This is a genomic window from Kitasatospora sp. NPDC127121, assembly GCF_042677305.1.
Classification (GTDB): domain Bacteria; phylum Actinomycetota; class Actinomycetes; order Streptomycetales; family Streptomycetaceae; genus Kitasatospora.
Genome location: NZ_JBHXTQ010000073.1, coordinates 1 through 45049, shown reverse-complemented (window position 1 = coordinate 45049; position 45049 = coordinate 1). Strand labels below are relative to the sequence as shown.

The following is a 45049-nucleotide window of genomic DNA, read 5'->3' as shown; positions in this document are numbered from 1 at the left end:
GGCCCGCCTGCACGCCCGCCTGGAAACGCGTGGTGGCCCCCAGCTGGGCCAGCAGCGCCGAGACCCGGCGCACCACCGTGCGCCGCCCCAGCCCCAGCCGCCGGGCGATGGCGTCGTCCGTGGCACCACTGGCCATCAGGGTCAGGATGCGGCGGTCCCGCTCACCGATCTGCAGGTCGACGGCGGACACCGACGCCGGGACGGCCAGCCGCCAGAGCGTCTCGAACACCGCGGCCAGCGCCCGCAGCAGGCCCGAGGGCCGGATCAGCAGCGAGACGACGCCCGGGCGCCCGTCGGCCGCCAGCGTGACGATCGCCAGGTCGTCGTCGCCCAGGGCCAGCTTGAGCGGCGGCTCGTCCAGCGTGCGGGCCTGCTCCCCCGCCTCGACCATGCGCGCCATGTTGGGGCCCGCGACCGGGTCGTCGAAGGCGCAGCCGTGGTAGATCGAGCGGTAGACGACCCCGGCGGCCATCCGCTGGCGCTGCAGCACCTCCTGGTCGAGGTAGTAGGCCGAACTGCCGGAGTAGGGCGGCACGTCGATGACCCGCACCTGGTGGCGGGCGGCGAGTTGGAGGCGCCGACTGGCCGCCAGCACCTGGGCGGCGTCCTCGACCACCTCCAGGGCGCCGTAGGTGCCGGCGTCGCGCCGGGCGAAGCGGTAGAGGCGCTCCAGTTCCGCCCCGGCCCGGCGCGCCGTGGCCTGCCGGACGGCGTCGCTCTGCAGCACCGCCTCGACCACCCGGCCGGGCGGCAGCGCCTCCCAGGCGCGGTCGCGGTCGCGGTGGCCGTTGCCACGCGGGCCGTCGTCGCGCGGGCCCTCGTCGAAGTGGCCGTCGTCACGGTGACCGTCGTCGCGCGGGCCCTCGCCGTTGCAGGCCACGACGACGCCCTCGTCGGCGAGTTCCCTGAGCACGGCCAGGACGGCGCCCTCGCCGAGGCCGACCCCGGCCGCCAGCTCCGCCGCCCGCGCCTGCGGACGGCCGACCAGGCAGCGGTAGACCCGGCCGCGTTCGGAGTCGGGATCCAGCACGTCGTGCACGACGTCCCCCGTCATCGTGTCGGTGTATCGGTGTGTCGGCGTATCGGTGTGTCCGTCTGCCGGTGTGTCGGCCCGTCCACTCGTCGGTTTGTCGGCTTGTCGTTGTACCGGTGTCGCCCGGACGGGCCGTCGGAGGCTACCCACGCCGGTGGCGCACATGCGCCAGTGGCCCAGGTGCGCCGCAGGGCGCTCTGGCGGACCGCGAGGTGATCTCGCAAGAGTTGTCGGTGTTCAGACAGTCCCAGCGGTTCCCCCTGGGACCGGCGGCACCCTCACGGCCAAGGACAACCCATGACACCAGCCCAGCCCGCCCGGCGCCCGCCCGTACGGCCCCTGCGCGCCCGGCTCCGGCACGCCAGGACGGCCGTCGCCGCCCTGGCCGCCTGCCTCCTGCTGCTGGGCGTGCCCGCCGCGCACGCCGAGGCCCCCGCCCCGCCGCCGATGAAGGACGGCTTCGGGCTCACCCAGGTCGGTGCCGCCACCGGCAGCGCCACCAACTTCGTGCTCACCGTCACCACACCCCAGGTCGCCGGGGAGCACACCATCCGGATCCTGCTGCCCGCCGACTACGCGGCCAGCCCGGCCAAGCGCTACCCGGTCCTGTACTTCCTGCACGGCGCCTCGGACAACCCGAGCGACCCGGCCCTGGCCTACCCCGCCCTCACCGCCGCGCAGTCGATGATCACCGTCATCCCGGACGGCGGCCTGCGCGGCTGGTACACCGACTGGCTCGACCAGAACACCGCCGCCGGGGCACAGAACTGGGAGACCTTCCACCTCGACCAGGTGGTCCCGTTCATCGACGCCAACCTGCGCACCCTGACGGGCCGTAAGAGCCGGGCCGTCGGCGGCCTGTCGATGGGCGGCTTCGGCGCGCTGCACTACGCGCAGGACCGGCCCCAGCTGTTCGGCCAGGTCCTCACCATGTCCGGCGCGAACGACCTCTCCGTGAACGAGATGATCATCCGCGGGGCCGTGGTCGCCACCCTGACCAACGCCGGCACCGTGCTGTGCGGGCCCAGCGACGGGAAGCCCTGCGGCCTCGACTTCGGCCCCACGGTCTCCAGCGACGCGATCTTCGGCTCGCCGTACCCGGTGTTCAACGCCGACTGGCGCTGGAACGCCGCGGACCCGGTCTCCCGCCTGGGCGCGCTCACCGACACCGGCATCGCGGTCTACACCGGCAACGGCAACGGCAGCGCCTCCGACATGGAGTTCTGGGCCGAGGGCACCGCCAAGCGCCTCAAGGACCGCCTGGACGCCCTCGGTTACCGCTACCACTACGTCGACTACGGCAACGGCGCCGACTGGGGCACCGCCTGCAACGGCGGCCACAGCGCGGGCTGCTGGGCGCAGGACCTCGTGGACTACGTCCCGCGCCTGGAAGCGGCCTTCGCCGCCGCCTGACCGGCCCGCCCTCCCTCTTTCCGCTCCCTCTCCCCTCTCCCTCTCCCTGTTCCCGACGAAAGGACCCGACCCCGTGCTTTCCGCCACGACCCCGAGCCGACCGGCTCCCTGGCTGCGCCTGATCGCGGCCGTCCTGGTGGCCTGTTGCGCCGCCCTGGGCTTCACCGCCGCCCCGTTCGCGACCGCGCGGGCCCACGCCGCCACGGCACCGGCCGCCGCCTGCGCCTCCCCGCAGCAGTGCCTGACCATCAAGTCCCTCAGCAACGGGCGCCAACTCGACGTCCAGAACGGCACCATGGGCGACGGCGCCTACATCGTCACCAACTCGGCGCCCGGCTACCACCAGTCCTGGCGGCTGAGCGTCGACCCCTCCGACTTCTCCTTCACCATCGTCAACAACGACACCGGCAAGTGCATCGACCTGGCCTTCTTCACCCCGGCCCTGCGCCAGCAGACCTGCGCCGGGCAGGCCAGCCAGCGGTGGTTCCTGCAGCCGGTCGCCGGGGCCGCCGACGCGTTCATGATCCACCACCTGGGCGACAACACCTGCCTGGACCTGCTGCTCGGCGCCCAGTACGACGACGCCTGGACCGACCAGTACACCTGCAACGGCACCGCCAACCAGCAGTGGTCCACCGGCTTCCCGCAGGCCGCCCGCAGCCTCGCCGTCGACCACGCCGCCAAGCAGTGCCAGAAGGACGTCTCCTCCTGCTCCTGGGCCGTCAAGAGCGAGGCCCCCGCGGCACCGCTGCCGAAGGTCTGCGTCTCCTCGATCTGGTTCAACAACACCAGCAGCGCCGCCCAGCAGAACTTCGCGGTCACCAACATGACCGGCTGGTCCAGCACCCTCGGCGGCGAGATCGGGGCGGACATCTCCGGCGGCGCCCCCGGCGGCGTCTTCACCGCCGCGGTCAAGACCGCCGTCAACTACAGCAACGTCTGGCAGGGCTCGACCACCGTCAACAACGCCGTCACCGTCAACGTCCCGCCCCAGCAGTACGGCTGGGTGACGCTGGCCGAACTCGCCCGCAAGGTCACCGGCAGCTGGACGTTCGACGCCCGCGGCTTCCCGTGGACCGCCGAGGACACCGTCACCGTCCCGCTCACCTCCGACCCCAGCGGCGGCGCCACCCTCTACATCGCCAACACCAGCCCCACCTTCACCAGCTGCTCCTGAGCCCCACCGCACGACCGACAGCCAGCCGCCGCCCGGCCCCGCCGGGCGGCGGCCCCGCTTTCCCCCGGCCCTTCCCCCGCCCTGACCTGACCCCGCCCTTCCCTGCCCTGACCTGCTGACAATTGTCACGGTCGGCCGGTGCGCCAGCACACTGCCGGGCGGGGGCGCGGCGCGGACAGCATGGGGGCATGACCTCCACCGATGTGAACCACCCCGACACCGTTCGGGCCTTCCGCACCATCAGGCGGCTGGTGTTCGCCTACCTGGGCCTCAGCGTCGTCACCCTGGCGGCCGCCTACGCCCTGCGCGACCACCCCGACCTGGTGAACCCCGCCGTGTGGATCCGCGGCAGCCTCGTCGTGGCCAGCGCCGTGGTCACGTCCCTGTTCACCACCCGGGCCGCCCGCGGCTCGCACGCGGCGTACCGGCGGCTGCGGATCATCTCGGCCGTCATGATCGCCGCGATCGTCGTGATCATCTGCGTGCCGGGGACCTTCCCGTTCTGGATGAAGGCCGAGCAGGCCCTGTGCGGGCTGGTGCTGGCGGGGGTGGCCGCCGTGATCAACGGACGCCACCTGCGTACCCTGTTCGCGCGATCCGACGCGACGTGAGGCAGGCGAGGGTGGACGAGGACACGCAGGCGACCCTCCCCGGGCACGCCGCCGCGGAGCGCGCCACAGGGGAGCGCGCCCCGCAGCGGTGGGTGCAGGGCTGGCGGCGGATCATGCTGGGCGCCGGGATGCTGGTCTACCCGTGCCTGACCGCCGTCGCCGTGAACGACAACGTGTCCGGGGCGGCCCTGGTCGCCGGGTACGCGGTCGTCGGCGCGTTCTGCCTCTGCTTCGTCCTCACCGCCACCGCGATGGTCCGCGGCCGGCGGCGGCAGGTGCTCCTGCTGCTGGCGGTGATGAGCGCGCTGTTCCTGGCCGCGCTGCCGTTCGCCCACGAGAACGCGTTCTACCTCGCCACCGTCGTGGTCTCCTTCGTCGCCGTGCTGCGGCGCCGCCACGCCACCCGGGTGACCGCCGCCGCCACCCTGGCCGCCCTGCTGGTGCCGTGGGCGGTGCCCGCCTGGCACACCGGGCCCGGCACCTTCCAGGCGCTGGCGCTGCTGTTCACCGTGCTCACCACGGGGGCGTTCGCGGAGATCGCCACCACCAACCAGGCCCTGGTGGCCGCCCGGGCCGAGGTGGCGCGGCTGGCCTCGGAGGCCGAACGCAACCGGATCGCGCGCGACCTGCACGACCTGCTCGGGCACTCGCTCACCGCGATCACCGTCAAGTCCCGCCTGGCCCAGCGCCTCGCCGCCAAGGACCTCGACCAGTCGCTGGCGGAGATGGCCGCGGTGGAGTCGCTGTCCCGGCAGGCGCTGGCCGACGTCCGGGCCGCGGTCACCGGCTACCGCGACGTCACGCTGGCCGGCGAACTGGCGCGCGGACGCGAGCTGCTGCGCGCCGCCGGGGTGGTCGCCGACCTGCCGACGTCCACCGACCCCGTCGCCACGCAGGACGGGGAACTGTTCGGCTGGGTGGTGCGCGAGGGCCTAACCAACGTGGTCCGGCACGCCCGGGCCGACCGCTGCACCGTGACCGTCACCGGCTCCTCCGTGGAGATCCGCGACGACGGGACGGGCGCGGACGGCAGGACCGGCGGGGGCGGCGGGACCGGCGAGGGCAGCGGGATCGGGAAGGGCCTGAGGGGGCTGCGGGAACGGGTCGCGGCGGCCGGCGGTACCGTCGAAGCCGGCCCGCTGAGCCCGCGCGGGTGGCGGCTGCTGGTCACCGTCCCGCCGGGCGCCCGCCACCGGCGCACCCCCGCCCGGAAAGGGACGACATGACGATCCGCCTGCTGCTCGCCGAGGACCAGGAACTGGTCCGCACCGCGCTGTGCGCCCTGCTCGACCTGGAGGACGGCTTCGAGGTGGTCGCCGCCGTCGGGCGCGGCGACCAGGTCGTCGACGCGGCCCGCGAACACCGGCCCGACGTGGCCCTCCTGGACATCGAGATGCCCGGCCTCGACGGCCTGGCCGCCGCCGCCGTCCTGGCCCAGCAGGTACCCGGCTGCCGGGTCGTCATCCTCACCACCTTCGGACGCGCCGGCTACCTGCGCCGGGCGATGGAGGCGGGCGCGGTCGGCTTCGTCGTCAAGGACGCGCCGGCCGAAGTCCTCGCCGACGCCATCCGCCGGGTCGCGGCGGGCGAACGCGTGGTGGACCCGGAACTGGCCGCGGCCACCCTGGCGGCCGGCGCCTCCCCGCTCACCGCCCGCGAACGCGACGTGCTGAACGCCTCCCGCTCCGGAGCCGGCGTCGCCGAGATCGCCGGCAAGCTCTACCTCTCGGAGGGCACCGTGCGCAACTACTTCTCCTCCGCCATCGCCAAGACCGCCACCCGCAACCGCACCGAGGCCCTGCGCACCGCCGACGACCGCGGCTGGCTCTGACACCGCCGGACGACGGGCGCAGGGCTGCCCGGGACGGGCGTCAGAGCCGCTCGACGGTGACCTGGGTGATCACGACGTCGTCGACGGGGCGTTCGCCGTCCGTGGGGACGGCCGCGAGGGCGTCGACGACGGCCCGGGAGTCGGCGTCGGCGACCTGGCCGAAGATGGTGTGCCGGCGGTTCAGGTGGGCCGGCGTGCCGACCGTGATGAAGAACTGCGAGCCGTTGGTGCCCGGGCCGGAATTGGCCATGGCGAGCAGGTACGGCTTGGTGAAGTGCAGTTCGGGGTGGAACTCGTCGGCGAAGGCGTAGCCCGGGCCGCCGGTGCCGCTGCCGGTGGGGTCGCCGCCCTGGACCATGAAGCCGGCCACCACGCGGTGGAAGAGCGTGCCGTCGTAGTACGGGCCGCTGCCGGGCTCGCCGGTGCGCGGGTCGGTGTACTCCCGGGCGCCCTCGGCGAGTTCGACGAAGTTGCGGACCGTCTTCGGCGCGTGGAACTGGAACAGCTCCAGCCGGATCGGGCCCAGGGTGGTGTGCAGGGTCGCGAACAGGCCCTTGGCCATGGCGGACTCCTTTGCTCGGATGGTCAGTTGGGGGCGGGGACCGGCTCGACGGGGCCGAAGTCACGGAAGGTGCCGTAGGTGCGCGTCGCGGTGCCCCTGATCTCGACGCGCTGGTCGAAGCGCACGGTGCGGCCCTGGGCGTCGATCCACTGGTCGAGCTGGAAGGACGTCACGCCCATGCGCTTGAGGTTGAGGTAGTGCTCGGCGTCCACGGCGCGCATCTTCTCCAGGTCGAGCGTGCCGGACAGGTGGAAGGCGGGCGCGCCGTTCTGCTCCTCCATGCCCTTGCGGGCGGCCGGGCCGAGCGCCAACAGGGCCTTCGCGTAACCGTGGTAGTCGGCGATCCGGTCGCCGAGCGGGGACTTGCGCCAGCCGCTGCCGGACTTGACGTACGTCGCGTCCTCGGTGACGACGACCGGGTCGCCCGCCGGACCGCCGCCGGCGCCGAGTGACTCGGTGATACGGCCGGTGCGCACCTTGCCGTTGAGGTTGATCCGGCCGGTGGTGGTCGCGACCAGTGGGCCGCCCTCGGTGCGGAAGTCCTGGGAGGCCGCGTAGGGCGTGCGGGCGGCCTGGGCGAGGGCCTGTTCGGGATCGATCACCCCGCCGGCGGGCGCCTCGGCCGGGGCCGACGCGGGTGCGGACGCCGAGGCCGCTGCCGGGCCCGATGCCGGGGCGGACGTCTGGGCGGACGTCGGGGCGGACGTCGGGGCCGCGTCGGGGGTCGTCGGCGTCGCGGCCGGGGTGGTGGCCGGCGGGGCGGCGGGGGCCGGGGCCGCCGAGGGGGCGTCGTCGTTGCAGCCCGTCAGCGCGGTGAGGGAGAGCACGGTCGCGGCGGCGGCCAGGGCGGTGGTGCGGCGAATCGTCAAGAAAGGTCTCCGGTCGAGAGGATCGGTGTCGGCATCCTGGCACACGGCGGGCTGGTGACCGCACTCGGCGCCAGGTCGGGGCGCAGGTCGGGGGGCGCGGGGCGGGGACGCTGGTCGGGCGAATCCCGCGCGGCGCCAACTTCCCTGCGGGACAGGCCTGGTATCCACTTGTATGGCGGATCATCCCGGTTTCGGGCGGGTCGGGGGCGCGGGCGGCGGGCTCGGCTTGAGAGGATCGGCCCGGAAACGGGATGGACGGGAGAGGGGTGAGCCGTGGTCGGTACCGTGCTGGTCGGTGTCCTGGTGCTCGCGGTCGGCGGGTGCGTGTGCGTGGTGTGGGCCGAACGCGGCGGCCCCCGCTGGGTGCGCGCCGTGGCGTCCGCGACGCTCGTCTCGGGGTCCGTGCTGCGCCGCTCCACGCGCAGCCGGCGCCGGAACCGGGGCCTGAGCGGCGGTGACAGCGGCGACGGTGGCGGCGGGGATGGCGGTGGCGGCGGCGGTGGTGGTGGCAGCGATGGTGGCTGAGCGCCCCGCCCGCGGGCGCGACGACGACGAACGGCTGCGGCGGGTCTTCGAGGCGGTGCTGGCCGAGACCCTGTCCGGGACCGGGCCGCTCACCTGCACGGGCCTGGACGAGGACACCGAGAACGCGCTCTGGGCGGTCTGGGAGGCGTACCCGAACGCCTCGGCCGAGCTGGTGCAGGCCGCGCGGCGCGCCTTCGCCGGCCAGTTGGACGGCGGCAACGCGGCCCGCTGGCGCGCGGAACTCGCCGCCCGGGCGATCGCCGGGCGCCGCCCCCGCGGCTGAGCGTGCGGCCCCGGACGTCCGCATGCCCCGGCCGCGTGGGCGGCCGGGGCGCGCGGGGGCGTCAGCTCTCGGTGGAGCGGCGGCGGGAGGCGACGACGAGCGCCGCACCCGCGGCCAGGGCCGCGGCGGCGCCGCCGGCCTCCCAGCCGAGGCCCTCGGTGCCGGTGGCGGCGAGCTGGCCGGGGCGGGTGGTGACCGTGGTGGTGCCCGTGGTGGCCGTGGCCGTCCCGGCGGTGGTGCCCGCCGTGGTCGTGCCCGCGGTCGTGCCCGTCGCGGTCGTGTCCGTCGTGGTGGTCAGGGCGGCGGGCCGGACGACCGGCTGGGCGCCGGTGGCGGTCTGCGGCTGCTCGGCGGGCCGGGCCGGCTGCGGGGCCGGCTTGTTCGCGGCCTCGTCCTCGGCGCGGGCCGTGAACTGGCCCTCCTTCAGGAAGTCCAGGATGTCCTGGTAACTGCCCCGCAGCGCCTTGTCGGCCGCCTTGCTCAGTGCCGGTCCGGCGCCGTCGGAGATCCGGACGACCTTCAGCCGGTTGTCGGTCTGACTCCACTCGCCGAGCTCGACGTCCAGGAAGTGCCGCACGTCGGCGGCGGTGCCCGCGAGGGCCTTCTCCCCCGCCGCACGCACGCCCGGGCCGGTCTCCTTGTCGTCGAGGATGCCCTGCACCTTGGCGCGGTCCTCGTCCTCGGCGCGGGCCGTGAACTGGCCTTCCTTCAGGAAGTCCAGGATGTCCTGGTAACTGCCCCGCAGCGCCTTGTCGGCCGCCTTCTTCAGTACCGGCCCGGCACCGTTGGTGATCCAGACGACCTTCAGCCGGTTGTCGGGCTGGCGCCGCTCGTCGAGTTCGACGTCCAGGAAGTGCCGCACGTCGGCGGCCGTGCCCGCGAGGGCCTTCTCCCCCGCCGCACGCACAGCCGGGCCGGTCTCCTTGTCAGCCAGGATGCGCCGCACCTCGGCGCGGTCGTGCTCCTCCTGGCCCGTCCCCTGGTCCTCGGCGCCCTTGGACGCGGTGTCAGGGCCCGAGACGCCGGCCGGCTGGGGGTTGTCGGCGGCGGAGGCCATCGACGGGAAGAGGACGGCGGGGGCCAGGACGGCGGCCGCGACGACGGCGGACACCCGGGGCAGCTTCATTCAGCACCTTGCGTTGTGCGGAGAGATTGTGAACGTCCGTCAGCATAGATCTTCTTTTACGGTTGCCATACCAAATATTTGCCGCCGCCCGCACCGCACCCCCACAACACCCGCAACACCCGCAACACCCGCAACACCCGCAGCATCCGCAACACCCGTAACACCCACGGCACCCGCAACACCCACGGCCCCAGACCCTAGGGTGGGGCGGATGAGCTTCCACGTGGTTGTCGGATACGGGCCCGCCGGGGCCGCCACCGCCCGCCTGCTGGCCGGGCAGGGGCACGCCGTACGGGTCGTCACCAGGGCGGGGAGCCCCGCACGGGGCGGGGCTCCGGTGCCCGGCATCGAGCACGTGGCGCTGGACGCGGGCGATCGCGCGCGACTGACGGAGGCCGCACGCGGCGCAGCGGCGATCTACGGCTGCGCGGCGCCGCCGCTGCCGCAGTGGGCGGCGCAGTGGCCGGCGCTGGCCTCCTCGCTGTGCGCGGCGGCCGAGGCCACCGGGGCGGTGCTGGTCATGCTCGGCAACCTCTACGGCTACGGTCCGGTGCGCGGTCCGATGACCGAGGACCTGCCGCTGGCCGCGGCCGGCCCCAAGGGGCGGGTGCGGGCGGCGGCGTGGGAGCAGGCGCGGGCGCTGCACGGGGCCGGGCGGATCCGGGCGGTCGAGGTGCGGGCCTCGGACTTCTTCGGCCCCGGGGTGACGGACGGCGGGCACCTGGCCTCGCGGGTGATGCCGGGCCTGTTGAAGGGCCGGAGCATCGCGGTGCTCGGCGACCCGGACGCGCCGCACAGCTGGACGTACCTGCCGGACGTGGCGCGGGCGTTGGCCGAGGTCGCGGGCGAGGAGCGGGCCTGGGGGCGGGCCTGGCACGTGCCGACGGCCCCCGCGCTGCCGGTGCGCGCGATGGTGGAACGGCTGGCCGCGCAGGCGGGCGTCGGACCGGTCGCGGTGCGCCGGCTCCCGCAGGCGCTGCTGGGCGCGGCGGGGCTGTTCTCCCCGCTGCTGCGTGAACTGCGGGAGGTCCGTTACCAGTTCGACCGCCCGTTCGTGGTGGACGCCTGCGCCTACGAGGCCGCGTTCGCGGTGCGCGCGACCGCGCTGGAGGAGCAGGTGGAGGCGACGGTGCGGTGGTGGCGCGAGCTGGCGCAGGGGCGCTGAGCCCCCGGGCCGGTCAGTGCTTGAGGGCGTCGGCGCCTCGGTAGCCGGCGGGCACGCCCTGGGCGAAGACCACGTCGGCGGTCATGTGGCGGGTGCGCAGCGGGAGGATCGCCTGGTAGGCGGGCGAGTCGTACCAGGCGCGCAGGCGTTGGCGGTCGGGGAACTCGATGAGGATGAGGTCCTGTCCCCAGGTGCCTTCGACGGTCTCGATCCGGTCGCCGTGGATGAGGAAGCGGCCGTCGAAGGGGTCCAGGGTGGCGTCGATGCGCTGGAGGTACTCGACGATGTCGGGGCCGAACTCGACCGAGTGGACCTGGGCCATCGCGTAGGCGGTCATCGCTGTTCTCCTGGGGGTTGGTCCGGTGTCCGTGGTCTCCGACGGTACGGGCGGGGGCGGAGGGGGCGAATCCGTCGCGGATCGGTAGGGGGTACGTAGTCTGGGCCGCCCCTGGCCGCGCCCCTGACCAGGCGGGGTGTCGGACGACCCCCCAGAAAGCTGGGATACCGGCGATTGATCGGACGCTGACAAGCTGACGGCGGCGGACGGACCGGGTGGCCCGGGGGGCCCTCCGGACCGGCCGCCGCCCCTCGTCGTCTCCCCTTCTTGGAGAGCTCTGTGCGTTCGCTAGTCCGGCGTATCGTCCTCGGCATCGCGCTGGCCCTGACCGGCCTGGTGCTGGTCCCGGGCGGCTCGGCCTCGGCCGACACCCCCTCGACGGTCCTGTTCAACCAGAAGTCCGAGCGCTGTCCCAACGGCGCGATATGGGGCGGGCAGGGTCTGCACCCCTGCGCGCCGTCCGACAACCCGGGCCAGTGGGTGTTCAAGCCCGTCCCGGGCCTGCCGAGCGTCTACACCCTCAACAACGCCGCCGACCAGCGCTCCTGCCTGACGGTCGACAGCACCCCCTCCGGCGTCCAGTGCTACGCCAACAACACCTCGCAGATGTGGCGGGTCACGCCGTGGACCGCGGCCGACAGCGTCTCGCGGTACGGCATGCTCGGGATACGGCTGCAGAACATCTCCACCTCCCAGTGCCTGGACAACACCGAGCACAGGATCGGCGGCGGCTGGCGGCTCTACATGTTCGACTGCAACGACGGCGGGTACCAGGAGTGGGACATCTACCGCAGCACCTACGAGGCCCTGTTCGGCGGGGTCGCCACCCACAAGGGCATGACCTGGGCCGCCCTTGAGCAGCGCGCCGACAACGTCGTGCACGTCGGCAACGACAACAGCAGCAACGCGTACAGCGGCGACACCCCCGCCTCCGCGCAGCTGCCCGTGCTGTGCCTCAAGCAGGACGGCCGCCCCGCCCCCGCCGGTGTGCCCACCAGCGGCTTCCACAGTTGGGCCGGCGGCGAGGTGAAGGCCACCATCCCCACCTCCGGCAGCCAGCTCACCAGCCGGGCCGCCGCCGACCAGCTCTGCGCCGGCTACTTCGGCGCCGGCTTCCGGATGGCGGAGTTCCACGACGCCTCGGGCTGGGGCCTGTGGGCCAACGGCACCCTGCCCGTCGGCGGCCGCTTCTGGACCGCCATCACCGACCAGCCGGCCAACCCCTGGAGCTGACCGCACCCGGACGAGGGAGGGCGGGCGCCGATCCTGGCGCCCGCCCCTTCTCATTGCCGAGGTGCCGAAGTGCCGAACGCGTCACCGCCTGGGCCGATGTGCGCACTGACCACCCCCCAACCCGGCAGTGCCGGTCAGGTCGCGCGCTGTCCGTGGAGGAGGACGGGCAGCGCGCGGCCCGCCAACGCCTCGGTGGCACGGGCGGCTTGGGAGGGCGCCATGACGTCGTGGAGTTGGCGGACGGGGACGAAGCGGGCGCCGAACAGGCCGCTCCGGTGCTGCGGTGGGACGGTGAGGTGGGTGTCGTCGTGCACGGTGCCGCCGTCGAAGACCAGGTTGAGGCGTTCCAGGTAGCGGTCGGCGGGGGTGAAGTCGACCGCGAGGACGTCGGCGAGACGGAGGTTGAGGCCGGTCTCGGCGCGCAGGTTTCGGGCGGCGGCGAGGTGCGGGGGCTCGTTCGGCTTCGCAGCGCCGCCGGGCAGGATCAGCCCGTCCATGTAGTCCGGGTCGACGAGGAGAACGTCACCGCGCGGGTTGCGCACGAGGACGAGGCAGCCGAGCCGGCACACCGGCGGCTTGGCGAGCAAGCGGGGTTCTTGCATCGGGAGTTCACTTCCTGAGAGCGGCGAAGAGCGTGAGGGAAAAGCCCGCCAACCACAGGAGGCGGACGAGGAGTTCAGCCGTCATGCGTCCGGCGCTCGTAGCGCAGCCCCTTGCGGAGCAGGTCGACGACCCGCAGGAGCGCGGACGGGCTGGCCGAGCCCAGATTCACCAGGTAGCACCCGGTCAACCGGCCGTGCTCCCAGTCGACTTCGACGGACGGCAGCGTGACGCCGCCCAGGGCGAGGACCGTCGTCAGGTCGTCCAGGACGTCGGCCGCCTGCCGCCGCTGCTCGGCGGTCACGCGGGAGAGCATCGAGGACACGCTCACTCCCCCGGCCGCTTGTGGACCTCGAACACACGCCAGGTACTCCAGGCGTCGGAGAAGGACCTGAACCCGCGGAGCTCACCGTCCGGTTGGCGCAGCCACTCCCCGGTGAGCTCGTTGCGGACCCGGTAGAGGCGGGCCCCGGTGTCCCAGCGCACGCCATAGCCGTGGAGCTTGGCAGGCTGGGGTGACTTCATGGTCATGACTGATCGCCTTCCACGCGAATCTGCAGTCCCGCGAGCCGATTCACGATCGACTTCACTTTCTGCGCCCCAATCGTTACTCACCGCAGCTAGGCTGACCAGCGTGGACGTGTGCCACGTTGTGGTTGGACACACTGGAGGGGCTCCATGGCCTTCAAACCCAATAAGTTGGATCCGGGGCGCTCGGCCCGCGACCTGTTCGGCTGGGAGATGCGCAATCACCGAGAGCTCGCCGGCTCCATGTCGCTTGATCAACTGACCGAGATCCTCGGCTGCTTCTCGAAGGGGCACCTGGCCAGGATCGAGCGCGCCGAGTCGATGCCGCCGCCGGACCTGCCGGCCAAACTCGATGTCGCGTTCGGCACCAACGGGCTCTTCGGCCGCATTTACATACTCGCCAAAAAGGAGAAGTTCGCCGGCAAGTACCGGCGGCCAGCCGAACTTGAAGCCAAGGCTTCGGTCATCGAGGAATACGCTGCAGCGACGATTCCTGGTCTTCTACAGACCCCTGAGACCGTGCGCTGGTCACTGCAAGCTGGCTGTCCGGATATCACCGCCCAGGAGCTCAGTGCTTCAGTCGACGCCCGATTGGATCGCCAGAAGCGTCTGCTCTCTGACACACCGCCCCACTGCTGGTTCATCATTGATGAATCCGCGCTTCGTCGCCCCATCGGCGGAGCCGCAGCGATGCAGCGGCAACTCATGGCACTGGCCTCGGACCGCCGTCCCCACGTCACCGTGCAAGTACTTCCGTTTTCAGCTGGTGCCCATCCCGAGATGGGCGGCTCCCTTTTCCTCTACACCGTCCCCGGTAGCCCTTCGCTCGCATGGGAAGAAGGAGCACGGAGCGGTGAACTCATCGAGGGTGCAGAGGGTGTTGCCGCTCGCCGCAGGTCATACGATCTCCTCAGGGCCATGGCCCGGTCGCCCCGGGGCTCCAGGGCGATGATCAGGCGCATCTCACAGGAGTTCGGTCGTGCCAGCAGGGAACCAGGAGAGATGGCGGAAGAGTAGCCACAGCAACAACGACGGCGGCATGTGCATTGAGGTGGACGATGCCCAGCCAGGTCGCGTGCGGGACAGCAAGGACCCCGACGGCCCCCGCCTCAACTTCCCACCAACCGCTTGGCAGGCATTCATCACCGCCATCCGAGCCGGGGAGTTCAGCACCAACTGATCCACCTGCGCGGCGCAGCCATCGCGGATGGCTGCGCCGCACAACCCAGGACCCCAAGCATCCGGAAGGAACTGGCACCATGAGCTTCCGCCCCGACCTGTCCTCTGCCCACTGGGTCAAGTCCTCCCACAGCACTGACGGGGGTCAGTGCGTCGAGATCGCGCCCGGCTTCCCGACCGTCATGCCCGTCCGCGACTCAAAAGACCCCCACGGCCCGGCCCTCGTCTTCCCCGCCGACGCCTGGCAGTCCTTCGTCACCGCCGTCCGCACCGGCGAATTCGGCACCAACTGACGCTGCTCAACGGCGCCGCCGACCCGGGCCGGGGCGGCGGCACCTGACACTCTCACTCTGGATCCGGCAGCCCTTCGCTTGCATGGGAAGTGGGAAGAAGGAGCACGGAGCGGTCAACTCATCGAGGCTGCAGTGGGTGTTGCCGCTCGCCGGCCGCTGTCCCCGCTCACCGAAGGTAGACCGATTCTCACTGAAGGCTGATCGGATCTGCTGTTGTCGTGAGCAGGACTTGAGCGAGAAATCGCAGGCGCCGCCAAGGGGCGTCTCGTACCCTCGTCCTCACCGGTTCGCCGAATAGCCACTGAGGATTGTGTGAAGCACTTCGATCTCCACGCCAGGATTCCGTTGCTCGTGAAGACCATGGCCGCTGCCGACCACAGCCCGGACGCTCAGCTGACACAGACACGCCACCGCGCTTCACTCGTGGAGAGCTGGGACATCGAGCCCGGATCCACCGTCCTCGAACTGGGTTGCGGGCAGGGCGATATGACCGCCGTCCTCGCGGAGGCTGTCGGACCCCAGGGACGCGTGGTGGCCGTCGATGTCGCCGATCCGACCTACGGGGCGCCGGTCACGCTCGGGGAATCGGCGGCCCGGATCGCGGCGAGCCCGGTCGGGCCGCGCATCGACTTCCGCTTCAGCACGGATGTCCGCGACCCGTCGGTCGACTTCCCCTCCGACACCTTCGACCACGTCGTGCTCACCCACTGCTCCTGGTACTTCGCCTCGCTCGGGCAGCTGCGCGACACGCTGGCCCGGGTGCGGCCCTGGGCGCGGCGGCTGTGGTTCACCGAGTGGGACCTGACGCCCTCCTGCGGCGACCAGCTCGCGCACCTGCTCGCAGTATTGATCCAGGGCCAGATCGAGGCTGCAGGCTCACACGGCGAGGGCAACATCCGCACGTCCTTCTCCCGCGAGGCGCTGCTGCGGCTCCTGCCCGAGGCGGGCTGGACAGCGGACGGCGACGGGCCGGTCGACACCGACGCACTCCAGGACGCGGACTGGGAGATCGCCGCCTGTCTCGACCTGATCACCGGAGGAGAACGGTTGGCCGCGCTGCCCGAACCGGTACGGCAACTCGTCCTCAGCCAGAGCGACGTCCTGCGGGCCGTCGCCGCACCGCACGGCAACCGCCCGCTCGCGGCGTACTGGGTCACCGCACGCTGAAGTGCCACCCCGGCCAAACCTTCCGACCTCAGTCGGATCCCGCAGCCCTGGCACTTCCGCAACCCAGCCGGCCCGGCCCGGCGCCCTCGAACACCGAACCAGGTTAGAACTTCAGGCTACCCAAGGTGTACTGATGGCATCGCGTATTAGGTTGTCGTGAATTGGCCATGCTGGCAGTGGAGTTAAGAGGACATCTCATTTGGGGGCCTTTAAATCGAGTGCGAGAGTTCCGGTCCGGGTGATACAAGGTCTGCGTGACTGAGCAATTCTCCTTCCCCACCCTGCTGCAGATGATCGACGAGCGGTCCGCCGCGTTCCGCGCCGCCGTCGCCGCTGCCCCCAGCCTCGACGCCGACGTCCCGTCCTGCCCGGGCTGGACGCTGTACGACCTGGCGAACCACCTCAGTGAGGGGGACCGCTTCTGGGCCTACATCGTGCTGAACACCGCGCCGGGCGACGAGCGGCCGAGCAAGGACGGGCTGGCGGCGCCCAGGGAGCACGAGGCCCTCATAACCTGGCTGGCCGACTCGACGGAGCAGCTGCTTGCCGCTCTGCGCGAGGCCGGCCCGGACCGGGCCTGCTGGGCCTGGTGGGAGCCGCTGGCCTCGCCGCACACGGGGGCCGCCGTGGCCCGCCGCCGCGTCCACGAGTCGCTGATCCACACCTACGACGCCCAGCTGGCCTCCGGTACGCCGCAGGAGCTGCCGACGACCGAGGCGGTCGACGCCATCGAGGAGTTCCTGGCCACCGTCTGCACCGTCACCGTCCCGTGGCCGCACGAGCCCGCCACCATGGACTACCACGCAGCCGAGGCCGGCTCCTGGCGCCAGACGGTGGACGCCGCCGGTTCCCGCTTCACCCGCCTCACCGCGGCGGAGGCCGCCGAGAGCAAGCCCACCGCCGCCATCTACGGCACGGCGAGCGAGATGGCCCTGCTCATGTACATGCGCATCCCGAACGGCTCGCTGCGGATGGAGGGCGACGCCGACCTGCTCCAGCAGCTGCAGAACGGGGGCTAACGGCTTGGGGAGCGATAAGAATCTGGGCAGGCTCGGCTGAGCAATCCGCCTGGGATTGATCAGCAGGACGTCGGGCGGGCGTCGGCGGCGAGGACGAGTTCTTTACTCGTCTTGCGGGTGGCCCGGCGGGCTGACCGGTCGGAGACCAAGCCGGCTATGGCGGCTTGGGTCTCGGCGAAGTATTCGCGGCGGCCGGTGTAGCGCTGCGCCACTGCTTGTACTCGGCGTTGGCGTGTTCCACGCAGATCCGGTTGGAGGACTGCGCTCGGCGTTCGTGCCGCCAGGCGTGCTGCTCGCCGAGGGTCGCGTCCTTCTTCGGCTTGCGGGGTGGGGCCGTGACCTGGCGTGGGAACTGGTTGGCGAGGCCCCGGTAGCCCTCGTCGACATGCACCTTGACGCCGGGGCGGCGGTCGCCGCCGCGCCGCTCCCGCAGCGCAGACTCCTGCTGCGCCTCGCAGGCAGGGACGAGCTCAGCGACGAGTTCGGCAAGATGCTGCGGGGATATGCCCGATAGGGCGTGATGAGACAAGGCCGCGCGGGCCGATGACTTCACATCCACGGGCGCCGCGCCTCTCGCCGCCTACGCCTGCCGCCGCTCCCACTGCTCCTTCGTGATCTCGTACCGCACACCCCCGTGCTCGGAACCCTCGACCGCCATCATGTAGTCCGGCGTGGGGATGTTCTCCGCGAGCGTCATCCCGAGCTTCTCCATGACGTTACGCGAAGGGCGGTTCACGGTCATCGTCTCGGCCCAGACCATGCGGATGCCGAGCTCGGCGAACCCCTTCGCCAGCAGCGCCTGCGAGACTTCGGTGGCGTAGCCCCGGCCCCAGGCCGCCTGGCGCAGGCGATAGCCGAGTTCGGCCTCCTCACGCGGGCCGCTGCGCAGCGGACGCAGGCAGAACCAGCCGACGAACGCGCCGCCGTCCTTCTCGTGCGCGGCGAACAGGCCGAGGTCATGATTCCAGCGCTCGTAGCCGGCGAGGATGCTGGGGATGGCGAGGTCGCGGACCTCCTCTGGCGGGGTTGGAGCGCCGCCGGTCAGGTAGCGCATCACCGCCGGGTCGCTGTCCAGCTCGATCAGCAGGTCCGCGTCGGCGGCGGCGAAGGGGCGGAGGGTCAGGCGCTCGGACTCGAGGTAGGTGGCCACGTGAGGATCATGGCCGAGACGGGTCGGACGGTCCAGGGAGTTTTCGGGCCGCGTCTGTCACCGGGTGGCGTTCTGACCGCAGTTCCGTGAATGATCTTCAGGTGGGCCGCGAGGGCTGTGGTCAGCTCGTTCGACCACTCTTGTGCAGCGCGGCGCTCGCGCGGAAGCGGATACGGCCGCAGCGGTCTTTCACCTCCTCGGTCGCGTCGTCCGGGCAGCAGCAGTGCCGAGCCAGCCAGGCCAGATCGCCAGGATCCAGCCAGAGTGCCACGCGCCCACGGTCGGCTTCGGTCTGAGGATTGGTCGGCTTGATCTCGGTCATGGCGAGAGGCTACTCAATCCGCAGCAAGCGCCTCGAAGATCATTCACGAAAGCGCGGGCAGAGCCTCTTTCAGACGGTCCGGGGGCGGCGGCGCCTGACGGTGTCGCTCTGGATGACGAGCCGACGCTGAACCACATCTGCCCAGACGGTGGGCGAGCCTGGCGAGGCACGGCCTGCGGTGGCTCGACGTCCCCGACGGCCCCGAACTCGGCGGTGGGAACGGGTGCCGGGGTCAGCGCATCAGGCAAGGGGGGCTCTCGCAGTACCTGTATCACCAGGGTCTCCCGGACGTTCAAAACGCCTGTCACCATGGACACACGCTGCAGCTTCACCCCCATCAGTTCAATTCAGCTGCCCCGAATGCGCGACTGTGTCGGCGCGTTCTTCGACGGCAGAAGGGACGGAGACCAATGGCGGGCAATCAATTCACCGCTCACACGGAACTTTTCGATCTGAGTGGGAAGTACGCCCTGGTCACCGGCGGCACCAGGGGAATCGGGCTGATGATAGCGCGCGGCCTTCTCCAGGCGGGCGCCCGTGTCGTCATCAGCTCGCGCAAGGCGGACGCGTGCGCGGAGGCGCAGCAGCTGCTGTCCGAATTCGGCGACGTTCAAGCGATTCCCGCCGACCTGTCCAGGCACGACGAGTGTCAGCGCCTCGCCGATCTTGTCGAGGCCGGCTCGGGACGCCTGGACATCCTTGTCAACAACGCGGGGGCGATGTGGCGCGAGCCGCTGGCGACGTTCCCGGACGAGGCCTGGGACGCGGTGATCGACCTCAACCTCAAGTCGCCGTTCTGGCTGGTGCAGGCGCTGCTCCCGGCACTTCGCAGGGCGGGCACCGCGGATGATCCCGCGCGGATCATCAACATCGGCAGTATCGCCGCCATCCACGTCGCCCAGTCGCCCAACTACTCGTACGCCAGCAGCAAAGCGGCTCTTCATCAACTCACCAGGGTGCTTGCCAGGGAGCTGGGCCCGCAGCACGTCACGGTGAACGCGGTGGCACCGGGAGTGTTCCCGTCCCGGATGACGGCGTCCACGCTCGATGCCGTCGGCGACACGATCGCGGCGGCGGCCCCTCTGCGCCGGATCGGCCGCGACGACGACATGGCGGGTATCGCCGTGTTTCTCGCCAGCCGGGCCGGGTCCTACCTCACGGGCACCGTCATCCCGGTGGACGGCGGCATCGCGACGACCGCATCGGGCACCCCTTAGACTGCGGGACCGACTTACGGTGAGGGGATGGCCACGATGGATCTGCGCACCGAGATCCGGGAGTTCCTCAGCTCGCGTCGCGCCCGCATCGCACCCGCGCAGGCGGGCCTGCCCGCTTACGGCGGCAACCGTCGGGTCAAGGGTCTGCGCCGCGAGGAGGTGGCGCTGCTGGCGGGGGTATCGGTCGACTACTACGTGCGCATGGAGCGCGGCAGGCTCGCCGGTGTCTCCGATGGCGTGCTCGACGCGCTGGCCTCTGCCTTGCAACTCGACGAGGCCGAGCGCGACCACCTGTTCCACCTCGCGCGCCGATCCACGGCGCCCAGCGGCCCACGCCGGCGCAGGCCTGCCGTGACGGTGCGCTCGACGCTGCAGCAGGTGCTCGATGCGATCTCCGGTGCGCCGGCCTGGATCGGTAACGGCCGCTACGACGTGCTCGCCACGAACCGACTCGCTCGCGCGCTGTATTCGCCGGTGCTGGCCGACTCGCGACGGCCCGCGAACACGGCGCGGTTCGTCTATCTGAACCCCGAGGCGGCCAGGGATTTCTTTGTCGACTACGACCACATTGCCGGCGGAGTGGCCGCGAAGCTGCGCATGGAAGCCGGCCGCAATCCGCACGACGAGGAACTGATCACCCTGGTCGGCGAACTGTCGACGTCCAGTGAGCTGTTCCGGCAGCGGTGGGCATCTCAGGACGTGCGGCTGCACCGGTCCGGCCGCAAGCGTGTGCGCCATCCGATCGTGGGCCGGCTCGACTTGGACGTCGAGTCCCTGGAACTGCCCGCCGAACCCGGCCTGCACCTCAACGTCTACACCGCACCCGCGGGCACACCGACCGCTGACAATCTGGCGCTCCTGGCGTCGTGGGCGGCCACCCAACAAGCGCCGGCGACCGAGCTCGAAGCACACAACGGATAGCCCGACCCCTTCAGTACTGGTCCGGTGGATCCGGGCCCGGTGGCGGGAGCGGGTGCCGGGTCAGTCCCACCAGAACGACCACTGGTGGGCGGCGACGAGGCCTTCGGCGTAGGCGGTCAGGGTGCCGGTGCCCTGGAAGACGAGGTCGGGGCAGAAGGCGGTGTGCTCGGCGGCCAGCGGGAGGGCCTCGGCGAGCGTGGCGGGCGGGACGGCGACGCTCAACTCCAGGGTGTCGAAGCCGACTTGGACGACCTGGGCGCCGAAGCGGCGCTCCCAGTCGGCGAGCACGGCGGCGATCTTGGCGGTGTCGTCCTCGTGGTTGAGCGGGCCGCTCCAGCCGCAGGCGGCCAGCGCCTCGGCGCCGCTGCCCGCCTCGACCAGGCCCAGGCGCGCGTCCCGTGCGGACAGCAGCACGTCGGCCAGGCCGCGGGCCTCGATGCCGGGGGCGCCGTCGGGGACGGCCACGGCGGGGGCGGTGCCGGGCCAGGCGGGGCCGAAGGGGGCCAGGGCGGCGTGGAGTTCGGCGGCGTCCTCGGTGTCGAGCGGGCCCTCGGGCGCGTCCTCGTCGGTGCCGCCGAGCTGCTGCCACCAGCGGCGCAGCAGGGCGTCGGGGTCGTAGAGGGTGGGGTCGGAGGCGGAGGCCGGGAAGAGTTCACCGGACAGCCAGGGGCGGTAGTCGGCGCCGTCGCCGAGGGGGACGAGCAGCAGCGGCCACAGGCCGGACTGCGGGTGGGCGCGGTGGAGTTGCTGCCACAGGCCGGCGGGGGCGGGGGCGTCGCTGATCCACAGCAGCGGCTCCGGCCCGTCCTCGCCGCCGACCAGGCGGCCGGGCGGGAGGGTGGCGGGCAGGAGACGGGACAGGTCCGAGGTCATGGGGCCACCGTAGGGGCGGTCACTGACAAGGGAGTTCGGGCAGGGGGGGGTCGGGCGGCTGGGTTCGGGCCCGCGGTGCGGCGGGGGTGGTTCAGGCCCAGGGCAGGGCGGCGCGGGTGCGCCAGTACGCCGGGGCGGGTTCGGCCAGGACGGCGAGGGCGGCCAGGTCGTCGGGGTCGGGGTGCAGGGTGGCGGCGGTGAGGTTGGAGGCGAGCTGGTCGACGGTCGCCGCGCCGGACAGGACGAGGTCGGCCCAGGGCTGGGCGGCGGCCGCGGCCAGGGCGAGGGCGTCGAGGGGGGCGCCGGTGCGGGCGGCGAGGGCGCGCAGTGCGGCGGTGTCGTCCCCGGTGGCGTTGCGCCCGGCGAGGCGGCCGTTGGCCATGGCCTCCTTGACGACGACCAGCCAGCCGGCGGCATGGGCTTCGGCCAGGGCGGGGGCGGCGGAGGGTTCGAGCAGGTTCCAGGTGGCCTGGACGGCGCTGAACAGCGGGCGGCCGTCCACGGTGACGGCCAGGGCGGCGCGGATGGTGTCCGCCTGGGCCGGGCCGCTGGTGGACAGGCCGACCCGCACGCCCTGCCCGGCCAGGTCGGCCAGGCGGGCGTGCAGGGCGGTGTCGGTCAGGGCGGGGCTGTCGGGGGTGACGGAGTGGACCAGGTAGACGTCCAGGTGCGGGCCCAGCAGGGAGCGGGTCTCGTGGATCTGGCGGTCGAACACCGCCGTGGAGTGCTCCTTGACCTCGTGCGCGGCCACGCCGGTGGTCTGCCAGTCGGCCGTGTAGGTGTAGCCCCACTTGCTGCCGACCGTCACCTCGGCCGCGGCCTGGGGGTGTTCGGCGAGCCACTGGGCGACGAACTCCTCGGCGCGGCCGTAGGAGCGGGCGGTGTCGAGGTAGCGCACGCCGGCGGCGTAGGCGGCGTCGAGCAGGGCGTGGGTGCGGTCGCGCAGCGCCTCGACGGTGCGTTCGGCGGGCAGGTCGCCGTCGCGGCCGAGGGTGATGTAGCCGGGCCGGCCGACGGCTGCGGTGCCCAGGCCGTACCGCGCGATCGGCGGGCGGTCGGTGGCGGCTCCGGTGGCGGGGTCGGTCGGCATGGCGGGGTCTCCTCGGGCGCGACGGTGCTCACCTGGGACTTTACCGTCGGGTCGGCCGGCGCATCCGGCCGCCGGGGTCGGGCGGTCGGCCGGATGCGCCGGTCAGCCAGGCCGGTCAGCCAGTCAGTCAGTCAGGCCAAGGCCGGTCAGCCGGCGGCGATGGTGGCCCGGATCCAGTCGGCGTAGGCGCGCACGTCGGTGTACAGGCCCGGGCCTTCGGAGCAGGGCACGCCCGGGGCGCCGGGGCCGGAGGTGGTGCCGATGAGCTCCCAGCGGCCGCCGCGGCCGCGCTGGATCTGCGGGCCGCCGGAGTCGCCGAAGCAGGCCATGGCCTTCGGGGTGGGGCTGGTCGTGCACAGGCGGGTGGGGCCGGCGAAGCCGGGGGCGCAGTCGGCCGCGGCGGCGCGGCGGGTGTCGAGTTCCTGGAGGCGGTCCGGGAAGACCATGTCCTCGTACTTGGGGGTGTCGAGGACGGTGCCGAAGCCGAGCAGCCGGGTCGGGGTGCCGGGCGGGCCGGGTCGCTGGGCGACGGGGATGGGCCGCTGGGCGACGGGGCGGTCCAGGCGCACCAGGGCGAGGTCGTCGTAGTTGGGGCGGGTCTGGCCGTCGCCGAAGCTGAAGCCGGGGTGGACGACGGTGCGGGTGATGGCCCGGACTGTGCCGCCGCTCTTGCGGTGCGCGCTGCCGATGCGCACGGTGCCGTCGAGCGTCAGCTCGCTACCCGGGTAGCCCTGGACGCAGTGGGCGGCGGTGAGGACCCACTGGGGGTCGATCAGTGTGGCGCCGCAGGTGCCGTCGGCTATCTGCTTGGCGCTCATCGGGATCGTGGCCATGAACGGGTAGCGCTCGGTGGAGTCGTGGCCGTTGACGATCGCCTGGGCGCTTCCGGTCATGGCGGTGGCGCCCAGGGCGGCGGCGAGGGCGGCGACGGCGGTGGCGCGGGCGGCGCGGCGGCGGACGGTCTTGCGCAGGAGCACGGGTGACGGCCTTTCGGATCGGTTGGTTCGGATGCGTCCAGCCAACCCTGCGGCGCCCGTCCGGGACATCCGGGCAGCGGGCCGCCGGGCCCGGGGGCTGTCCCCCGGGCCCGGCGGCGGGCTACCAGGGGGTCGCGGCGGGCCGGGCGTTGGTGCCCGGGGCCTGCGCCGGCCTGGGCGCGGGGTTGGCTGTGGGCCGGGTGGCGGGGGCGGGCCGGGAGGCGGGCGCGGGCCGGGTGGCGGGGGCGCCGAAGTCGCCGACGTCGTCGGAGGAGGAGGTGCGGATGGCCCGGGGCGCGGAGGGCTGCAGGGAGTCGGCGGCGCGCACGGCCCGGACGGGGGCGAGGGCGGGGGCCGGGGCGAGGCTCTGGTCGAGGCGGACGACGAAGTTGACGTAGTCCAGGGGCTTGTCGGGCCAGTGGCAGTCGTTGCTGGTCAGCAGGCGGCTGCGGACGCCGTCGCGTTCGGTGACGGGTCCGGGGGTGACGCGCAGGTTCGGCTGCCAGCTGCGGCCCCACAGGTGGTGTTCCAGGGTCAGCGTCCAGCTGTCCTCGTCGACTTCCAGGGTGGCGCCGACCCGGCCGGGCAGAATCCGGGTGCCGTAGGGGCCGCGCACCACCGCGCGCTGGTCGAAGCTGGCGTTCTTGCCGACCACGGTGATCCGCCATGCGCCGTGGAACCTGAGCATCGCCGCACTCCTGACGTCCTGGCGCGCCGTCCGGGCGGGCGCGCTTCCGTCGGGGTCAACGGCTGTGGGGCGGTGGGCGGCTCAGCGGTGGGCGGCTCAAAGGGCCGGGCCGGCCGGGGCGGGCGGCGCGGACCCGGCTCGGGCGGTTCGGGCCCGGTTCAGGCGGCGTCGGGGCGGGCGGCGGGCCGGGCGGGGAGGGGCTCGCCGGGGACGCGCTCGCCGGGGGCGGTGTGGGCGAGCGCCGGGTAGCCGTGCGCGGTGAGGACGAGGTCGGCGTAGCGGCGGTCGTCGAAGGGGACTCCGTGGCGCCGGAGCAGGTCGAACAGTTCGGCGAGGCGGCGGTGTTCGGTGCCGCGCGGCAGCCCGTCGCGGGTGGTGCCCAGGATGCCGAGGACCGGCCCGTACAGGCGGGCGCCGCGGGCGATGCGGGCGGCGCGGGCGGTCCGGCGGGGTGCCGGGGTCAGGCGCAGCAGCAGGACGAGCCGGTGGGCGCCGGAGTCGGCGTCCTGCCCGGCGTCCATCGTGAGGCCCTGGATGTCGCGCCACCGGTAGCGGCGCGGGACGAACGCCCGGACGAGGGTGAGGCCGTGGTCGTCGGCGCGCAGCCAGAAGCCGTACGGGACGGGCAGGGCCACGCCCAGGACGGCCGCGCTCGACAGCAGCAGCGCGGGGACGGCGCCCATCCGGCCGGCGGCCCCGGTGTCGGCGAGCACGACGCCCATCGCCAGGGCGAGCACGCAGCCGACGGGGGCGCCGGCGGCTCGCCACAGGAAGCCCAGCCGCACCGTCTGGTGTCGCGGCGCCGTGTTCACGGGCGCTCCCTTCCCATGTCGTGCCGTCGGTGGGGCCGGCCGGTCCGGCCGGTCCCGTCTCGGGTGTCGATGCCTGGTGGTCCCAGGGGAGTCGGTCACACTACCGGCCTGCCGAGATCATTCGGATGATCCGGGGGAAACGTCAAATGTCTTTAACACGAACGGACTTGATGGCCAGTCAGTTCGACCGGACGGCCTGCGGTCCAGGATGTCAGCCCCCGGTGGAGGGGTCAACTGACGTTGATTGGCGGTATCTTGTGATCCACGCCAGCTGATGCCGTTGGGTTATCGTGACCTGGCCGGCCCTGCCCGCCCGCCAGGAGGAGACGCGCGGGGCCCCGGTGAGGAGGGCGGGCCATGGCGGAATCGAACCGGGAGGACGGACCGGTGGAACTGTCCGGGCTCGCGGCCAGGATCGAGGCGCTGTTCCACACCGTCCGCAGGCCCGACCGCGAGCAGTACACCAACGAAGAGGTCGCCCGGGCCTGCCGCGAGGCGACCGGGGAGTCGTTCTCCACCACCTACCTGTGGCAGCTGCGCACCGGGCGCCGGGACAACCCGACCAAGCGCCACCTGGAGGCGCTCGCCCAGTTCTTCCAGGTCCCGCCCGCGTACTTCTTCGACGAGCGGCAGGGCGCGGAGATCGCCAAGGAGCTCGCCCTGCTCGGCGCGCTGCGCGACGCGGGCGTGCGCAGCCTGGCGCTGCGCGCGGTCGGCCTCTCCTCCGAGGGCCTGGACACGGTCAGCGAGCTGATCGACGTCATCGCCCGCCGGGACGCGGCCCGCCGGCACCCGGCGCCCTGACGCCGGCGGCGCGGACGGGGGTACGGGCCGCGGGCGGGGCGGACGGAGTCCGGGGCTACGAAGACGGGGGCCAGGCACGGAGGCGGAACCACGGCGGTCGGGAGATCGGGGGGAACGGGGCCGCTGATCGAGAAGGGGAACACAGCGTGCGGGACGACAGGTGCTACCGATCGGCGCTGCGCCGCTGCCGGCGGATGGCCGAACAGCTGGAACTGCCAAACCCGTTCGACACCACCGTGCTACTGGAGCAGATCGCCCGCCGGCGGGGGCGGCCGATCGACCTGCTGCCGGTGGCCGCCCGGCCCAACGCGCCCTGCGGGCTGCTGGTGTCCACCCGGGAGGCGGACTACATCCTGTACACCGCCGACACCAGCGCGCTGCACCGCCGGCACATCCTGGTCCACGAGATCGCCCACCTGCTCCTGGACCACGCCGGCTCCGCGCCGCTCGGCCCGGCCGCGGACCTCCTGCCGCACCTGTCCCCCGACCTGGTCCGGCGGGTGCTCGGGCGCACCGGCTACGACGAGCCCCAGGAGCGCGAGGCCGAGCTGCTGGCCTCCCTCATCCTCAGCCGGGCCGCCAAGGCCGACGCCGCGCACCCGCCCGGCCCCGCCCCGCACCCGGACTCGCTGGACGTCCTGGACGTCCTGCTCACCGGCGAGCCCGGGCCCGGACCCGCCGGCGACCGGGCGGCCGACGGTCGGGCGGCGGGCGGTCGGGCGGCCGGCGACCGGGCGGCGGGGCGTCCGTGAGCGGCCTCGTCCTCTACGGCGTCGCGCTGTTCTTCGCCCTGAGCGCCTGGCACTTCGCCCGCGGCCGCCGGACCAACCCGCGCGCCATCGCCCGCTACAGCTGCTACGCCACCGCGCTGCTCGCCGCCGCCCTGCTGCTGCTCGCCCCGCCCACCGTCCAGGCCGCCGACCGGCTGCACCGGCTCGGGATCGCGCCCGCCCTGCCCGTCCTGCTCGGCGACACGCTGCGCATCGGCGCGGCCTGCGCGATCCGGCTGCTGGCCGGCGTCCTGCGCACACCCGAGCCCGCTCGCCGCGCGGTGCGGCGCCAGCTGGCCCTGCTGGCCGGTGTCCTGGGGGTGCGGGCGGTCCTGTTCGTCGCCGCCGCGCCGGGCCTGGATGCCTCCGACCTCACCGCCGCGCCCTCCACCGGCGCCCGCCTGGCGCTGGCCGGGTACACCGCCGCCGGCGTGCTCTACCTCGCCTACTGCCTCACCGCCCTGCTGCGCCAGCTCGCCCGGCTCGCCCGCGCCGCCGCGCCCGGGCGGCAGCGCAGCGGGCTGCGGCTGCTCACCCTGAGCCTGGTCGCGGGCCTGCTGTGGAACGCCTGGGGCGTCGACGACGTCGTCCAGGCGGCGGCCACCGGCACCCAGGCCGGCGCCGAGGACGCCCTGTGCGGCGTCCTGGGCCTGCTGTGCGTGGCACTGCTGGCGACCGGCCTGGGCACCACGGTGTGGCCGGCCGCGCACGCCGCCGTCCGCGGCTGGCTGCGCGCCCACCGCCGCTACCGGGCGCTGGCCCCGCTCTGGCGGGACCTGCACACCGTGCTGCCGGAGATCGCGCTCGCCCCGGCCAGCCGGCTGCCGCTGCTGCCGCCGCGCGACCCGCAGTTCGCCCTGTACCGGCGGATCATCGAGATCCACGACGCCCGGCTGATCCTGCGTCAGCACCTCGACCCGCGCACCCCGCGGTGGCTCGCCGCCGCCACCTCGCGCTTCCCCCCGTCCGCCGCCCGGGCCGACGCCACCGCCGAGGCCGCCGCACTGGCCGCCGCACTGGAACGCGCGGCCGCTGGCGCCCGGCCCAACCCCGACACCCCGCGCACCGCCCCGGCGGCCGAACCGCCGCACGCCCTGGGGCCGGACCTGGAGTCCGAGGCCGACCACCTGGCCCACCTCACCCGCGTCTACGCCACCTGCCCGGCCGTCGCCGAGGTCCGCGCCCGCGCCCGCGCCGCCGCCCCATCCCCCAGCGCCCCCGACCCCGACCCGGTCGCGAGCCCCGTGCGGTGAGCCGCCGGACCGGCCGGGGGCAACCCGGCCGGTGGAACGGCGGGAGCGGGCCGGGGCGGCGGCCGCTACCGGCGGACGGCCGCCAGCGAGCGCAACTGCACGTGGACGGCGCCCGGTTCGGTGCCGGTCAGCGCGGCGACCTCGGCGGCGGGCAGGGCGAGGACCAGGTGCAGCAGCAGGACGTCCTGCTGGGGGGCGGTGAGGTGGGCGACCGGGCCGAGCGGGCGCGGGCCGGCCAGGGCGCAGACGCGTCGGCGGACCGCCTGCCAGGCGCAGGCGGCCGGGCTGGCGGTGGCCAGGGCGTCGAGCCAGTGGCCGCTGAGGTCGTCGAAGGCGCCCTGGACGGCCAGCGGGGCGTCGGCCGCGGGGAGCAGCAGGGCGGCGTAGTCGAGGTAGTGGCGCAGGTGGAGGTCGTACAGCGCCCACAGGCCCAGCGCCGGTCCGGTGGCGGTGGTCATGGCGGTGGTCGTGGCGTTGGCGGTGGTCGGCTGTCGTGGTGGTGTCGGCATGGTTGATTCCCGAGGTGGCGCGGGTGGGTGCTGGTCCGCGGACGGGGCGCTGGTGGCGCGTTCCCGTCCGCGGACCGGGTCACACGAGTACCGGCGGGCCGCCGCCGGTGCCGTCGCGGCCCGTCGCAGCGGAGTGGCCGGAGTGGCCGGAGTGGCCGGGGTGGCCGGGGTGGCCGGCGTCCTCGGCGCGGTCGGCGGCCAGGCTGTTGCGCAGGGTCACCCACAGTTTGAACAGGGTGTCCGTCGGGGTGCCGCTGCTGGAGGACTGCATGGCCCGGGTGAACTCCCGTTGGTACGTGCGGGAGTTGACCGGTGCCGGGGTGCGGGCGTTGTTCATCCGCTCCCAGGCCGCCGCCCACAGTGCGCGGCGGGCCTCCTTGACCCCGCAGACCTCCATGTAGGTGAGGAACACCGCCTTGCGCAGCGGGGCCTCACCCCTGAGGACCAGCGCCAGGGTGCTGGAGGGCAGGCGCCCTCCCCCGGCCCGGGCCCGGCGGTCCAGCTCCTCCAGGGAGGGCCAGTCGGCCTTGCGCCGCATCTCGTGCATCGCCCGTCGCAGGTCGGCGAGGGAGTCGACCTGCTCGGGGTTGAGCCGTCGGGGCGCCCGGCGCTGGGTCCCGGAGGGGCGCGGGACGTGGGCCCAGTAGTTGGCCAGGGTCCACTTGCGGCGGGCCGCCTTGAGGTCGCCGTCGCAGGCCCGGGTGAGGGCCTCGACGACCTCCCAGTTCGGCATGGTCCGGCCGCTGGTGGCCCGTTGCAGGGTGGTCGGGTGGTAGTTGGTCCGGTCGGCGAGCTGACGGTAGGTCAGCCCCGCCTCTTCACGCTGCTCGCGCAGCAACGCGGCGAGCCGGCCCAGGGCCGGCTCGGTCGCCGCGATCGGTTTCTCCTGGCGTCCCATCGCGGTCCGGCGTTCCTTCTAGGCCCGCCCCTGCTGGAGCCTGGCATTCAACAGCAGTCCGCCGGTGGCCAGTTCGAGCGCCGCTCCCGCCGACATGCCCGTCCTCACCAGGGCGGCGGCCACGACGACCACGACGACGACCACGGCCGTCCGCACGGGGCCGGACGACCAGGGCAGGCCCGGTCGCGGCGGCGCCGGGTGGCCGGCGGCGCAGTGGGCGGGGGCGCGCTTCTTCTTCCGCTTCCTCGTCATCGAGGACCTCCTATATCACCGTCTACTCCAACGGACGGGAACTTCGGTGGTTGGCGTCACGCGAGGAACCCGTTTCGCGCAACACTCTGTCAGGCGTACGGGTGATTCCCAATCGGTTCGGTGAACATCGCGAAGATTGATGCGCCAGAATCCCGGGCCCGGCCCGCAATCTCGTCACAACCCTGTGACATCAGTGCAGTTCAGGAACTCGAAACCGGAATTTGATGCATTTTTGTGCAACTCGCCCTTGTAGCCGTCCTGGCTGAATGTGACGATGTGCAGCAGCGTCATCCAGACCTGCGGGTCAGGAACCCGGGGGCGCTGTCTACTCCAAATTCTCGGGAACACCGGCAGCGGGCCGTGTTGGCGCATGGGCCCGTCCGAACAGCAGAGACCGCCCGGCCCCAGCGGCCCGAGCGGTCTCTCTGTGTTTGTCCGCCGGGGGAAAGGGCGGCGGCCGGCGGACACGGCAGCCGACGGAAGGGGTTTCCGGGAGGCGGTGGTCCGGAATCCGGTGGCCCGGGGCAGCGGGGTGTTGGCACAGTGGGCCCCATGACGACTCCCGATGATGGTGGCGCGTTCGTCCCCGGCCTGGAGCTGGCTCGGACGCTGCACGAGGAGGCCGTGCGCCCGCTGCTGGCCGAGGCGTTCCCCGGACTCGGGTACGCGGCGGCGCGGGTGGGCGCGGGCTCGGAGGTGCTGGGCTTCGACACCGCCCGCTCGACGGACCACGACTGGGGCCCGCGCCTGGAACTGTTCCTCTCCCCCGGCGACGCCGCCCGCCACGGGAAGCGGCTGCGCGAGGTGCTGGCGCACCGGCTGCCCCGGCAAGTGCGCGGCCGCTCCACGCACTTCCGGCGCGGCCCGGACCCGCTCGACCCGGTGCGCCACCCCGACTGGACCGAGGGCCCGGTGGACCACCTGGTCGAGGTCCACGACGTGCCGTCCTGGCTGGCCGCCCGGCTGGGCCCGGCGGCGGCCGGGTGGTACCGGACGGACCCGGGGGCCGGTGACTGGCTGGCACTGCCGCAGCAGCGCCTGGCCGAGGTGACCGGCGGCGCGGTGTTCCACGACGGCCCGGGCGACCTCACCGCGGCCCGGCGCCACCTGGCCTGGTACCCGGAGCAGGTGTGGCGCTACCTGCTGGCCTGCCAGTGGCGCCGGATCGAGCAGGAGGAGGCGTTCGTCGGGCGCTGCGCCGAGGTCGGCGACGAGCTCGGTTCGATGGTGGTGGCCGCCCGCCTGGTCCGGGAGGTGATGCGGCTGTCCCTGCTGATGGAGCGCCGCTACGCCCCGTACGGCAAGTGGCTGGGCAGCGCGTTCGGGCGCACCGGCGCCGCCGGGGAGCTGGGGCCGCTGCTGCACGGCGCGCTGACGTCCAGTCATTTTGCGGAGCGGGAACGGTACTTGTGCGAGGCGTACGAGGCCGCGGCCCGCCGGCACAACGCCCTGGGGCTGACCGCACCGCTGGCGGCGGCCCGCCGGCCGTTCCACGGCCGCCCCTACCTCGTCCTGGACGCCGGCCGCTTCGCCCGGGCGCTGCTGGAGACGGTCACCGACGCGCGGCTGCGCGCCCTGCCGCCGGTGGGCGGCGTGGACCAGTGGACGGACAGCACCGACCTGCTCGGCCTGCCGCAGGCCGTCCGGACGGCGGTCGGCGCCCTCGGCTGAACCCGGCGGTCGGCGGAATTCGGGTACGGCGGCGCATTGCGGTGCGGGCCGCCGCCGGGCCAGCCTGTGGGGCGGACGCCGCGACCCGCGCGGGCGCCACCCGGCCCGAGAGGACCCCGCCCGGTGAACGGCTTCGAGTACCTGCTCGGCATGCTGCTGGCCCAGCCCGTACGGGCCCGGGACGCGCTGCGCGCCCGCCTGCCCACCACCCGCCGGCTGCGCGCCCTGGCCTCCTCGCCGCAGGTCGAGGCGCTGCGGGCCGCCGAGCGCGAGCGGATCCGCCGGATGGTCGAGGGCCTGGCCGCGGTGGAGGGCGTCACGCACCTGCTGACCCGCGTCGCCGACCACTGCGACCGCCCCGCCTCGCTCGGCCTGCTCACCACCACCGCCGAGGGCCGCGGCGTGCTGGTCTGCCGGATGAGCGCCGCCGCCTACTTCGCCACCGGCGAGGACATCACCGCCGTCCTGCCCAGGATCGGCGCGGCGGGCCTGGCCGACTGGGGCTTCCCGAACACCTGGGGCGACGAACCGCCGTACTCACCGGGCACGGTCGCCTACGCGCTGCGCTACCACCGCGACCGCGGCCTCTTCCCCGACGGCCGGCGGATGCCCGGCCCGAGCCTGTCCACCGCCGACGCCACCCTGGTCTGGGACCTGCCCGGCATCCCCCGCCCGGACCCGTACTGGCCGCGCCCGGGCAGCGACGTGCACTTCCGGCACGAGCAGATCCCGCCGGACGCCGACCCGGCCGCGCTGCTGCGGGCCGCCCGCGCCGAGGGGCGGGGCCCGGTGCTGGTGCTCACCTTCGGCCGCAACTGGACGGACACCTGCACGTACCACGCCGTGCCGCGCGGGCGCGGGCGCAGACACGGGCGCGAACCGGGCTGAGCGCCCGGTGCGGCCGGGGGCGGCGCCCCGGCCGCGCGCACGGTTCAGGCGCTCAGCACTGGGGCCGGCGGCCGTGGTTGGCCCCGCGCCGGGCCCGGGCCTTCTTCTTGCGGCGACGCTTCGACGACATGGCCACTCCTCTCGCAACCAGGACACCCCCGGCCTCCACCGTTCCACACCCGGCCCGCACCGGCCCGCCGGGAGCGGCCGTCACGGGCCCCGGTCGGGGCCTCAGGCGGGGGCGGCGCTCCGGTCGAGGGCGGCGCGCCAGGCGGGGCTGTCGACGTAGTGGTTGTCGAAGCGCCCGGCGGAGGCGGCGATCGCGCCCGGGTCGGTCTCGCCGCGCATCACGCGGCCCAGCAGGCGCAGGTAGTCGAAGCGGTCCATGCCCGGGGTGAACACGAACAGGACGTCGGCCTCGGCGCCCGGGGCGGCGGCGAAGGCGTGCGGGGTGTGCGGCGGCACGGCGAGGAAGTCGCCCTCGCCCAGGATCGTGACCTCCTCGCCGACCAGCACCTGCAGCGAGCCGCCGATCACGAAGAACAGCTCCCACGCCCGGGTGTGGAAGTGCGCGGGGGCCCCGACGGCGCCCTTGGCGAAGGTGGAGCGGTAGCTGGTGAACCCGCCCTCGGTGTGTGCCGAGTCGGCGAGCAGGGTCATGGTGCTGCTCGGGTCGGCGCAGGTCTCGGCCTCGGCGTGGCGGGTCAGCACGGGGGCGGCGGTGGCGGTGTTGCTCGTCGTCGTCATGGGACCAGGCTAGAACCGGAAAGACCCGCCATCAGGTGGCAATTGAATGCCACTTTCACGGGTCAATTCCCGGGGCCGGCGGCCGCTGGCAGACCGGCAGACCTGCCCGATGACGACGGACGATCTTCTGCGGCACCAGGACGAACGGCGGGCCGAGGCCGCGCCCGCCTGACCTGCCCGTCCGTGCTACTCCCCCGGGCCCGCCTCCCGTCAACGCGGACGGCGCGGGGGCATCCGTTCGGGGGGCGGACGTGCGGCGCGGGCCGCTGTGCCCGTAGCGTCGTCGCTGCACACGGCGTAGGACGCGGGGAGGGTGTCGGCGATGGCGGGAGTGCCGGTCATGAGGGGTGGGCGGCGGCCCGGGCGGGCCGCCGCGGCCCTGGCGGTGGCGGCGGCGCTGCTGACGGCGTCCGCCAGCGGCGCCTCCCCCGTGCCGGACGGCGCGGCCGACGACGCGGTCGCCGCCGCCGACGGGCGGCCGCTCGCGCTGGTCTACCGGGGCCCGGCGGCCTGCGAGGGCTGCCCGGAGGCGGCGCGGGAGCTGCTGGAGCGCGACGGCTTCGCGGTGCGCTACGTCGGGCCCGAGGAGCGGCTGCGCTTCGGCGCGGGCGTGCTGGCCGGCGCCGCGCTGTACGTGCAGCCGGGCGGCACCAACGGGCAGGAGGTGAGCACCGCGTGGGGCCTGCTGCAGCGCGACCCCGGCTTCTCGCCGGAGCTGGTGCGCGACTTCGTCCGGGGCGGCGGGCGCTACCTGGGCCTGTGCATGGGCGGCTACCTGGCCGGCGACCCGGGCTACGACCTCCTGCCGGGCGACTCCGGGCAGTACATCCACTCCCGGGGGGCGACCGTCACCGACGAGCAGGACCGCCTCGTCGACGTCGCCTGGCGCGGCCGCCCGCAGCGGATGTACTTCCAGGACGGCCCGTACTTCGACGTCGACGGCCCGGGCGTGGACGTCCTGGCCCGCTATTCCAACGGCCGCGCCGCCGCCGTCACCGCCCCCTACGGCGCCGGCCGGGTGGCGGTCAGCGGCCCGCACCCGGAGGCCCCCGCGGACTGGTACCGCGACTACCACCTGCCCGACGAGTCGAAGACCGGCCTGGGCCTGGGCGCCGACCTGCTGCACGACCTGATGGCGGCGACCCCCTCGTCATGACGTTCCGTCAACTCGCCTGCGGGTGAGCTGCGGTGTCACGCCCGCTCGGCGGGTCCGGCGGGGAACTCGGCGCGCAGCCGGGTGCGGGTGCGCATCAGGATGCGGCCGAGCATGTTCCTGCCGGTGCCGGTGCGTCCGCGCCCCCAGTAGTGGTCGGTGCCGGTGTCCTCGACGAGTTCCTCGTCGCCGGTGGCGAGCAGGACGGCGCGGATGTCCGGGTGCTCCCGGAACTTGGCCGCCACCGCCCGGCGCATCACGTCGTCCTTGACGCGCTCCCAGTCGCGGCGCAGCGGTCCGGCCGGGTCGCGGCCCAGTTCGGCGGCGCGCAGCGGGGTGCGGGCGCGGCGGACGAGGTCGGCGTGGCGGGTGCCGGCGAACTTCTGGGCCTGGAAGTAGTGCTCGGAGGTGGGCCAGAGGTGTCCGTCGAGGTGGAGGGGGTGGGGGGAGAAGTTGGAGAAGCAGCCGTGCGGGGCTTCGTCGGCGCCGTAGAAGTAGATGGTCATCAGGGCCTCGTGGAGGGGGTGTTGGCGGGAGCCGTACGGTCGCAGGCGTGCGGCCGCGCCCGCAACCGGTTTTCGTCCGGTCGCGGGCGCGGGTTCGACGGGCCTCGGCGCGGGCTCGGCGCGGGCTCGGCGCGGGCTCGGCGGGGTGCCGGGCCGGGCTTAGGGGCTCTCTTTCGGATCACGTCGGATCAGCGCGCGGCGTCGGAGTGCGTGCATCGCAAGGCGGAGGAGGGAGTCCATGCGGAGCATCGGCGACCGACGACAACGCAGCGAGGTGCGTGCTCCGGCGTCGCGCGCCCGGCGTGATCCGAAAGAGAGCCCCTAGTCGTGGGAGAAGCTGATCCTCGGCAGGACGCGGTCCAGCCAGGCCGGGGTGTGCCAGGCGGCGCGGCCGGTCAGGCGCAGCAGGACGGGCAGCAGGACGAGCCGGACCAGGGCGGCGTCCAGCAGGACGGCGACGCCGAGCACGATGCCCATTTCCTTGGGCGGCAGCGGCCCGGACAGGGCGAAGGTGAGGAACACGGCGACCATGACGCCCGCCGCGGCGAAGACGACCCGGCCGGAGTGGGCGAGGGCGCCGGTCATGGCCGCGCGGGGGTCTGCGGTGCGTTCGTAGTGCTCCTTGGCGGAGGCGAGCAGGAAGACGGTGTAGTCCATCGCGATGGCGAAGATCATCGCGAAGAAGAACACCGGTGCCCAGCCGTCCAGGAAGCCCTGCGGGGTGAAGCCGAGCAGGCCCGCGCCGTGGCCGTCCTGGAAGACGAGGCGGGCGACGCCGAAGGCGGCTCCGGTGGACAGCAGGCTGGCGGCGGTGCCGAGGGCGGCGATCAGCGGGGCGCGCAGGGCGACGAGCAGCAGCAGGAAGCCGAGGGCCATGACCACGCCGATGACCAGCGGGGTCTTCTCGGTGAGCAGGTGCTGGAGGTCGAGGTTCTCGACGGCGGCGCCGCCGACCAGGGCGTCGGTGGGCAGTTCGGCGCGCAGGGTGTGGACGGTGTGAGCGAGGTCGGGGCTGGAGGGGTCGACGGCGGGGACGGCCTGGATCATCGACCAGCCGGAGCCGTCGGCGGCGTCCTGGGCGGGCATGACGCCGGCGATGCCGGGGGTGGCGGCGGTGCGGGCGGCGGTGTCGGCGGCCTGGCCGGCGGGGGTGAGGATCTGCAGGGTGCCGGGGGCGCCGGGACCGAAGGCCTGCTGGACGGCGGTGTAGCCGGCGCGGGCGCTGGCGTCGCCGGGCAGGACGGTGATGGAGGGCATGGCGGTGCGCAGCCCGATCACGGGGGCGGCGAGGGCGATCAGTGCGGCGAGGGCGAGGGCGCCGTAGCGCAGGGGGTGCTGCCACAGGCGTTCGCCCCAGGCGGCGAAGCGCGGCGAGTGGTGTGCGCCGGTCCTGGCCCAGGGCAGGGCGAGGGCGTCGACGCGGGGGCCGAGCTTGCCGAGGACGGCGGGCAGCAGGGTGAGGGTGGCGGCGAGGACGAACAGGACGGCGAGCATGATGCCGCCGGCCATGGAGCGGAACGCCGGGGAGGGGACGAGCATCACGGCGGAGAGGCTGACCAGGACGGTGGCCCCGGAGAGCAGGACGGCCTTGCCGGCGGTGTCCATGGTCTCGGCGACGGCCCGGGCGGTGTCCGGGGCGCGTCCCGTCCGGATGTCGCGGGCGCTGCGGGCGCTGCGGAAGCGGACGACGAGGAAGAGGGCGTAGTCGATGCCGAGGGCGAGGGCGAACATCATGGCGAAGTTCATCGCCCAGACGGACACCGGGAACAGGTGGCTGATCAGGACCAGGGAGCCGGCGGAGGCGGCGAGGCCGGCCATGGTGAGCAGCAGGGGCAGGCCGGCGGCGACGAGGGAGCCGAAGGCGAGGACGAGGATGGCCAGGGTGACCGGCCAGGACATGAACTCGGACTTCATCATGGCGTCGTGGTTGGCCTTGTTGAAGTCGCTCCACAGGACGGAGGCGCCGGTGGCGTGGACGTCGATGCCGGGGGCGGAGAGGTCGGCGAGGGGTTTCTTGAGGTCGTCGGCGGCGCGGACCATGTCGTCCGGTGAGGCCTTGGCGCCGGCGAGCAGGACGGCGGTGCGGCCGTCGGGGCTGATGGTGGCGCCGGGCCGGGGGGCGATGACGGTGGAGACGCGGGGGTCGGCGGCGGCGAGTTCGCCGGCCTTGGCGATGACCTGCTGGACGGCGGGTTCGGTGACGGGGCGGTCGGCGGTGACGACGATCTGGATCGCGGAGGAGGCGTTGCCGGCGAAGTGCTGTTCGGCGAGCCGGCGGACGGTGACCGACTCGGAGCCGTCGGCCTGCCAGCCGGCGCCGGACAGGGCGGTGGTGACCTGCGGGGCGAACGCGCCCAGCCCGATGACGACGAGCAGCCAGCCGGCCAGGACGGCCTTGACGTGGCGCACCGACCACAGGCCGAGCCGGCCGAGCGGCCCGGGGCGGGCGTCGGGTTCGGGGGGCGGGGCGGCGGGCCGTACGGCGGGGGCGGGGCGGTTCACGTGGTGCTCCGTTCTCGGGGCGGTCCCGAAAAATACGGGTGGGGGTATGTGGCAATTCTGCCATGTACCCCCAGGGGTATCGTCACCCTCGCCCAACACCGCCCGGACCAGGCCCATTCCGCCCCTCCCCCGACGGCCGGGAGCCCGGACCCGCACGGCGGGAGCCCCCGGGGCCGGCCGGTGGCGCTACCGCCCGGCGGGGTGCAGGACGCGGTCGGCCACCAGGTCCGGCCGGTCGGTCGGCAGGGCATGGCCGGCGCCGGGCACGATCTCCGTCCGGGCCGAGGGCACGAGGCGGCCGAGGCGCTCGGCGACCGCGTGCGCGTCGTGCATGGCACTGCGCTCCCCGAGCAGGAACAGTGCGGGGACGTCCAGGCGGCGCAGTTCCTCGTCGGACAGGACCGGGGGCACCGGGAGCGCGCGGCGGAACCCCATCGACGCGCGCATCAGGGCCATCAGTTCGGTCTCCAGGATGGCGCTGTTGCCGACCAGGCGGGCCAGTCGGGGGCGCAGCGCCCGCGGCGCGGTGGCGGCGAGGCCGCCGGCGATCACCCAGGCGTAGAACCGGGCGCCCATGTCGGCGAAGCCCGCCGGGTCCACCAGGGTGAGGGAGGCGACCCGCCCGGGATGATGGATCTGGTGGTGGAGCGCCAGCCAGCCGCCGTAGGAGCAGCCGACGACCTGGGCGTCCGTCACCTCCAGTGCGGCCAGGAGTTCGTCCAGCCAGGCGGCCGCGTCCCGGCCGTCGGCGATCGGGGCGCTCTGCACGCTCGCGCCCGGTTCGCCGACCGTGTCGACGGCGATGACCGGGCGGTGGCGGGCCAGCGTGTCGATGTAGCGGTGCCACATCAGTGCGTTTCCGCCCGAGCCGGGCAGCAGCACGATCGGCTCGCCGTGCTGCGGGCCGGTCCGGTAGACGCGGGTGGTCCCGAACGCGGTCGGGAGGTCCAGCGCCGTCCGCGGCCCGGGCCACAGTTCCGTCAGGGCCTGCTCATAGGCGGCGCGAAACCGGTCCCCGGCCTGGTCGTTCTTGAACTGGCTGATTCGCATGATACATGTGTATCACGGCATGATACGGGTGTACCAGGGAGGTCGTACATGAACGCGCGGGTCGATCACGAGGAACGCCGGCGGCAGATCGCCGAAGCGCTGCTGCGCATCGCCGACACCCAGGGGCTGCAGGCGGCCAGCATGCGGGCGGTCGCCACCGAGGCGGGCGTCTCCCTGCGGCTGGTGCAGTACTACTTCACGACCAAGGAGGGGCTGCTGCTGGACGCGCTGGAGCGGCTCGGCGCCCAGCTCCAGGCCCGCATGGCGGCGTGGATCACCGCGGCCGCCACCCCGCCCACGCCGCGCGGCCTGGTGACCGCGGTCCTGTCCAGCATCCTGCCCACCGACCCGGAGAGCCGCCGGATCACCCGCACCTACGCCGCCTACTACACGCTGGTGCTCAGCGATCCCGCGCTGGTGGAGAAGCACGGGACGCCCCAGCCCGACCTGCTGGAGGGCTTCCTCGCCAAGCAGGTCCGCACGGCCCAGCAGGCCGGGCAGATCGACCCCGCCAGGGACCCGGAGATGACCGCCGCCGGGCTGCTGGCCATGGTCAACGGCCTCGGCTCCAGCGTGCTCGGCGGCCAGCGCACCGGCGACGCCGCGCTGGCGATCCTCACCCACCACCTGGACGAGCTGTTCCGCGGCCGTCCCCGCGGTGACGCCGCCCCGGACCTGCCGACCGCCTGACCTGTCGCCCCCGGACCGGCCGGCCTTCCCCCGCCGCCGGGGCGGGCCGCCGTTCGGCCGGATCCCGTCCGGCCGCCCCGCAGGCGCCCTGTCCGCCCCGGCGCCGGTGCACGAGAATGTGCCGGTCCCGCGCGAGGGGCCGGCGAAAGCGGCCAACTCCCCTGCCGGGCACTCCTTTTCCGTTACCGAATGGGGAGGTTCACCGACCGTGTACAGGAGACTTCCGCAAGCCGTGCTGTCGGGTGTGCTGGCCGTGGCCTTCGCGGGGACGACCGCGTGGGCCACGACGACGGCGGGCACCGCCCCCTCGCCGGGCGTCGCCGCCGGGTGCGGGGCCGACGCGGCCGCCCAGGGCCTGGCCAGTACCGCCCTCCCGAACACCCTGCTGGAGACGCCGCGCTCCGACGGGCGGACCGAACAGTTCCAGCAGTTCTACGACAGTTCGGCGGCCTCCCTCCTGCCCTTCGTCTGGCACCGCTCCCAGGACGCGCCCGGGGGCGCCTACGGCGGCTGGGAGCGCGTCAGCGCCACCCCCGTGGGCCCGAAGCTGTACCAGGTGAGCGCCGTCGAGAACGGCGCCGGCGCCCTGGAGGTGTTCTTCGCCTCCTACGGCGGCTTCTGCCACACCGTCCTGCCCGCGCCCGGCGACTCCTGGACCCCGACCGAGAACTTCGAGCTGTCCCCGCCGCCGTACCACGGCGGGCTCACGCTCTTCAGGGAACGCGACGGCCGGCTGCACGCCTTCGCCTCCGGCGCCGGCACGAACGCGGCGATGGAGGTGCGCAGCCAGGACGTCGACGCCCAGGACTCCTGGGGCCCGGTGCGGCAGCTGCCCAGGCTGCCGGACCCCAACGCGGGCCTGGGCGCGCCGACCTCGGTCGTCCAACTGCCGGACGGGCGGCTGCGGGTGACCGTCCGCGAGTGGAACCGCGACCGCTCGTGGCGGACCACCGAGGTGGACCGGTTCGTCTCCTGGGAGCCGTGGCAGCTCTGCGCGGACAGCACCTGCGCCTGACGCCCGGGCGGCGGGCAGCTGGGCGCCGGGCGTCCGGGCCCGGGCGGGCGCTCGCCCGTCCGGGCGGGCTGCGCTGGCGGCCGGGTGGGGCCGCCGGTATGCCTGGGGGGGACGGCGAGGCGGCGGAGAGGACGGCGGGGTGGGCGGCGCGGACGGGAGCGGGGACCGGGACGACGGGGGGACGCGGGCGCCGGGCAACCGGGCGGTGGTGCTGGGGGTGCTGGCCTCCACCGCGGTGGTGCTGCTCGCCCAGGCGGCGAGCGGCACCAGCGCCCGGCTGGTGCTGCTGCTGGTGTTCCTGCCCGCCCTGCTGGCGGGGCTGGGCACCGTCGCGCAGACGGTCGCGGTCTCGGTGTGGGTGGCCGGGGTGGTGGCGGTCAGCACGGTGCTGTTCCCGCCGTCCTCGCTGGCCGCCCGGGTGGGCACCCTGGTGGGCGTGGTCGGCGCCGAGGCGGCCGTGGTCGGGCTGTGCACACGACGGGTGCGGCGCGAGCGGGAGCTGTTCCGGATGCGGCAGACCGCCGTCGCCCTGCAACGCCAGCTGCTGCGCCCGCTGCCGGTGCTCACCCCCGACGTCCAGCTGTACGGGCTGTACCGGCCGGTGGAGGAGGACGCCCTGGTCGGCGGCGACCTGTACGACGTCGCCGACACCCCGTACGGCACCCGGGTGCTGGTGGGCGACGTGCAGGGCAAGGGCCTGCCGGCGATCGGCGCGGGCTTCGCGGTGCTGAGCGCCTTCCGGGAGGCGGCCTTCCGGGAGCCGGCGCTGACCGGCGTCGCGGACGCCCTGGAGGCGGCGGTGGAGCGGCACAACGCGTACGCGGTGCAGGGCGGCGAGAGCGAGCGCTTCGTCACCGCGACCGTGCTGGGCGTGGAGCGCGGCGCGGACGTGCAGGCCGTCAACTGCGGCCACCTCGCCCCCTACCTGCTGCACGGCGGCCGGGTCGAGGCCGTGCAGCTGCCGGCCGGGGTGCCGCTCGGGCTGGCGGAGCTGACCGACGAGGTGCGCACCGTCCGGTGGTTCGCGCTGCCCGAGGACGGCGTGCTGGTGCTGCTCACCGACGGGATCACCGAGGCCCAGGACGCCACCGGCGCGTTCTACCCCGTCGAGCGGGGCCTGGCCGCCCTCGCCGCCGCCCCCGCCGCCCTGCTGCCCGAGGCCCTGGACCGCGAGGCCCGCCGCTGGAGCGGGGGCCGCAGCCGCGACGACGTCACGGCGCTGTCCCTGCGCCGCGCGCCCTGAAGCTGCCCTGGGGCGCCCTCACCGCTTGAGGAACTCCAGCAGGTCGGCGTTGAAGCGCTCCTTGTCACCGGGGACCATCGCGATGCCGTGCGAGCCGTTCTCGTACACCTTCAGGACGGCGCCGGGGATGATCCGGGCGGCCCGGCGGGCGGTGGCCTCGACGGGGACGATCCGGTCGTCGTCGCCGTGCACGATCAGGGTGGGGATGTCGAACTTGGCCAGGTCCTCGTGGAAGTCGGTGTAGCCGAAGGCGTCCACGCAGTCGACGCCGCCCTCGATGGTCTGGTGCATCGCCATGAACCAGAACGCGTCCCGGTTGCCCTGGGTGACGCGGGAACCGGGGCGGTCGGCGGAGAAGAAGTTGACGGAGGTGTCCTGCCAGAACTGGGAGCGCTCGGTGAGGATGCCGGCCTTGATGTCGTCGAAGACGCTGCCGGGCACGCCGTGCGGGTTGTCGGGGCCCTGCAGCATGGACGGGGTGATCGCCGACAGCAGGACCGCGGAGCGGATCCGCCCGGTGCCGTGGCGGCCGATGTAGCGGGCGAGCTCGCCGCCGCCCATCGAGTGGGCCACCAGGGTGACGTCGCGCAGGTCGAGCCCGGTGAGCAGGCTGTCGAGGTCGTCGGCGAAGGTGTCGAAGTCGTAGCCGCCGTAGACCGGGGCGGAACGGCCGTGGCCGCGCCGGTCGTGGGCGATGGCCCGCAGGCCGGCGTCCGCGACGGCCTTCAGCTGGTCCTGCCAGGCGTCGCCGTTGAGCGGCCAGCCGTGGATGAACACGACGGGGCGCCCGCTGCCCCAGTCCTGGTAGAAGATCTCGACGCCGTCGCGGGTCCTGGAGATGGGCATGCTCCTGCTCCTTCGGGTGGTACGCCGGGGGTGGGGCGGCCTGCCGGGGGCGGCCTGCCGGGGGCGGCCTGTCGGGGGCGGCCGGGCCGCAGGTTCATCCAACGGGAGGCGGGTGGGGCCCGCGCGGGAGCGGACGCGGTGCTACGCCGTTCGGGTGAGCTCGGGTGAGTTTCGGGTCAGGGCGGATGAGTGCGGGTGAGGACGAGGGCGGTTCAGCCGCTCTCGCGCAGGCGGGTGCCGAGGGCGTCGGGGGGCAGCAGGGGCGCCGGGTAGCCGGCCGGGGGCTCGGCGAGCTCCCAGGGGCGGTGGACGGCGCGGGCGGGCAGGTGGGCGAGCTCGGGGACCCAGCGGCGCACGTAGACGCCGTCGGGGTCGTAGCGGTCGGCCTGGCGCAGCGGGTTGAGGACGCGGTTGGGGCGGGTGTCGGTGCCGGTGCCGGCGGCCCACTGCCAGTTGAGCTGGTTGTTGGCGAGGTCGCCGTCGACGAGCAGGGCGAGGAAGTGTGCGGCGCCGGGGCGCCAGTGGTGGCGCAGGCTCTTGGTGAGGAAGGAGGCGGTGAGCAGGCGGGCCCGGTTGTGCATCCAGCCCTCGTGGGCGAGTTGGCGCAGGCCGGCGTCGACGATCGGGTAGCCGGTGCGGCCCTCGCGCCAGGCCTGGAGCTCGCGTTCGTCGTCGTACCAGCGGACGGGGCGGGGGCGGTAGTCGGCGTGGGCGGCGTCGGGGCGGGCGGCGAGGACCTGGTGGTGGAAGTCGCGCCAGGCGAGTTGGCGCACCAGCGCGGCCGCGCCGGGGGTGTCGGACTTCCCGGCGCGGTGGGCGAGTTCGGTGGCGGACAGGCAGCCGAAGTGCAGGTACGGCGAGAGGCGGGAGGTGGCGTCGGCGGCGAGGTCGTCGTGCAACTGCTCGTAGTCGTCCGGGTTCCAGGCGCGCAGGCGGCGGCGGGCGGCGCTCTCGCCGCCGGGGGCGCGGCCCGGGGAGGTGCCGGCGGGGGCGGCGGGCAGCGGGGCGCTCGCGGGGCCGTCGGGGGTGGCGAGGGTGCGCGGGGCGGGCAGGACGGTGCGCCGGGGGGCCTGCTGCCAGGCGCGGTGGTAGGGGGTGAAGACGGCGTAGTGGTCGCGCCCGGCCGGGGTGACGAGGCCGGCGGGGACGATGGTGAGCGCGGCGTCGTGCAGGTGCAGGCGCTCGCCGAGGGCGCGGCGCAGGGCGTGTTCGCGGCGGGTGGCGAAGGCGGAGACGCCGGCGTTGGTGTGGACGGTGTCGGCGCCGCACTCGGCGGCCAGGCGGGCGGCCTGTTCGGCGGGGTCGCCGTGGCGCAGGACCAGGCGGGAGCCGGCGGCGCGCAGTGCCCGGTCGAGGTCGGCGAGGCTCTCGGCGAGGAAGGCCTGCCGGTTGGGGGCGGCGAAGCCGGCCCGGGCGATGGCCGGGTCGAGGACGAACAGGGGGACGACCTGGTCGGCGCGGGTGCGGGCGGCGTGCAGGGCGGGGTTGTCGTGCAGGCGCAGGTCCTGGGTGAACAGGACGACGGCGGTGCTCATCGGGGGGCCTCGTGCGGTGGGGTGCGGGTGCGGGTGTCAGGCGGCGGGTCGAGTGTCAGGCGGGTCGGGCAGCGGGTCGGGCGCGTTCGGTGATGTTGCGGGCCATGGCGCCGAACACCAGGGCGTGGAAGGGCGCCACCGACCACCAGTAGAGGTGGCCGGCCAGTCCGTGCGGGTGGAACAGCGCCCGCTGCTGGTACAGCGCGCCGCCGTCGCCGTCGGGCGTCACGCGCAGTTCGAGCCAGGCCAGGCCCGGCAGGCGCATCTCGGCGCGCAGCCGCAGCAGGTGTCCGGGTTCGATCTCCTCGACCCGCCAGAAGTCGAGCGCGTCGCCGACCCGCAGCCGGTGGCGGTCGCGGCGGCCCCGGCGCAGGCCGACGCCGCCGGCCAGGCGGTCCAGACGGCCCCGCAGGGCCCAGGCCAGCGGCAGGGAGTACCAGCCGTTCTCGCCGCCGACGCCCTCCACCACCCGCCACAGCGCGGCCGGGTCGGCGGCCACCCGGCGCCGGCGCAGGTCCTGGTAGAGGCTGCCGCCGGCCCAGTCGGGGTCGGTGGGCAGCGGGTCGCTGGGCGCGCCGGGCAGGGAGGCGGAGGACCAGCGGGTGGAGACCTGGGCGTCGCGGATACGCCGCAGGGCCAGTTCCACGGCCCGGTCGAAGCCGGTCAGGCCCTCGGGCGGGTCGGGGATCCAGCGGGCGATGTCGTGTTCGCGGCACACCACCTCGTGGCGCAGCGACTCCACCAGCGGGCGGGCGAGCGAGCCCGGTACGGGGGTGACCAGGCCCACCCAGTGGCTGGACAGGCGCGGGGAGAGCACGGGCACCGGCACGATCAGGCGCCGGGGCAGGTCGGCGACCTCGGCGTAGTGGCGCATCATCAGCCGGTAGGTGAGCACGTCGGGCCCGCCGATGTCGAAGGTGCGGTCGACCTCGGGGGGCAGGGCGGCGGCGCCGACCAGGTAGCGCAGCACGTCGCGTACGGCGATCGGCTGGATGCGGGTGTCGACCCAGCGGGGGGTGACCATCGCCGGGAGCCGTTCGGTCAGGTGGCGCAGCATCTCGAAGGAGGCCGAGCCGGAGCCGATGATCACCGCGGCCCGCAGTTCGGCGGTGGGGACGCCGCCCGTGCGCAGGGCGCGGCCCACTTCGGCGCGCGAGCGCAGGTGGGGCGACAGGTGCGGTTCGGGCACGCCTGCGGGCAGCAGTCCGCCGAGGTAGACGATGCGCCGGGTGCCGGCGGCGGCGGCCGCCTCGGCGAAGGCCTCGGCGGCCTGCCGGTCCCGGGTCTCGAAGCCGGGCCCGGTGCCCAGGGAGTGGACCAGGTAGTAGGCGGCGTCGATGCCGTCGAAGGCCGCGGGCAGGGTCTCGGGGCGGGTGACGTCCCCGGTGACGGCCTCCACGTCGGCCCGCCAGGGCTGGTCCCGCAGCCGGAGCGGGTCGCGGACCAGGCAGCGCACCCGGTACCCGGCGGCGAGCAGTTCGGGCACCAGGCGCCCGCCGATGTAGCCGGTGGCGCCGGTGACCAGGCAGTGCGGGCGCGTCCGGGTCGGCTCGTCCACCTGCGGCTCCTCTCGTGCGGGCGGGTGCGCCCCCCGTACCCCGCCAGGCGCGGGGGGCGCTGCCGGGGTGTTCGGAGCGGACGCGGCCGGGGATTGGACGGGGCCGGGGATTCGAGTCTTCCAGGGGTCTCCTGCGGGCGCCCGGGCGTGAGGGGGCC

General features: G+C 74.1%; 53 protein-coding genes. 27 read left to right on the top strand and 26 right to left on the bottom strand.

All coding sequences use genetic code 11. From position 1 onward, the window contains the following. On the bottom strand, positions 1 to 1054 hold a 1054-nt coding region (locus ACFVHI_RS28875; RefSeq protein ID WP_380344260.1), incomplete at its 3' end, for a LuxR C-terminal-related transcriptional regulator. Positions 1055 to 1330: 276 nt separating this feature from the next. Here ACFVHI_RS28875 and ACFVHI_RS28870 point away from each other — a divergent pair. From ACFVHI_RS28870 to ACFVHI_RS28850, 5 genes are all read left to right on the top strand, one after another. Beyond that, positions 1331 to 2446, top strand: coding sequence for an alpha/beta hydrolase (locus tag ACFVHI_RS28870; protein ID WP_380344257.1), 1116 nt, complete (start codon positions 1331 to 1333; stop codon positions 2444 to 2446). A gap of 73 nt (positions 2447 to 2519) precedes the next feature. Further along, positions 2520 to 3623, top strand: a complete 1104-nt coding sequence (locus ACFVHI_RS28865) for an RICIN domain-containing protein (RefSeq protein ID WP_380344255.1) — start codon at positions 2520 to 2522, stop codon at positions 3621 to 3623. 188 nt (positions 3624 to 3811) lie between these two features. Further along, positions 3812 to 4234 carry a hypothetical protein gene (locus tag ACFVHI_RS28860; protein ID WP_363376075.1) on the top strand — a complete coding sequence of 141 codons (423 nt, stop codon included), beginning with the start codon at positions 3812 to 3814 and terminating at the stop codon, positions 4232 to 4234. An 11-nt stretch (positions 4235 to 4245) separates the two neighbouring features. Continuing rightward, positions 4246 to 5460: a sensor histidine kinase gene (locus tag ACFVHI_RS28855; protein WP_380344252.1), complete on the top strand. Its 1215-nt coding sequence runs from the start codon at positions 4246 to 4248 to the stop codon at positions 5458 to 5460. Then, entirely contained in the window at positions 5457 to 6065 is a 609-nt protein-coding gene (locus tag ACFVHI_RS28850) for a response regulator (protein WP_380344249.1), read from the top strand. The genes ACFVHI_RS28855 and ACFVHI_RS28850 overlap by 4 nt, the downstream gene beginning before the upstream one ends. A 40-nt stretch (positions 6066 to 6105) precedes the next feature. Here ACFVHI_RS28850 and ACFVHI_RS28845 read toward each other — a convergent pair whose 3' ends face one another. Both ACFVHI_RS28845 and ACFVHI_RS28840 read right to left on the bottom strand, forming a co-directional pair. Continuing rightward, positions 6106 to 6627, bottom strand: coding sequence for a peptidylprolyl isomerase (locus ACFVHI_RS28845; RefSeq protein ID WP_380344247.1), 522 nt, complete (start codon positions 6625 to 6627; stop codon positions 6106 to 6108). 23 nt (positions 6628 to 6650) lie between these two features. Further along, positions 6651 to 7496 carry a hypothetical protein gene (locus ACFVHI_RS28840; RefSeq protein ID WP_380344244.1) on the bottom strand — a complete coding sequence of 282 codons (846 nt, stop codon included), beginning with the start codon at positions 7494 to 7496 and terminating at the stop codon, positions 6651 to 6653. 273 nt (positions 7497 to 7769) lie between these two features. Between ACFVHI_RS28840 and ACFVHI_RS28835 the strand changes: the two genes are divergently transcribed. Together ACFVHI_RS28835 and ACFVHI_RS28830 are read left to right on the top strand one after the other, a co-directional pair. Then, positions 7770 to 8021, top strand: coding sequence for a hypothetical protein (locus ACFVHI_RS28835; protein ID WP_380344241.1), 252 nt, complete (start codon positions 7770 to 7772; stop codon positions 8019 to 8021). After that, positions 8011 to 8304 carry a hypothetical protein gene (locus ACFVHI_RS28830; RefSeq protein ID WP_063352863.1) on the top strand — a complete coding sequence of 98 codons (294 nt, stop codon included), beginning with the start codon at positions 8011 to 8013 and terminating at the stop codon, positions 8302 to 8304. The genes ACFVHI_RS28835 and ACFVHI_RS28830 overlap by 11 nt, the downstream gene beginning before the upstream one ends. Before the next feature lie 61 nt (positions 8305 to 8365). On the opposite strand, the gene ACFVHI_RS28825 is transcribed toward ACFVHI_RS28830, so the two are convergent. Further along, positions 8366 to 9430 carry an ALF repeat-containing protein gene (locus ACFVHI_RS28825; protein WP_380344238.1) on the bottom strand — a complete coding sequence of 355 codons (1065 nt, stop codon included), beginning with the start codon at positions 9428 to 9430 and terminating at the stop codon, positions 8366 to 8368. A 78-nt stretch (positions 9431 to 9508) separates the two neighbouring features. Here ACFVHI_RS28825 and ACFVHI_RS28820 point away from each other — a divergent pair, with 78 nt between their 5' ends. Both ACFVHI_RS28820 and ACFVHI_RS28815 read left to right on the top strand, forming a co-directional pair. Then, positions 9509 to 9631: a hypothetical protein gene (locus ACFVHI_RS28820; protein WP_380344235.1), complete on the top strand. Its 123-nt coding sequence runs from the start codon at positions 9509 to 9511 to the stop codon at positions 9629 to 9631. Between the two features lie 10 nt (positions 9632 to 9641). Next, on the top strand, positions 9642 to 10595 hold the full coding sequence (locus ACFVHI_RS28815; RefSeq protein ID WP_380344232.1) for an NAD-dependent epimerase/dehydratase family protein: 954 nt from the start codon (positions 9642 to 9644) through the stop codon (positions 10593 to 10595). 13 nt (positions 10596 to 10608) lie between these two features. On the opposite strand, the gene ACFVHI_RS28810 is transcribed toward ACFVHI_RS28815, so the two are convergent. Next, positions 10609 to 10932 (bottom strand): DUF1330 domain-containing protein, encoded by a 324-nt coding sequence (locus ACFVHI_RS28810; RefSeq protein ID WP_063352866.1) that lies wholly within the window; start codon positions 10930 to 10932, stop codon positions 10609 to 10611. A gap of 279 nt (positions 10933 to 11211) precedes the next feature. Between ACFVHI_RS28810 and ACFVHI_RS28805 the strand changes: the two genes are divergently transcribed. Next, positions 11212 to 12165, top strand: coding sequence for an RICIN domain-containing protein (locus ACFVHI_RS28805; protein ID WP_063352867.1), 954 nt, complete (start codon positions 11212 to 11214; stop codon positions 12163 to 12165). 134 nt (positions 12166 to 12299) lie between these two features. Here the strand turns inward: ACFVHI_RS28805 and ACFVHI_RS28800 are convergent, their stop codons facing one another. The 3 genes from ACFVHI_RS28800 to ACFVHI_RS28790 all read right to left on the bottom strand — a co-directional run bounded on the left by ACFVHI_RS28800 (position 12300) and on the right by ACFVHI_RS28790 (position 13296). Next, on the bottom strand, positions 12300 to 12767 hold the full coding sequence (locus ACFVHI_RS28800; RefSeq protein WP_380344227.1) for an NUDIX domain-containing protein: 468 nt from the start codon (positions 12765 to 12767) through the stop codon (positions 12300 to 12302). Positions 12768 to 12841: 74 nt separating this feature from the next. Continuing rightward, the gene (locus ACFVHI_RS28795) at positions 12842 to 13081 is read right to left on the bottom strand and encodes a hypothetical protein (protein ID WP_380344224.1); all 240 of its coding nucleotides are present in this window, start codon (positions 13079 to 13081) and stop codon (positions 12842 to 12844) included. An 11-nt stretch (positions 13082 to 13092) separates the two neighbouring features. Beyond that, a complete protein-coding gene (locus ACFVHI_RS28790; RefSeq protein WP_063352870.1) occupies positions 13093 to 13296 on the bottom strand; it encodes a hypothetical protein in 204 nt (67 codons plus the stop codon). 147 nt (positions 13297 to 13443) lie between these two features. Between ACFVHI_RS28790 and ACFVHI_RS28785 the strand changes: the two genes are divergently transcribed. The 5 genes from ACFVHI_RS28785 (at position 13444) to ACFVHI_RS28765 (ending at position 16951) form a co-directional block, all read left to right on the top strand. Then, positions 13444 to 14310: a Scr1 family TA system antitoxin-like transcriptional regulator gene (locus ACFVHI_RS28785; RefSeq protein ID WP_380344221.1), complete on the top strand. Its 867-nt coding sequence runs from the start codon at positions 13444 to 13446 to the stop codon at positions 14308 to 14310. A 22-nt stretch (positions 14311 to 14332) separates the two neighbouring features. Beyond that, positions 14333 to 14473: a DUF397 domain-containing protein gene (locus tag ACFVHI_RS28780; RefSeq protein ID WP_079136649.1), complete on the top strand. Its 141-nt coding sequence runs from the start codon at positions 14333 to 14335 to the stop codon at positions 14471 to 14473. A 79-nt stretch (positions 14474 to 14552) separates the two neighbouring features. Continuing rightward, the gene (locus tag ACFVHI_RS28775) at positions 14553 to 14765 is read left to right on the top strand and encodes a DUF397 domain-containing protein (RefSeq protein WP_380344217.1); all 213 of its coding nucleotides are present in this window, start codon (positions 14553 to 14555) and stop codon (positions 14763 to 14765) included. A gap of 360 nt (positions 14766 to 15125) precedes the next feature. Beyond that, positions 15126 to 15932, top strand: a complete 807-nt coding sequence (locus ACFVHI_RS28770; protein WP_063353010.1) for a class I SAM-dependent methyltransferase — start codon at positions 15126 to 15128, stop codon at positions 15930 to 15932. 254 nt (positions 15933 to 16186) lie between these two features. Continuing rightward, positions 16187 to 16951 carry a maleylpyruvate isomerase family mycothiol-dependent enzyme gene (locus ACFVHI_RS28765; RefSeq protein WP_380344214.1) on the top strand — a complete coding sequence of 255 codons (765 nt, stop codon included), beginning with the start codon at positions 16187 to 16189 and terminating at the stop codon, positions 16949 to 16951. A 154-nt stretch (positions 16952 to 17105) separates the two neighbouring features. Here ACFVHI_RS28765 and ACFVHI_RS28760 read toward each other — a convergent pair whose 3' ends face one another. Further along, complete coding sequence (locus tag ACFVHI_RS28760) at positions 17106 to 17342, bottom strand: hypothetical protein (RefSeq protein ID WP_363376039.1); 237 nt, start codon at positions 17340 to 17342, stop codon at positions 17106 to 17108. On the opposite strand from ACFVHI_RS28760, the gene ACFVHI_RS28755 reads away from it, so the two are divergent. Continuing rightward, positions 17337 to 17465, top strand: coding sequence for a hypothetical protein (locus ACFVHI_RS28755; RefSeq protein ID WP_380344211.1), 129 nt, complete (start codon positions 17337 to 17339; stop codon positions 17463 to 17465). The two genes, ACFVHI_RS28760 and ACFVHI_RS28755, sit on opposite strands and share 6 nt — an antisense overlap. Before the next feature lie 66 nt (positions 17466 to 17531). Here the strand turns inward: ACFVHI_RS28755 and ACFVHI_RS28750 are convergent, their stop codons facing one another. Together ACFVHI_RS28750 and ACFVHI_RS28745 are read right to left on the bottom strand one after the other, a co-directional pair. Then, positions 17532 to 18101, bottom strand: coding sequence for a GNAT family N-acetyltransferase (locus tag ACFVHI_RS28750; protein WP_380344208.1), 570 nt, complete (start codon positions 18099 to 18101; stop codon positions 17532 to 17534). 121 nt (positions 18102 to 18222) lie between these two features. Next, positions 18223 to 18423: a hypothetical protein gene (locus tag ACFVHI_RS28745; RefSeq protein WP_363376036.1), complete on the bottom strand. Its 201-nt coding sequence runs from the start codon at positions 18421 to 18423 to the stop codon at positions 18223 to 18225. A 410-nt stretch (positions 18424 to 18833) separates the two neighbouring features. Here ACFVHI_RS28745 and ACFVHI_RS28740 point away from each other — a divergent pair, with 410 nt between their 5' ends. Continuing rightward, positions 18834 to 19640: an SDR family oxidoreductase gene (locus ACFVHI_RS28740; protein WP_380344204.1), complete on the top strand. Its 807-nt coding sequence runs from the start codon at positions 18834 to 18836 to the stop codon at positions 19638 to 19640. A gap of 27 nt (positions 19641 to 19667) precedes the next feature. Beyond that, positions 19668 to 20561, top strand: a complete 894-nt coding sequence (locus ACFVHI_RS28735) for a helix-turn-helix transcriptional regulator (protein WP_380344201.1) — start codon at positions 19668 to 19670, stop codon at positions 20559 to 20561. A gap of 60 nt (positions 20562 to 20621) precedes the next feature. On the opposite strand, the gene ACFVHI_RS28730 is transcribed toward ACFVHI_RS28735, so the two are convergent. From ACFVHI_RS28730 to ACFVHI_RS28710, 5 genes are all read right to left on the bottom strand, one after another. After that, positions 20622 to 21434, bottom strand: coding sequence for a DUF4253 domain-containing protein (locus ACFVHI_RS28730; protein ID WP_380344198.1), 813 nt, complete (start codon positions 21432 to 21434; stop codon positions 20622 to 20624). Positions 21435 to 21525: 91 nt separating this feature from the next. Then, on the bottom strand, positions 21526 to 22524 hold the full coding sequence (locus ACFVHI_RS28725) for an aldo/keto reductase (RefSeq protein WP_380344196.1): 999 nt from the start codon (positions 22522 to 22524) through the stop codon (positions 21526 to 21528). A gap of 146 nt (positions 22525 to 22670) precedes the next feature. Continuing rightward, a complete protein-coding gene (locus tag ACFVHI_RS28720) occupies positions 22671 to 23570 on the bottom strand; it encodes a S1 family peptidase (protein WP_380344193.1) in 900 nt (299 codons plus the stop codon). A gap of 52 nt (positions 23571 to 23622) precedes the next feature. Continuing rightward, a complete protein-coding gene (locus ACFVHI_RS28715; RefSeq protein WP_380344190.1) occupies positions 23623 to 24189 on the bottom strand; it encodes a hypothetical protein in 567 nt (188 codons plus the stop codon). Between the two features lie 158 nt (positions 24190 to 24347). Then, positions 24348 to 25001, bottom strand: coding sequence for a PH domain-containing protein (locus ACFVHI_RS28710; RefSeq protein WP_063352882.1), 654 nt, complete (start codon positions 24999 to 25001; stop codon positions 24348 to 24350). A 357-nt stretch (positions 25002 to 25358) separates the two neighbouring features. Between ACFVHI_RS28710 and ACFVHI_RS28705 the strand changes: the two genes are divergently transcribed. The 3 genes from ACFVHI_RS28705 to ACFVHI_RS28695 all read left to right on the top strand — a co-directional run bounded on the left by ACFVHI_RS28705 (position 25359) and on the right by ACFVHI_RS28695 (position 27828). Then, positions 25359 to 25805, top strand: a complete 447-nt coding sequence (locus ACFVHI_RS28705; protein WP_063352883.1) for a helix-turn-helix domain-containing protein — start codon at positions 25359 to 25361, stop codon at positions 25803 to 25805. A gap of 146 nt (positions 25806 to 25951) precedes the next feature. Beyond that, entirely contained in the window at positions 25952 to 26557 is a 606-nt protein-coding gene (locus ACFVHI_RS28700) for a ParH-like protein (RefSeq protein ID WP_380344187.1), read from the top strand. Next, positions 26554 to 27828, top strand: a complete 1275-nt coding sequence (locus tag ACFVHI_RS28695; RefSeq protein ID WP_380344184.1) for an MAB_1171c family putative transporter — start codon at positions 26554 to 26556, stop codon at positions 27826 to 27828. Before ACFVHI_RS28700 ends, ACFVHI_RS28695 begins: the two co-directional genes overlap by 4 nt. A 65-nt stretch (positions 27829 to 27893) precedes the next feature. Here the strand turns inward: ACFVHI_RS28695 and ACFVHI_RS28690 are convergent, their stop codons facing one another. The 3 genes from ACFVHI_RS28690 to ACFVHI_RS28680 all read right to left on the bottom strand — a co-directional run bounded on the left by ACFVHI_RS28690 (position 27894) and on the right by ACFVHI_RS28680 (position 29487). Further along, the gene (locus ACFVHI_RS28690; RefSeq protein ID WP_380344182.1) at positions 27894 to 28337 is read right to left on the bottom strand and encodes a hypothetical protein; all 444 of its coding nucleotides are present in this window, start codon (positions 28335 to 28337) and stop codon (positions 27894 to 27896) included. Positions 28338 to 28416: 79 nt separating this feature from the next. After that, entirely contained in the window at positions 28417 to 29235 is an 819-nt protein-coding gene (locus ACFVHI_RS28685) for a helix-turn-helix domain-containing protein (protein ID WP_380344179.1), read from the bottom strand. A gap of 18 nt (positions 29236 to 29253) precedes the next feature. Continuing rightward, on the bottom strand, positions 29254 to 29487 hold the full coding sequence (locus ACFVHI_RS28680) for a hypothetical protein (protein ID WP_363586793.1): 234 nt from the start codon (positions 29485 to 29487) through the stop codon (positions 29254 to 29256). A gap of 552 nt (positions 29488 to 30039) precedes the next feature. Here ACFVHI_RS28680 and ACFVHI_RS28675 point away from each other — a divergent pair. Together ACFVHI_RS28675 and ACFVHI_RS28670 are read left to right on the top strand one after the other, a co-directional pair. Beyond that, positions 30040 to 31158, top strand: a complete 1119-nt coding sequence (locus ACFVHI_RS28675; RefSeq protein WP_380344176.1) for a DUF4037 domain-containing protein — start codon at positions 30040 to 30042, stop codon at positions 31156 to 31158. Between the two features lie 123 nt (positions 31159 to 31281). Beyond that, on the top strand, positions 31282 to 32046 hold the full coding sequence (locus tag ACFVHI_RS28670) for a hypothetical protein (RefSeq protein WP_380344173.1): 765 nt from the start codon (positions 31282 to 31284) through the stop codon (positions 32044 to 32046). Positions 32047 to 32277: 231 nt separating this feature from the next. Here the strand turns inward: ACFVHI_RS28670 and ACFVHI_RS28665 are convergent, their stop codons facing one another. Beyond that, entirely contained in the window at positions 32278 to 32793 is a 516-nt protein-coding gene (locus tag ACFVHI_RS28665; protein ID WP_380344170.1) for a cupin domain-containing protein, read from the bottom strand. A gap of 340 nt (positions 32794 to 33133) precedes the next feature. Here ACFVHI_RS28665 and ACFVHI_RS28660 point away from each other — a divergent pair, with 340 nt between their 5' ends. Then, on the top strand, positions 33134 to 33949 hold the full coding sequence (locus tag ACFVHI_RS28660; protein WP_380344167.1) for a BPL-N domain-containing protein: 816 nt from the start codon (positions 33134 to 33136) through the stop codon (positions 33947 to 33949). Between the two features lie 35 nt (positions 33950 to 33984). On the opposite strand, the gene ACFVHI_RS28655 is transcribed toward ACFVHI_RS28660, so the two are convergent. The 3 genes from ACFVHI_RS28655 to ACFVHI_RS28645 form a co-directional block, all read right to left on the bottom strand. Continuing rightward, the gene (locus ACFVHI_RS28655; RefSeq protein ID WP_063352891.1) at positions 33985 to 34452 is read right to left on the bottom strand and encodes an NADAR family protein; all 468 of its coding nucleotides are present in this window, start codon (positions 34450 to 34452) and stop codon (positions 33985 to 33987) included. A gap of 321 nt (positions 34453 to 34773) precedes the next feature. After that, positions 34774 to 36954, bottom strand: a complete 2181-nt coding sequence (locus tag ACFVHI_RS28650) for an MMPL family transporter (RefSeq protein ID WP_380344164.1) — start codon at positions 36952 to 36954, stop codon at positions 34774 to 34776. A 186-nt stretch (positions 36955 to 37140) separates the two neighbouring features. After that, positions 37141 to 38004 (bottom strand): alpha/beta fold hydrolase, encoded by an 864-nt coding sequence (locus tag ACFVHI_RS28645; protein WP_380344162.1) that lies wholly within the window; start codon positions 38002 to 38004, stop codon positions 37141 to 37143. A gap of 48 nt (positions 38005 to 38052) precedes the next feature. Here ACFVHI_RS28645 and ACFVHI_RS28640 point away from each other — a divergent pair, with 48 nt between their 5' ends. The 3 genes from ACFVHI_RS28640 (at position 38053) to ACFVHI_RS28630 (ending at position 40952) form a co-directional block, all read left to right on the top strand. Next, positions 38053 to 38694 carry a TetR/AcrR family transcriptional regulator gene (locus tag ACFVHI_RS28640; RefSeq protein WP_063352894.1) on the top strand — a complete coding sequence of 214 codons (642 nt, stop codon included), beginning with the start codon at positions 38053 to 38055 and terminating at the stop codon, positions 38692 to 38694. A 208-nt stretch (positions 38695 to 38902) separates the two neighbouring features. Beyond that, the gene (locus tag ACFVHI_RS28635) at positions 38903 to 39709 is read left to right on the top strand and encodes a hypothetical protein (RefSeq protein WP_380344159.1); all 807 of its coding nucleotides are present in this window, start codon (positions 38903 to 38905) and stop codon (positions 39707 to 39709) included. A 139-nt stretch (positions 39710 to 39848) separates the two neighbouring features. Beyond that, the gene (locus tag ACFVHI_RS28630) at positions 39849 to 40952 is read left to right on the top strand and encodes a PP2C family protein-serine/threonine phosphatase (RefSeq protein WP_380344156.1); all 1104 of its coding nucleotides are present in this window, start codon (positions 39849 to 39851) and stop codon (positions 40950 to 40952) included. 18 nt (positions 40953 to 40970) lie between these two features. Here the strand turns inward: ACFVHI_RS28630 and ACFVHI_RS28625 are convergent, their stop codons facing one another. From ACFVHI_RS28625 to ACFVHI_RS28615, 3 genes are all read right to left on the bottom strand, one after another. Continuing rightward, complete coding sequence (locus ACFVHI_RS28625; RefSeq protein WP_063352897.1) at positions 40971 to 41798, bottom strand: alpha/beta fold hydrolase; 828 nt, start codon at positions 41796 to 41798, stop codon at positions 40971 to 40973. A gap of 212 nt (positions 41799 to 42010) precedes the next feature. Then, positions 42011 to 43333, bottom strand: a complete 1323-nt coding sequence (locus ACFVHI_RS28620) for a cryptochrome/photolyase family protein (RefSeq protein ID WP_380344153.1) — start codon at positions 43331 to 43333, stop codon at positions 42011 to 42013. Between the two features lie 55 nt (positions 43334 to 43388). Beyond that, complete coding sequence (locus tag ACFVHI_RS28615; protein WP_380344150.1) at positions 43389 to 44891, bottom strand: SDR family oxidoreductase; 1503 nt, start codon at positions 44889 to 44891, stop codon at positions 43389 to 43391. Positions 44892 to 45049 lie beyond the last annotated feature (158 nt).

Coding starts and splice junctions, on each gene's coding strand:
- ACFVHI_RS28870 (WP_380344257.1), top strand. CDS start 1,331: ATGACACCAGCCCAGCCCGCCCGGCGCCCGCCCGTACGGCCCCTGCGC.
- ACFVHI_RS28860 (WP_363376075.1), top strand. CDS start 3,812: ATGACCTCCACCGATGTGAACCACCCCGACACCGTTCGGGCCTTCCGC.
- ACFVHI_RS28850 (WP_380344249.1), top strand. CDS start 5,457: ATGACGATCCGCCTGCTGCTCGCCGAGGACCAGGAACTGGTCCGCACC.
- ACFVHI_RS28845 (WP_380344247.1), bottom strand. CDS start 6,627: ATGGCCAAGGGCCTGTTCGCGACCCTGCACACCACCCTGGGCCCGATC.
- ACFVHI_RS28830 (WP_063352863.1), top strand. CDS start 8,011: ATGGTGGCTGAGCGCCCCGCCCGCGGGCGCGACGACGACGAACGGCTG.
- ACFVHI_RS28825 (WP_380344238.1), bottom strand. CDS start 9,430: ATGAAGCTGCCCCGGGTGTCCGCCGTCGTCGCGGCCGCCGTCCTGGCC.
- ACFVHI_RS28815 (WP_380344232.1), top strand. CDS start 9,642: ATGAGCTTCCACGTGGTTGTCGGATACGGGCCCGCCGGGGCCGCCACC.
- ACFVHI_RS28810 (WP_063352866.1), bottom strand. CDS start 10,932: ATGACCGCCTACGCGATGGCCCAGGTCCACTCGGTCGAGTTCGGCCCC.
- ACFVHI_RS28800 (WP_380344227.1), bottom strand. CDS start 12,767: ATGCAAGAACCCCGCTTGCTCGCCAAGCCGCCGGTGTGCCGGCTCGGC.
- ACFVHI_RS28795 (WP_380344224.1), bottom strand. CDS start 13,081: ATGCTCTCCCGCGTGACCGCCGAGCAGCGGCGGCAGGCGGCCGACGTC.
- ACFVHI_RS28790 (WP_063352870.1), bottom strand. CDS start 13,296: ATGACCATGAAGTCACCCCAGCCTGCCAAGCTCCACGGCTATGGCGTG.
- ACFVHI_RS28785 (WP_380344221.1), top strand. CDS start 13,444: ATGGCCTTCAAACCCAATAAGTTGGATCCGGGGCGCTCGGCCCGCGAC.
- ACFVHI_RS28780 (WP_079136649.1), top strand. CDS start 14,333: ATGTGCATTGAGGTGGACGATGCCCAGCCAGGTCGCGTGCGGGACAGC.
- ACFVHI_RS28775 (WP_380344217.1), top strand. CDS start 14,553: ATGAGCTTCCGCCCCGACCTGTCCTCTGCCCACTGGGTCAAGTCCTCC.
- ACFVHI_RS28770 (WP_063353010.1), top strand. CDS start 15,126: ATGGCCGCTGCCGACCACAGCCCGGACGCTCAGCTGACACAGACACGC.
- ACFVHI_RS28755 (WP_380344211.1), top strand. CDS start 17,337: ATGCACCTTGACGCCGGGGCGGCGGTCGCCGCCGCGCCGCTCCCGCAG.
- ACFVHI_RS28745 (WP_363376036.1), bottom strand. CDS start 18,423: ATGACCGAGATCAAGCCGACCAATCCTCAGACCGAAGCCGACCGTGGG.
- ACFVHI_RS28740 (WP_380344204.1), top strand. CDS start 18,834: ATGGCGGGCAATCAATTCACCGCTCACACGGAACTTTTCGATCTGAGT.
- ACFVHI_RS28735 (WP_380344201.1), top strand. CDS start 19,668: ATGGCCACGATGGATCTGCGCACCGAGATCCGGGAGTTCCTCAGCTCG.
- ACFVHI_RS28730 (WP_380344198.1), bottom strand. CDS start 21,434: ATGACCTCGGACCTGTCCCGTCTCCTGCCCGCCACCCTCCCGCCCGGC.
- ACFVHI_RS28725 (WP_380344196.1), bottom strand. CDS start 22,524: ATGCCGACCGACCCCGCCACCGGAGCCGCCACCGACCGCCCGCCGATC.
- ACFVHI_RS28720 (WP_380344193.1), bottom strand. CDS start 23,570: ATGTCCCGGACGGGCGCCGCAGGGTTGGCTGGACGCATCCGAACCAAC.
- ACFVHI_RS28715 (WP_380344190.1), bottom strand. CDS start 24,189: ATGCTCAGGTTCCACGGCGCATGGCGGATCACCGTGGTCGGCAAGAAC.
- ACFVHI_RS28705 (WP_063352883.1), top strand. CDS start 25,359: ATGGCGGAATCGAACCGGGAGGACGGACCGGTGGAACTGTCCGGGCTC.
- ACFVHI_RS28690 (WP_380344182.1), bottom strand. CDS start 28,337: ATGCCGACACCACCACGACAGCCGACCACCGCCAACGCCACGACCACC.
- ACFVHI_RS28685 (WP_380344179.1), bottom strand. CDS start 29,235: ATGGGACGCCAGGAGAAACCGATCGCGGCGACCGAGCCGGCCCTGGGC.
- ACFVHI_RS28680 (WP_363586793.1), bottom strand. CDS start 29,487: ATGACGAGGAAGCGGAAGAAGAAGCGCGCCCCCGCCCACTGCGCCGCC.
- ACFVHI_RS28675 (WP_380344176.1), top strand. CDS start 30,040: ATGACGACTCCCGATGATGGTGGCGCGTTCGTCCCCGGCCTGGAGCTG.
- ACFVHI_RS28665 (WP_380344170.1), bottom strand. CDS start 32,793: ATGACGACGACGAGCAACACCGCCACCGCCGCCCCCGTGCTGACCCGC.
- ACFVHI_RS28660 (WP_380344167.1), top strand. CDS start 33,134: ATGAGGGGTGGGCGGCGGCCCGGGCGGGCCGCCGCGGCCCTGGCGGTG.
- ACFVHI_RS28655 (WP_063352891.1), bottom strand. CDS start 34,452: ATGACCATCTACTTCTACGGCGCCGACGAAGCCCCGCACGGCTGCTTC.
- ACFVHI_RS28645 (WP_380344162.1), bottom strand. CDS start 38,004: ATGCGAATCAGCCAGTTCAAGAACGACCAGGCCGGGGACCGGTTTCGC.
- ACFVHI_RS28640 (WP_063352894.1), top strand. CDS start 38,053: ATGAACGCGCGGGTCGATCACGAGGAACGCCGGCGGCAGATCGCCGAA.
- ACFVHI_RS28625 (WP_063352897.1), bottom strand. CDS start 41,798: ATGCCCATCTCCAGGACCCGCGACGGCGTCGAGATCTTCTACCAGGAC.
- ACFVHI_RS28620 (WP_380344153.1), bottom strand. CDS start 43,333: ATGAGCACCGCCGTCGTCCTGTTCACCCAGGACCTGCGCCTGCACGAC.